Consider the following 56,494-nt stretch of genomic DNA (forward strand, 5'->3'; position numbering starts at 1 on the left):
TCGTCTCATGCAGTGTTACCCATACCCACCCGGGAGCTCTGGCTGGTGCAGTGACGGTTGCCACACTCATCAGGACAACCCTTGCAGGGGATCGCGACCCTCTTGCCAGGGCAGCAGCCGCAGCACTCCGGGAGGATGAACTTCTCGGCGTCAGGGTGAGGGAGGCTATCCGGCTCGCTGATGAGAACGGGATTTCCATCCAGGGAGCAGTTGAGCGGATCGGAAGTGACAGTTCAGTGTACCAGACCGTACCACTCGCCTTCTTCCTCTCGCGCCGGATTGAGGATCCGGATGAGCTGCTTGAGATTGCATCACAAGCCGGAGGAAATACGGATACGATAGCATTCATCTGCGGAGCATATATCGGCGCAAAATTTGGCAAAAGCGGTCTGCCACACGATCTCCTCGAAAATCTGGAATCGCGCGATGCGATCGAACAACTCGGAATCGACCTTCTCAGGCGGACAGGACACCTGATTCCCGGCGGGGCAGAGTAGCTATCTGCCCAACAGGGTAAAACCCTTTATCCAAGCTCTGCGAGATAGCATGTATGGATATTGCGATCATCGGAGCATCCGGTTATGCGGGTGGAGACCTGATGCGGCTCCTTACCCTCCATCCTGATACCGAACTCACCTGTGCCACGTCCCGAAAACTTGAAGGGACACCGATCAGCCGGGATCAACCTCATCTGAAAGGGTTTATTGATCTCACCTATACAAACCCTGATGTTGATGATGTCGATGCTGATGTTGTCTTTCTGGCTGTTCCCCATACTGTGGCAATGCAGTATGCAGGCTCACTCCACTCACGCGGGATAAAGACAATTGATCTCTCAGCAGACTATCGGCTTCCGCAATCAATCTATGAAGATGTCTACGGCGTTTCCCATACTGCATATTTTGAAGCGCCATATGGCATCCCGGAACTTCACCGTGACGAGGTACGGGGAGCAAACTTCGTCGCAAATCCCGGCTGTTTTCCAACCGGAGCAACACTGGCAGCAGCCCCGGTTGCTGATCTGGCGAGGACGATCATCTTTGATTCAAAGACCGGGGTATCCGGAGCGGGAGACACCGTCTCCGAGACGACCCATTACCCCAATGTTGCAGATAATATCAATCCATACAAATGGACACAACACCGCCATCTCTCTGAGATGCAGCTTGAGATCTCCCGTCTCGGATCTCAGGCCAGCGTCCATTTCACCCCACACCTTGTTCCGGTGACCCGCGGCATCCTGACAACTGCCCACATCATCACCGAGCGCCCCGTCACAACTGACGAGGTCAGGCGGCGGTTTGAGCACATGTACCGGAATGAGCCATTCATCCGGCTCCAGGCACCAAAACTCGGGCATGTACGGGGAACAAACTTCTGTGATATCGCCTTTGAAGTTGAAGAGGGGGGCAGGCGGATCGTCGCCATCTCGGCAATCGATAACCTGATGAAAGGAGCAGCCGGACAGGCAGTGCAGAACATGAATATTATCTGCGGACTTGAGGAGACAACAGGACTCCTCTTCCCATCAGCCACACCATGAGGTAAGTAGAATGAAAATAGAGACAGTTATGACAAAAAACCCGGTGACGATCCAGGCAGAGGATACGATCCGCGAAGCATCGCGGATAATCCGGGAGAAGAAGATCGGCGGACTCCCGGTGATGGATAAAGAGAACTTAATCGGGATGATCACCGAATCAGATATCCTTGCGCTCCTCTCGGTGAAAGGACCAAGCGAAGATCTCTGGCTCCCATCACCGCTTGAAGTGATCGAGATCCCAATCAGGGAGTTCTTCAACTGGGAAAAGACCAAGGAAGCCCTTTCAGACATCGGATCACGCCCGGTCAGATCCGTGATGAGCCACCCGATCATCACCATCGAGGCTGAGGATACAATTGAGGAGGCGGCACGGCTGATGCTCCGTGAAGGTATTGCCCGCCTACCTGTTCTCAGGGATGGAATACTTACCGGGATCGTTACCCGTGCGGATATAATCGAGGGTATAGGAAAGAAGAAGGAGGATGAGGCGGAGTGAAGAGTATTTGTGGCGTCGCCGGTGTGACTGCCGCTGGTATAAAAGAGGGGAAATACGGGCTTGCGCTCATAAGGGCATCAGGAACTTCAGCAGCAGTTTTCACCCAGAATAAGGCACGGGCACCCGTCATCGACCTGATGGCAGAGCGGATGAAGAAGAATCATATCGAAGGTGTCATCGCCAATTCAGGGTGTGCAAACGCCTATACCGGCAGGCGGGGCATGGAAGATGCAATCAGGATGGCCGAGATCGGAGGAGAGGCGCTTGGGATTGATCCGATGCATGTCGGGGTGGCAAGCACCGGTGTCATCGGGAGGTACCTGAACCTCGATCTTATTGAAAAGCAGGCGGAATCTCTTACACTCTCATCTTCAGAAGAGGCGGAGATACAGTCAGCCAGGGCGATCATGACGACCGATCTTGTGGAGAAACATGCTCTTGTTCAGGGCAATGGATTTTCTGTCGGCGGAATCGCGAAAGGAAGCGGGATGATCGCCCCGAATATGGCAACGATGCTCGGGTTCATCTATACGGATGCCGAGATCGCCCAGCCGGATCTCCAGGCAATCCTGAAGAGGGCTGTCTCACGGAGTTTCAACCGGGTCGTCGTCGATGGTGATGTCTCCACAAACGACTGCGTCTTCCTGACAGCAACGGGTGAGGCAGGAAAAATTCCCGTGCAGGAGGTCGAAAAGAGCCTGACTGCCGCATGTATTCACCTCGCTAAAGCCATCGCACGGGATGGCGAGGGTGCGACGAAATTAATCGAGGTGATCGTCTCCGGAGCACGGACCGAAGAGGATGCGAGCAAGATTGCAAAAACCGTCGTGACAAGCCCCCTTGTCAAGACAGCAGTCTATGGCCAGGATCCAAACTGGGGTCGGGTTGTTGCTGCCGCCGGATATGCAGGGGTGGATTTTGAGATCCCGGATCTCTCCCTCTGGATTGGAACGGGTGAGGGAAAGACCCCACTTGTCCGGAAAGGAGAGATCACCGCCGATCTCGAAGCAGCCAAAGCAGCGATGAAAGGTGATACGGTCGTCTTTTCGATCGATCTCAACTCGGGTGATGCAGAAGCAACCGCATGGGGCTGTGATTTAACCGAGAAGTACGTAGAGATTAACGGGAAGTATACAACATGAAACGCGAAGACGTCCTGATGGAGGCACTCCCCTATATCAGGCAGTTCCATGGAAAGACGATCGTGATCAAACTCGGCGGCCATGCGATGGTCGATCCGGCGATCATGAATACCGTCATCGAGGATGCTGTTCTCCTCCACTACATCGGGATGCGGGTTGTTCTCGTGCATGGCGGAGGGCCGGAGATCACCGAGAAGATGAAGGCGATGGGCAAAGAGCCGAAGTTTGTTGCAGGACTCCGCGTTACTGATCAGGATACCCTTGAGATCGCGATGATGGTGCTTGCAGGGAAGATCAGCAACACCATCGTCTCGTTGATAGCACAAAACGGCGCCCGTGGTGTCGGGATATCAGGAAACGACGGGAACCTCGTCATCGCCCGGAAGATGGATGCCCAGAAGGTGATGATCGAGGATCGTGAAGAAGAGGTGGATCTCGGGTTTGTCGGCGAGATCCAGCGGGTGAACCCGGGGCTCCTCAGTACTCTGCTTGATTCCGGCTATATCCCGGTCATCTCACCGCTTGCAATCGATGAGGCGGGAAATAACCTCAATATCAATGCAGACACAATGGCAGGTGAGCTTGCGGTGGCACTTGATGCAGGCAAGCTTGTATCGCTCACCGATGTGGATGGCGTGATGGATGCATCACGCACGAAGATCTACCACCGTCTCACTCTCGGAGAAGTGGAATCGATGATCGCAGATGGTACCATCCAGGGAGGTATGATCCCGAAACTTTCAGCATGCATCTATGCATCCAGAAATGGAGTTGAACGCTGCCATATCATCAACGGCAATGCCCCGCATAATCTCATCCTCGAACTCTTCACAGATCTCGGCGTCGGAACGATGATCCGGGGATAGATCCCTTTTTATTCTGAACAATCCATCATTCTTTTGCTATGGTTGCCACCTGGGAGCTGATCTTCACTGTTGTTCCGGGAGTAATCCTCTTCCTCTTCGGTATTGAGAACTTCAGTAAAGAGATCCTGGCTGTTGCAAAGGGGCGGTTTGCTGCCATCCTTGGAGATCTGACAACCAATCGTTACAAGGGACTTTTGCTTGGTGCAGGAATCACCGCACTCGTGCAGTCAAGTGCAGCTACAACGGTGATCGCAATCAACCTGGTCAATGCCGGGACGATCTCATTTGTCCAGAGCCTTGGCATCATTATAGGCTCAAATATCGGGACCACCATCACTTCCCAGCTGGTTGCGTTTAAACTCACCTCATTTGGCCCGGCCTTCATCATAGCCGGTTTTCTGATCGGGCTTATCGGCGGGAGATACAAATTCCTTGGAAAACCGCTCTTCTACTTCGGTCTCGTCTTCTTCGGGCTGACGCTTGTCAATAACGGGATCGACCCTTATAAAAACGATCCGCTGGTCCTTGAACTCCTCGGCGGCATCGCTTTTCTCCCCCTTGCCATCTTTGTCGGATTCCTGGTGACAACCGCATTCCAGTCAAGCTCCGTGACAACCGGCCTTGTCGTCATCCTCGCCCAGCAGGGCATGATCACAATGCCCGAGGCGATCCCCTTCCTCCTCGGCGCAAATATCGGATCCACGACAACAGCCCTCTTTGCATCACGTGGTCTCGACCTCTATGCACGCAGGGCGGCTGCTGCTCATACCATCTTTAATATCGGGGGGGTGCTTCTGATTCTTCCTTTTTTGGGGCCATTTGTCGATTTGATCGCCTTGATCGGGGGGACAGAAGCACAGCAGGTAGCAAATGCCCATCTCGTCTTCAATGTTGTCGCTTCCGGGATCTTTATTATTGCACTTCACCCATTTGCCCGTCTCGTCATCCGTCTTGTTCCCGGCGAAGAGGAAGAGATCCTCTTCCGAACCGTTGCAATTCGAAAGGATATGCCCAAGTCACCCGATGAAGCGCTGCCCCTCATTGAAGCGGAAGTGCAACACCTCTATGAGATTACGCATCAGGCATTTGATGCTGCAATCGCTGTATTTGAAGCAGCTAAACCACCCCATGCATACCAGAAGGCGGGAAAGCTGGAACTTGTCAACGACTATATCGATGAGGAGATAGAAAAAGCAGTATTTCTCCTCTCGAGGCAGGCAATGTCCGAGACTGAGGGAAAGAAGACGGTGCTCCTTGTCAGGATCTCAAATGAGCTTGAACGGCTCGGGGATCTCTCCCGTGATCTGGCAAAAGTCGGCCGCAATGCCCACAGAAAAGGAACTCCGTTTCCAAAAGGACAGGTTGAAGCGATCCGTGGGATTTACCGTATCTTTGATGGCAATATCCAGGAGCTCGCAAAAAACTTCCCCCATTCAAATAAGGAGACGATCAATTCTCTCCGTGCACGCGACATCGAGCTCCAGCGTGCATTAAACCTTGAATACTCACTCTATCTGAAGCGTATTGCTGAACTGAATGAGAGCGGAGATTCCCGGTACCTCGAAATCCTCTCTATCCTCGAGGCGGCAAACGGGAAGATCAGGGATATCAGGAAACTTACAGAGGATTACTCTGCTCTTGATGAGCATTCGATTTCTGTTTTTCCTGAGCGGACCATATAGAATGCAATCAGATCCCCTTCAGCGAGCAGGAGAGGCGGAGGGAACTGTGCACCATATTCTCAAGATCCTCCTGTGTGTAGGGGTTTCCTTCAATCTTCTCCCAGTCACGGGTGGTATCCTCGTCATTCTCCCCAACCCACGAGGTGATCGCAACATCAGGGATGGAGAAGCCAAGCCACGAGAAGAAGTTCAGGAGATTGCCTGCCACATGCTGGATACCGTCCACATGGCCGATGATGATCAGTCCTGCGACTTTGTTATGAATCATCCTGTTTCCAAACCAGGAGTACTGGTTCTCGATGCAATTCATCCGCTCGACGAATTTCTGGACAAGGGCAGAGTGGTTATTCCACCGGATAGGGGATGCAAGGATGAGAATATCGCAACCAAGCACCGCGTCATAGACCCTCTGCATCTGGTCATCTGTGTATTTCAGCGTCGACATGCAGGGATAGATACAGTGGGAGGGATCTTCTGAATAATTGCCTTCACAATGATAGATCAACAGATCCTTCAGCCTGATGAACTCGGTTTGGGAGCCGAATGTCTCAAATTTCAAAAGAGCCCTCTTCAGGAGCCGCTCGGATTTACTCAGATCCCCATCCTGCCGGCTGGATCCGGATATTCCAAGCACTTTGATACCCCGGCACCGCTCAGGGTCAGGGGGGGCGATGGTATTCACCCCAAATTTTCGTCCAACAAGTGGAGCTGGCATAGCAGAAACTACTCGCTTGTGCTATTTCTACCTGACGCTCATGATCGAATCAGATCAATTCATGAACAGAATACGAGGTTTTTTATTTTGACAAGACCGAACAAATATTATGAAGGAACGCTGTGTCAATAACCTTGGCGGCAAAGTTCTCATGATGGACGCAAAGCCTGACGAAGTGAATGAGTACGTCAGGAAGAACACCGCGGAACAGTATGAGATCTATCCAGGTTTTACGTTTCGTGGATTGACGATGCTCCTGTCAAAACCGATGCTGGTCGGGCTGAAGATCAAAAAGAAGAAGATTATTCTCCCATTTACAAAAATATGCCCAAAATACGGAACAGTCCTCTATGAGATCGATGCTGAGGACGGAGATTTTGAGACGATCCGAACCGGGCTTAAGCGGGTAGAGTAAAACCTGATACACCACCTCCTTTCATGATACCCTTATCTTTGGCGACAGCAAATTTTTATTGATGAATGGCAGGAATCGATCCGATCTCCGGATCGGATCACAGGTGAGCGTTATACAGAAGAAAGACCAGCAGAGCGGGAAGACAACAGAGGGAGTTGTCACCGCAATTTTAACGAACTCTTCTTTTCATCCCCACGGGATCAAGGTCAGGCTGGCAGACGGAACAGTCGGCAGGGTTGCGTCAATCCAAGGGTAAAAAGAGAAGGAACGGGATGGAGTGCCAATCCCATTCCGTCAGCATTTCCGGGCAGAACGCGTTTGATTTGAAGTAGTTTTTGTTGATAGATCAGACAAACCAAGGTGTGGTGAATATTGGGGCCTCATATTATTGTTTCACGTCTGCTCCAATAACAGAGTAGGCTTTGATGAGGATTAAGGTTTAAGTTAAGTTAATTTATTTTAATTATGTGAAGAGAGTGCTATCAGCCACGATCCTGAGGATTGCCTCTTCACATTCGCACCCCGCGGGATAACCGTATTTACCATGAGAACCGAAGATCCATAAAACATGATTGTTATCGGGATAGATCCGGGCATTGCCCGTGTGGGATACGGGGTGATCGAGAAGCAGGAACGGGGGATGCGCCCCCTCTGCTATGGCTGTATCGAGACATCCGCCCGGGATCGGACGACAAGCCACCGCCTCCACGAGATTTATACCCGGATACAGGCACTTATCGCAGAGCATTCACCTGACGAGATCGCAGTTGAAGAGCTCTTCTTCACAAAGAATGTGACATCAGCAATCAGGGTTGCTGAAGTGCGGGGTGTCATTCTGCTGGCAGCAGAAGAGCGTGGCATCAGGATCGTCGAGTATACCCCAAACCAGATCAAGCTGGCAGTATCTGGATCAGGGAAGGCAAAGAAAGAGCAGGTACAGGATATGGTTCGCCGGCTCCTGAAGCTTGACGAGATCCCCCGTCCCGATGATGCCGCCGACGGCCTTGCGATTGCTCTTTGCCATATCAATACCCTGAGGTAGAAAAAAAGCATGTTCGCACACATAACCGGAACACTCTCATCTGTTGGGGAAAAGTCAGTCGTCCTTGATGTTGGCGGGATCGGCTACCTGCTCCTGGTGAGCCAGCCAACCCTCCGGGAGATAGAAAAGAGCGAAGAAACGGTGAAGCTCTTCACCCAGCTTGTTGTCAGGGAGGACGCCCTCACCCTGTATGGGTTCCACCGGCAGAGCGAGCGGGAACTCTTCCAGATCCTGATCAATGTCTCGGGGATCGGGCCCCAGATTGCACTCAATATCCTCTCACAGATCTCGCTTGAGCAGTTTGCAATAGCAATCATCAGTGATGATGAGCGTGCTCTCACCAGTATCTCGGGGATCGGGGCAAAGAGTGCAAAACGGCTGATCCTGGAGCTGAAAGAGACGATGAAGAAGAAAAGAGGATCATTCATCGAAAAAGAAGGGCATATGCCCGCATCTGATGCGAAGTCAGCTCTTGTATCTCTTGGATTCTCCGAGCGGGAGGCCGAGGAGTCAGTGAAGGCGGTGATGGAGCGGCTGCCTTCAGGAAGCGTGCAGGCGATCATTAAAGCTGCACTCCAGCATATGAAGGAGAGAAGAACGTGACTGAGCGGATCATCACCCCGATAAAGTTTGAGGACGAGATCGACGATCCGGCAATCAGGCCGTCCCGGCTTGACGAGTTTGTCGGTCAGCCCCAGATCAAAGAGGCACTCAGAATCGCAATTGAAGCGGCAAAGATCCGGGGCGAGAACCTCGATCATATCCTCTTCTCAGGCCCTCCCGGCCTTGGGAAGACGACACTCGCCCAGATCATCGCCCGTGAGATGGGATCTGCAATACGGAGCACAACTGGACCCGTTCTTGACAAGCCAGGAGATCTCGCCGCCCAGCTGACGGCATTATCCTCAGGTGATCTCCTCTTCATCGACGAGATCCACCGGCTGAACCCGGTCGTCGAGGAGATCCTCTACCCTGCAATGGAGGACTACAGTATTGATGTGATGATCGGCGAGGGGCCGGGGGCACGGGCGATTCAGCTCCCTCTCGACCAGTTCACCCTCGTTGGCGCAACGACACGGGTCGGCCTCCTCGGCTCCCCGCTCCGTGACCGGTTCGGCCTCATCTTCCGGCTGAACCTCTACGAGGTGGATGATCTCCTCTCGATTGTGAAACGATCAGCTGCGATCCTGAAGATCCCGATCTCCGAAGAGGGAGCGCTTGAGATCGCAAAGCGGAGCCGGGGAACGCCGAGGATCGCAAACAGGCTCCTCAGGCGGGTCCGCGATTATGCAACGGTCCGGGGAGACGGCTCAATATCCCGTGAATCAGCGGATCTCGCCCTCGGTATCCTCGGGATCGATCCCCTCGGCCTTGATGATCTGGATCGGAGGATCATCACCGTGGTCGCCCGTGACTTCAGCGGCGGCCCTGTCGGGGTGAAGACGATCGCAATCTCGATCGGAGAGGAGGTCAGGACGATCGAAGAGGTATATGAGCCGTACCTGATCAGGATCGGTTTTTTGAAGCGGACGCCGAAAGGGCGGGAGACGACCGAGACAGCGGTTGCCCATATCTTTTCAGATGAGAAACAGGAACCCTTATCGTGATTAGTACTAATCAGGATTATGATTTTTTTCGATTCAGCAAAAAGAGGTGAGGAGGAGCGGCATATCAACATCCTAATTTTTTATACAATAAGACATCGCGATTATAAAAAATATCTTTTAAGATCATAATATTTTCCAATAAGGAAAACCATTATCAGCCCTCAATAGTGAGAAGTGATCATGCATACGATCACCATCCTCCCCGGCCATGATCGGAATGGCAACCCCGAAACCTTTGAGGCGCTCCATCTCCGCCCCGGCGATACCCTCGCCATCGTCGGCCCGACCGGATCCGGCAAGAGCGCCTTTATAAACGATATCGAGGTCTTTGCCCAGGGCGATACCGCAACCGGCAGGCGTATCCTCCTTGATGGCGAAATACCGCCCGAAAAGTTCGTCAGGGATCCTGCCTGCAAGCCGATCGCCCTCATCACCCAGACCACAAAATGCCTTGCGGATCTCACCGTCTCAGAGTTCCTGAGCATGCATCTCCGTGCACGCAAGATCACCGAAGGGGATCTGATCGAGAAGACGATCCGGCTTGCAAACGAATTCACGGGTGAGCCGATCCGCCCGGAATGCCGGATCTCCTCCCTCTCCGGCGGCCAGACGAGATCCCTGCTTGTTGCTGATGCAGTGATCATCTCAAACGCACCAATCATCCTCCTCGATGAGGTTGAGAATGCAGGGATCTTCCGTGATCGGGTCATCACCTGCCTGAAGAAATCCGGTACCTCCGTCATATTCGTCACCCATGACCCGCTCGTCTCCCTGATGTCAGACAAAAGGATCGTGATGGCAAACGGAGCGGTGAAGACAGTCCTTGAGCCGGATGGATCTGAAGAGTCGGTGCTGAAGCATGTCACCGAGATCGATCTCTACCTCTCCTCACTCCGTGAACGGCTCAGATCTGGGGAGATCCTCAGGGAGACGGTTGCAGCAGCATGAAGCTGATCATCGTCGCCGGACCACCGTCTGCGGGGAAGACGGCTGTTATCCGGCAGATCCTGAGCCATCTCCCAAAACAAACTGCTGCGTACCTGAAGATCGATGTCATCTATGCAAACGAGGATGAAGAGATCGCCCGTGAATTCGGCATTCCCGCACGGAAGGTCATCTCCGGCGACCTCTGCCCGGATCATGCCGGGATCACCGTTCTCTCCGATGCCCTGCTCTGGGCAGAGAAGGAGGGAGCCGAATTCCTGATCATAGAATCTGCCGGCCTCTGCCTCAGGTGTACCCCCTATACCACCGAGTCGCTTGGAATAGCAGTCCTCTCAGCGATCTCGGGCACCCATTCTCCCTATAAGATGAGCCCGATGATCGCACTTGCCGATGCTGCGGTTGTCACCAGGATCGATCTCGTCTCACAGGCAGAGAAGGAGGTCTTCAGGGAAGCAATCCGGGATGTTGCACCCGCAGTCGAGATCATCGAGACGAATGCGGTCATCGGGACCGGGATGCGATACCTGATGAAGATCATCGATGATCTCCTGCCGATCACTGATCCAAAGGCACTCACGCTCCGTGGCAGCCCGCCCCTTGGCGTCTGTACGGTCTGTGTCGGAAAGAAGCAGATCGGATGGGAGAACCATTTCGGGGTTGTCAGGAGGCTGGAAGGCGCAGATACTCTCTTCAGGGGGGAATAGATGGCCTGGAAACCACCCGGCAAGGACTGCGGGCTCTGCGGGGCAGCCTCATGCACCGCCTTCACCGCTCTTGTTGCCGCAGGCGCAAAATCATTCCGGGACTGCCCCTTCTACCAGGAGAGCGGGGGGAAGACGGAGTCATCCTATTCAGGAGTCGATATCCTCGGCCTTACCTATGACTTTGTGCTCCACCCGTTCCCGGGTGAGCCGTCCACCAGGAAGGATATTGTACCTTTCAGGCCGGATCTCGTCGAGAAATGGGAGATCAAAGCGGGAGATCTCGTTATAGGAAGGCCTGCCGGGGCAGGATGCCCGATCACCCATGCACTCAGGGTGACTGCTGCCGATCCGGTGAGCGGGATCATCTCCTGCCATGTCACAAGCCCTCTTGAAGCACGGAACGAAGATTGCCTGGATGTGAAAGCATACCATGTCCATGCATTTGAGGGGATCGCGGAGACGGTCAACCGTGAACCGACATTTGGGATGAAACAGCGGTTCCAGCCCGGATACTGCCTGATGGGACTATCTCATCTGGGTGTGGTGAATATGGTTATTACCACAAGCGACGGAGTCAGAGTCAGGGTGGAGGGGATAACACTGTGAAGACGACGCAGGAGATCAACAATAAAATCAGAAGCGGGGAGGCAACCATCATCCCTGCCCATGAATTCAAGAAAAGGGTGCGTGAGGGGGAAAGATTCACCGTCGGCGATGTGGATATTGTCACCTGCGGAACATTCGGGGTGATGTCGGGGACCTATGCAGTCCTGACGGTGCCTGTTGCACCCCCCGGCACTTTCCGGAAAGCAAGCTCACTCTTTTTAAACGGCGTTCCTGCCTATCCCGGCCCCTGCCCGAATGAACGGCTCGGTCTCATCGACTGCATCGTCTATGGTACCACACACCGGGACGAACGCTATGGCGGCGGCCATCTCTTTGCCGATCTCGCCGCCGGGAAGACTATTGAGGTTGAGGCGGAGGCAGACGGGCGGCGGTATACAAACGATATCACTATCTCCGATTGTGGCTTTGCAAAGCTCCATACAACACGATCGGCATTTAAGAATTATACCGCATTTCTCAGAAGAGAAGAAGGGTTACTTCCGACCATCTTCTCGGTCACCGGCCTCCGGGGACCCTGCAGGGAGATATCGGTCTCGGGTTGTGGGGAGGTGAACCCGGTACAAAACGATCCCTCACTCAGGTCACTTGCACCAGGCACACCGGTTTTTGTTAACGGCGTTAACGGAATCATCACCGGCACCGGTACGCGATCAACCCCGGAACGGCCGAATCTTGCATGTTCAGCTGATATAAACGGGATGGATCCCCTGATGATGGGCGGTTTTATCACATCAGATGGCCCCGAATGCCTCACCTCGGTTGCCGCTGCGATCCCGGTGCTCGATTCCGCATCCCTTGAGGGACTGATGGTGCTTGATGAGGAGATCCCACTCCCGGTTGCCGATATCAGCAACCGCCAGCCGATCGGAGAATCGGATTATGGCAGAATCTGGCGGGGAACAGACCGGGGTGTCAGAATCCACCCTGATCGGTGCCTTGACTGCACACCCTGCACAGCTCATTCAATCTGTCCTGCCGGGGCAATCGGAGAGGGGCATACCATCAACCGCTCCCTCTGCCTCGCCTGCGGCGCCTGCGCCTCAGCCTGTGAGGAAGGAGTCTTTTCTATCGATCTCGGAGCAATCCGGATCAAAGAGAGAGAGATTCCGGTGACCCTCCGCCAGTCTGACCGCACCAGGGCAGAACGGCTCTGCCGGCGTCTGGCAGATCGGATCCGCGAGGGATCATTCTTCCTCAGGGAGGGATTATGAACCACCTGCTCAGGTGCCCGGTATGCAGAATAACATTCCCCGATCATGGTGAACTTGCCTGTCCGAATGGACATCACGGGCTCCTCCGTGCGATCTACCCGGAGAAGCAGCTCGCTATCAGGGATGAGCCAGGCATCTTCCGGTATGCAGACTGGCTCCCTGTGCAACAGGTGCCACGGACCCAGTCGGGCCCTGTGACATTTCGCTCTTCCGGGTTTGCAAAAGAAACAGGGCTATCCAATCTCTGGATCGGCTTCACCGGCTATTCCCCTAAAAAGGGTGCATATGTTCCGACCTGCTCCTTCAAGGAGCTTGAAGCCTGGCCGACACTACAGCGGCTGAAGGAGACGGGCGGCGGCACCCTCGTTATTGCGTCTGCCGGAAATACCGGACGGGCATTTGCCGAGGTTGCAGATCTAATGGATCAGCAGGTCCTGCTTGTCGTTCCGACGCGGGCGTTGAACCGGATCTGGACGACGAGTCCTGCCCGGAATACCACCCTGATTGCAGTTGATGGAGATTATTCAGATGCAATCGCTCTAGCAGATCAGATCAGCGGAATACCCGGATATACCCCGGAGGGTGGTGCAAAGAATGTTGCCCGCCGTGACGGTATGGGCACCGTCTTCCTTGACGCGGCGGTTACGATCGGAAAGATCCCAGATCACTACGTACAGGGGGTCGGGAGCGGCACCGGCGCCATCACCGCATGGGAAGCAGCGCTCCGGCTGATTGCTGACGGCCGGTTTGGCGAGAAGCTTCCCCGCCTGCATCTCGCCCAGAACCTCCCCTTCATCCCGCTCGTCTCGGCATGGCAGGCACGGCGGCGCGAGATTATTCCGGAGATTGATATGCCGCATGCAGAAGAGGCGATAGCAGCAGTCAATGCCGATGTCCTAACGAACAGGAGACCGCCGTATGCCGTGCCGGGCGGCCTCTTTGACGCGCTATCGGCCTGCGGCGGCCGTATGTATGGGATCACGAATGCAGCCGCAGAATCGGCAGGAAGGCTCTTTGAAGGGACAGAAGGAATCGATCCCGATCCGGCAGCGGCAGTCGCCTGTGCAGCCCTCCTCGCAGCAGTTGATCGCGGCGATATCGGAGAAGATGCCTGTGTGCTCCTGAATATCACCGGTGGCGGATACAAAGCAGTTCCTGAAAAGCACCATGTAGTGCCGGTGGAGACCATCCGCCCGGGAGAGCTTCCGGCATGCATTCTGGAGAAGAGCCATGTTTGAAGACGCAATCATCAGAATCCTGAAAGAAGAGGGAATCACCCTCATCTCCCACCTCCCCTGTGATAAAGCGGGCACGCTCTGTGCCCTGGCAACAGGTGCCTTTCCGCATGTTCCCCTCCTCCGTGAAGAGGACGGGGTCGGGGTCTCGGCCGGCATATACCTTGCCGGGGGGAGGCCTGCCATCGTAATCCAGAGCTCTGGGCTCGGCAACATGCTCAATGCCCTCCTCTCACTCCATGGTACCTTCCATCTGCCGCTCCCGATCATCGCGAGCTGGCGGGGGATACAGAACGAGGTGATCCCCGCACAGATCCCCTTCAATTCCCGCCTCCCGGCCATCCTTGAGGGAGCAGGCATCCCGTATGCAACCATCATGGAACATGATGAACTCCCTCGCCTGCAGGAGATGATCCGACATTCGTTTGCCGAGGACATACCCACCGTCACACTCATCTCCCCCTCCTGTTTTGATGGCGGCTCCTGCCCGGCAGAGTCGTTCCCTGAACGGAACAGGGCAGTGCCTCCGATTCCGGGTTCAGTGATCAATACACCACGGATGACCCGGTACGATGCAATCGCCGCCCTCGCCCCTCATCTCGAAAGAGCACTCTGTGTGAGCAATATCGGCATCCCCTCAAAGGAGCTGTATGCCATCTCCGATCGTCCCGAAAACTTCTATATGCTCGGCTCATATACCCAGGCATCCCCTATCGGCCTTGGGCTCGCCCTTGCACAGGATCGGGAGGTGGTGGTGATCGACGGCGACGGTTCTCTCCTTGGATCAGCGATCCTGCCCGTCATCGCCTCACTTTCACCAAAGAACCTCACCATCGTCTGCCTTGACAACGGCACCTTCGGCTCCACAGGAAACCAGATCACCCAGGGCTATACCACCACTGATCTGGCGCAGGTCGCCTCTGCTGCCGGCATCCATAACTGTGTGCAGGTGCAGACTGAAGAGGCGCTTGCTGCTGCCATCTCAGAGAAGAGGGCCGGGCCCCGGTTCATTCACGTAATCATCAAGCCCGGCAATTCGGCGGTTCCGAATATCCCGCTCTCGCCTGAAGAGATCCGGGATCGGTTTATGCAGGCGGTTTCATCAGGGAAATGATTACTGTCCGGATCAGGTGAACCAGATCGAGGGCACCGATCAAAGGAGAGATACCTCTGCCGGATGAAAACGACGAGTCTTTATCTATACCGGGGATAATCTTCTGGTATGGTTATCAAGGTCCTCGCCTTCGCCGGTTCCCCCCGCCGCCACGGCAATTCAGAGACGCTCCTCGACTGGGTGCTCGAAGAGATGGAGAAGCAGCCCGATGTTGAGGTGGAGAAGCACGCCCTCGCCGATATCAATATCGCACCCTGTAAAGGATGTAATGCCTGTGAGAAACTGAATGCATGTATCCAGAAGGATGATATCGTCTGGGTTGAGGAGAAGATAATCGAAGCAGATATCATCATCCTCTCCTCGCCGATCTTCTGCATGGGGATTGCGGCCCAGCCAAAAGCCCTCATCGACCGGGCACAGGTCTTCAGATCACGGAAATTTGTCCTGAAACTGCCGGTTGTACCGCCTGAACGGAAAGGGAAGCGGATTGGTATCTTCCTCGCATCTGCCGGGCAGGACTGGGATTATGTCTTTGATGCCGCGATTCCTTCGGTCAAATGCCTCTTTAATGTCATCGATGTGAAGAACAAGGATATCCGGTACCTGATGATAAATAACGTGGATGAGAAAGGAGCAATAAACGATCATCCAACCGCAGAAACGGACGCACTGGCGCTTGCAGATGAAGTGATCGCCACCATGCGAAAGATGAAGGGAGAGCGTCTTTGATGAGAGATGAGCATATGAATGGAGAGAGACGATGAACGCCCTTGGGATCTCGGGAAGCCCGAGGAAGGGCGGCAATACCGAGACGCTCCTTGATGCGTTCCTCGCAGGTGCGGAGGAGGCTGGTGCAGAGACCCGGAAGGTGATCCTCCGTGACCTCGAATTCACCTCATGCAAAGGCTGCAATGCCTGCCACAAGACCGGGAAATGTGTCTTGAAAGATGACCTGACCCCGCTCTTTGACGAAATTCTTGCAGCCGACATCGTTGCCCTCGCCTCGCCGATCTATTCGATGGGGATCACCGCTGAACTCAAGGCTCTCATCGACCGGGGGCAGGTCTACTGGGCAAGGAAGTTCATCCTGAAGGATCTCTATTTTGAGTACGAGCATATCAAACGGCACAAAGGCTTCTTCATCTCAACCGCCGGCCAGAACTGGGATCATGTCTTTGACGGGGCATACCCTGTTCTAACCGCATTCTTCAATGATATCGGGTTCGAATACACCGACAATATCATCGCAAACAATATGGACGAGTATAAGGGGATCAAAGGGCACCCAACAGCGCTTGAGGATGCGAAGAAGAGAGGAAGGAAGGTTGTGGGGGAGCTTGAGAAGATTGTTAGAGAAAAGTAAGAAGAAGCAGCTTTTCGCACCTTTGAGACGTTTGTACGAGGTTTTTCGGGTAGATTTGTTTATTTTGAGAATGGATTATAAACAACCAAACCCGGAACACCATCAAAGTCTTTTTCATTTCTCGTAATGAGAATTGCATTCAGGGATAAAGCTGATGCAGCGATGACAGCGTCAGGAAGTGAGATGTTGGCATAGGTTCGGATGTCGATGGTACTCTCTGCAATTGCAACTGTCAAAGGGAGGCACCGTGCACAATCGAGGAGCTTCTTTGCTTTTTCCAGACCTTCAGGGTTATGCCCTTTCCACCCAAGAAGCTCAATTCGGGTTATTATTGAAATATTAAAGGATTCCAGAATGACTCTTTCGATAAACGATCTCTCTTCATCCGGAATAGCTCCAGCCAGATAATAGATTAGAATATTTGTATCAAGCAGGTATGAGGTCATATGCGATTCCATTCTCTCCGAAGTGACCGGGCAACCTCATCCGGGTTTTTGATGATGTCACGGTAAATTCCATAGTATTCCTGAGGATTGCAGGGGGAGATCCGGGGTTTCTGAACCTGAAGTGTCTGCTCCCAGAGTTCTATTGGAATGATGACACTTTTTTTGTGACCGCTCGCGTCATACACATACTGGATGTCGTTCATTATATTCCTGTTATTGTTTCGGGAGAATATAGTTATCCCGATGTATCATTGATCAATCTCGTTGAAACGAAAGCTGTGATGATCAAAGGAATCAAGAGATAAAAGAGCAATCAAAACTCAGATTAGCAAAGTAACGAAAACAATCCTCGATCATTTCATAACCATGGAATACGCATTTCTTCATGGCAGGGGGTAAGGCAGTGAATATAATCGAAAAGAGGGGAACCCGATCCCTCCATCAGAGGGAGATTATAAACAGGCTGAAACAAGAGATGCCAACACTTCAGAGACGATTTGGAATCAAACGGATCGGATTGTTTGGATCATATGCACGGGATGAAGCCGGTGAGATGAGTGATATAGATCTTCTTGTCTCTTTTGAAGAGGAGAAAGAGCGGTTTCGTACATTCATGCAATGTATTTTTTATCTTGAAGATATTTTTGGCAAAAACGTCGAGCTTATCGCAGAACATGCACTCGATTCCAGAATCCGACCGGTCGTTATTGATGAGGTGATCTGGATTTGAAGACAGATGCCTTTTATATCAGCCATATGATTCAATAGAATAAGAATGGGGAGAAAATCCCACACCCCTAACCCCGCACAATCAGAGATAAAACAGCGCCCCGAACAGGAGCACAAACGAGACTGCAATCACCACAATAAAGATCGCCGGATTCCATGCCAGCACCTTCTTCCCGTCAAGCGGTCCGATCGGGAGCATATTGAAGGCAGCGAGCATCGCGTTGATCTTGACACCGACTGCGCCGACGAGGATCACAAACCACCCCAGATCAAACATCGTTCCCCCGATCACAAGAAGGCCGAAGGGGATGGCAAGCAGGAGGTTTGTCAGCGGTCCGGCAACCGAGATCACCCCATTCTCCCTCTTTGAGAGGGTGGGGCCATAGATCATCGTGGCGCCGGGTGCGGCAAAGACGACCCCGACAAGAGCGGCAATTGCTACTGCAACGAGGAGCATCTGGTTATCTTTCTGGAATTCCGCCCAGTACCCATACCGCATCGCCGTGAACTTGTGTGCAAGCTCATGGAGCACAAAGCCCACCCCGACCGTTATCAGCGAGAGGAGGAATAAGAGGGCGGCGGTTCCAAGATGCACACCTGTTGCCGAAAATCCGCCGACGAGCGCAAGGGTGAACGCCAGAGCAAGCGCAAGCCAGGCGATGCCGAGATCCTTGCGCTCACGTGTCGAGATACGTTCCAACATACTGTATATTTCTGTTGCATGAAGAGATAGGGTTTCTCATTCAGATCAAATTCCATCCATCACAGAATCAACCATTCGCCGGAACGAGTCAATCATCCGGGTATTCCTTCCCTAAGAGATAGACGAGAGGGGAGTGTGCGGGAGAGAGGTGAAAACTCTCATGAAAGAAGCGGTATCAGAACATATTTTCTCTTCTTCTGCAAAATATCTCATAAGCTTGAAGATTCGGAATGAACACCATGAGAACTATCCCATCACCCGGAAAACTCATCTTCACCATCTCTCTCCTCCTGATCCTCTGTGCACTTGTGGGATCAGCGGGATGCCTTAGTGAGGGACAGCCAGAGATCCCAGCCACTCAGACAGAAGAGCCGATGAAGGCAGACTATGCTCCTGGCGAGATCCCCCTCCTCTATGCAGAGGCAGAAAACATGGCACGAGACGGATTCGATGCAATAGCCCGGATCCCACAGGAAGAGCGGACATTTGAGAATACCTTCCTTGCTTTTGACCACATCTTCACCGACTATACGGATGCAGTATACCCCATGTCAGTGATGGGATATGTCCACCCCGATGCAACCGTCCGGGAAGAGGGGATGGCCACCGATGAAGCCTTATCGATATTCGCAACAGAAACCTATGCCCGCCGGGATCTCTATGATGCATTATCAGATCAGGTACCACGAACAGACGAGGAGATGCGTCTCCGTGATGTTATTTTGAGAAGATTCGAGAAGCAGGGGCTTCACCTCGACAATGATCGGCTTGAGGAGGTCATCAGGATGAAAAACAGGATTGCTGCACTTGAGGCAGAGTACAACGCTAACCTCAACAGTGATAATACAACCATACTCTTCTCAGAAGAAGAACTCCGCGGCCTCCCCCCATCTGCACTGGCAGGTTTTGGCCGGACAGAAACGGGAGACTACATCGTCACGACAAGCTATCCCGATTATATCGCAGTAATGAGCTATGCAGATGAGAGTGAAACACGAAAGCGGATGCTTGCTGCAGACAATGCCATGCAGGGAGACAGAAACATCCCGCTCCTTGAAGAAGCCATCCAGCTTCGCCAGAAGGTTGCCCGTGAAATCGGCTATGATACCTGGGCAGACTACCAGATCGACGGCCGGATGGCAGGAGATGCGGACTCGGTGATGGAATTCTTAAATGATCTAAAGGATCCCCTCAGGGAGAAGAGGGAAGCTGAATTTGCCACCCTTCTCTCAATCAAACAACGGATTGATCCTGGTGCCAAATCGCTCGATCATTGGGACATAACCTATCTCACCGAGATCTACAAAACCGAAGAGTACGGGTACAGCAAGGATGAGGTGAAAGAGTACTTCCCCCTTGACCGGGTACTGAATGGATTGTTTGAGATCTACGAATCCCTCTATGGGATAACCTTTGAGGAAGTCAATAATCCAGTAGTATGGCATCCCGATGTCCGGCTCTTCAAAATCAGCGATGAGGCGGATGGAACGACAATTGCACACCTCTATCTTGATCTCTATCCACGCGAGGGAAAGTACAATCATTTCATCATTTTTGGCCTTACAAGCGGAAGGATGACTGAAGAGGGGTATGCACAACCATCTGCGGCGATAGTCGGAAACTTCAACCCCCCGCAGGAGGGCAAGCCTACCCTGTTAACAATGGATGAAATCTGGACCTTATTCCACGAGATGGGCCATGCCACACATAATCTCCTCACCCGTGCACCATATGGCACACTCTCAGGGTTCGAGGTCGAGTGGGACTTTGCAGAAACCCCGTCCCAGGCATTCGAAGAGTGGATATATGATCCTGCCATCATGGAATCGATCTCCGGCCATTATACAGATCCGGAACAGAAGATCCCACCGGATCTTCGGGATCGGGTCATCGCCTCTGAAAATTTTGGGAAAGGATATTCATTCTCCTCACAACTCCTCAATTCTCTACAGGATATGATCTATCACTCTACAGACGGGCCCGTTGACACCGTCCGGATCTATGAGGAGCTGCATTTAGAGCTGCGTGGGATACCCGCAATAGAGGGAACACAACATCCAGCCAGCTTCAGCCATCTGATGGGCGGATACGATGCCGGGTACTACAGCTATCTCTGGTCGAAAGTGTATGCGATGAATATCGTCGAGCGCTTCAAAGAGGACGGCATGACGAACCGGACAACAGGAATGACATACCGGAGAACGGTGCTTGAGAGAGGAAATATGGCAGACGGCATGGTACTCCTGACAGACTTCCTCGGAGAGGAGCCGGGAGTCGGGCCGCTGTACCGATTCCTCAGGATAAACGAATGACCCAATCCAAAAACCCCGCATTCCCCTCCATGAAGGTTGCAGAAACCAGATAGAACATCTCCATCATCCTTCACCAGAAACCATATTCAATCACCCCGAAGGCTGGAGCCCCGGTTTCAATCTGGTGACTTTTTTTGTTCTCCGCACATACAGATAACACAGAAGCCGGATCTAACACTCAGGAGATACATAATCAATGCCCAGACCAAAACGAACACCAGGACAGGCACACCCATTTCTCAAATGGGCGGGCGGAAAAACACAGCTTCTGCCGGAACTTATCTCCCGCCTCCCGCCAGGGATTGCTAATGGGGAGATCACCAGGTATGTCGAGCCTTTCATCGGCGGGGGCGCGCTCTTCTTTGCCCTGCACGAACAACACACCATACAAGAGTCATATCTCTCTGACATCAACTGCGAGCTCACCCTCTGCTATTCTGTCATTCAGAAGGATGCAGAAGCACTGATCGAGAGACTCGAAGAACTGAAATCTGAATATTACACGCAGGATGAAGAGGGAAGAAAAACACTTTTTTATGAGATCAGGGAGAGCTTCAACAGGCAGCTCACCAGCATCTCTTTTTCCGAATACAACCCGGAGTGGATCACTCGTGCTGCATGGATTATCTTTTTAAACCGCACCTGTTTCAACGGGCTCTTCCGGGTGAACAAAAAAGGCGAATTCAATGTTCCCTTTGGAAAGTACAAAAACCCCGATATCCTGAATGCGGAGAACCTGCGGAATGTCGCAAAACTCCTCGAAGGTACAACAATCGGGCAGGGAGACTTCACCAGCTGCCGGGATGTCGTGGATGAGAAGACGTTTGTCTATTTCGATCCCCCTTACCGCCCCCTCAACGAGAAGACTGCTGTATTCACCTCATATGCTAAGGATGGGTTTGACGAGGGCGATCAGAAACGGCTCGCCGAATTCTTCCGGGAGCTTGACCGGAAAGGAGCAAAAGTCATGCTCTCTAATTCAGATCCCAAAAACACCGATCCCGAGGACTGCTTCTTTGATGATCTCTATTCCGGCTTCACCATCGAACGGGTACCTGCAACACGGACGATCAATTCAAATGGTGCGGGGAGGGGTGTAATCAACGAGCTGATCATCACGAATTATCCGGTTTCAAAGAGGTCAACTACCCCGCCCTAAAGGACGGGGCTTGAGGCTCTGCAAAAATTCAGGACACTCGTCTGGGTGGCTGACTTCACACCCCTGTGATTCCAGGATATACCTGGAATCACGTGTTCGCAATTCGATGTTCCTTGCACCGATAAGATCAGAGTGTAACGTATATCCACAACATTTACACGTAAAAGACAAACCATTACGGTTCGATTTGTTAATGTGATAACATCGTGGGCATGTCTGCGAAGTATATTGAGGGTCAATATATTCGACACGAATACCCGCGGTTTTCGCTTTGTATTCGATCATAAAGTGTAACTGATAATATGACCACGATGATTTCTGATACCTGTTTTCTTTACGGGTTTTGTGGATGGTGTTTGTACGGATGCCTGTTAAATCTTCTAATCCGATACAATTAACATTATTATCGAGTGCAAACTGAACAATCTCTTTGGACACGTTATGATTCATATTTGCCATGAGCCGTCTTTCTTTACCTGATATATGTTTCAACATTCGTTTTGCAGATAAAGTGCCTTTGGCTTGTAACCTTGCTCGCATGGATGAATAGATGTTTTTGAGGTTCTTGACTTCTCCACCGCAGAAAAACCTGCATTTGTTGTCTGTGGTGTTGACGACGGCTAACCAGTTCATTCCAACATCAACCCCCATGAATGTGGATGCTGTATCCAATTCGGGGGGATCGGGGATGGTCCTGGATACGGAGAGATGGAAATAATAGCCGTCTTTATGTTTAACGAGTTTCGATGCGGTAAATTCCCATGAACCGTCAAAATACTGTTCGGCAGAAGAATACATGTGGAATGGATATTTTTTTCGACCATCCAATGTGGTGATGCTCACCCATTCTTTCGTGATAGTAAAATCCCGCCTATATGAGAAGGTTACATTTGTGGGACGGTATTGGATCTCCTGCCATTCTGCCTGACCTGTTTTAATCTGTTCTTTCAAGGTTTTGTAGGTTCCTGCTACCTGGCGGCAGATATTACAGGTCATCTGGCTGAGTAATCCGAGGTTTCGTACGTCCTGATAAACCCGTTTTTGGATTTTGTCAGAACCCATAGGCTTACCATGTTCATATACAACAGTGGAAACATAGTTCATCCCTGATGTATAACTTTGGACGAGAGCGTTTAACTCTCCCCCGTAATTATACAACTTTAACGGAATGGTTTTCACTTGTTGCATATAGTATAATTTTCAAGTGACTATATAAAGGTATCTGAGGCAATTCCTCCCCTACCTAAAGGAAGGGGACTCCTTGCCATTTTAGTTGAACAGAAGAGTGAAGATTCGGATCAGATGACCCCAATCACAATCAATATCAATACAATCCCACCGATCGCAACCGTCAGCACCCCGGCAACCCCAAGCACCAGATACAGGAGTGGCAGGTACTCATTCACCATCGCCGCTCCTCCCCCCGTGCCTTGGTCCGTTTTCTCCTGAAGAGATCCTCCCGCTCCATCTCCTCAAGATAATCCGAGATATATGCAATGACTCTTTTCAGCTGTGGGATCATGATCGAATCAAGGGCATTTGCCCGCCGCCGGACTGACGTGATCCGGGACGAGAGGCGGAGGAGTGCGCCTTCCACCTCGGCGAGACGGATGGCGGTGGCAACTGCCTCTTCTGCAAGATCAGAAGCAAAATCCAGCCTCCCTGTAGCTACCGAGAAGCCGTATCCGGGGACACGCCCCTCCCTGAGCGGATCCGGGAGATCGAACCGGGGAACACCCACCCCCATGATACCCTTCTTAATTGCCGGAATATCGGGGATGCTCCGCTCCACGGCAGCACAGCTCTCCACCTCCCGGTGTGTCGCCGCCATCTCTGCTGCAAAGAGGGCGGGATATGCCGCTGCAAATGCCTCCTCCATCTTCCTCCTCAGCTCATCCCGGCGTTTTGTAAGGGAGAAGAACTCCATCACCATCGCATCAAGCTTCTCCCTGAGGAGTTCATGCCCCTTCTCCGCGATAACCAGCCTTTTTCTGGACTTCAGCAGTTCAATCCGTGTCGGGCGTGTGCCGGGAGGGAGCCTCCTGCTCACCCGGTGCCACCCCGGTAATAGTCGTTTATATACTTTGGATCGATCCTCTTCAGCTCATCTTTTGGGAAGATAGAGAGGAGCTCCCATGCCTGGTCAAGGGTTTCATCAAACGACCTCCCCTCATCCCGCTTCTGGCCTACAAACTCATGCTCGAACCGATCAAGGAAGGTCAGATACAGACGGTCAACATCAGTCAGCCCTTCATCGCCGATCACCGCCACAAGCCCGGCAAGCCGCCGGCCCCGGGCATAGGCGGCATAGAGCTGGCTTGAGACATTCGCATGATCCGCCCGTGTCCTCCCATCCCCGATTCCTCCCTGCATCAGCCGTGACAGGCAGGGGAGTACATCAATCGGCGGATAGATTCCTTTTCTGTGCAGTTCGCGTGAGAGGACGATCTGGCCTTCGGTGATATACCCGGTTAAATCAGGCACAGGATGGGTGATATCATCATCCGGCATCGAGAGGATCGGAAGCTGGGTGATCGAGCCGGGCCTGCCTTTCACCCTGCCTGCCCGTTCATAGAGCGATGCCAGATCCGTATACATGTACCCCGGATACCCTCGTCTGGCCGGTATCTCCTCGCGGGCAGCCGAGACCTCACGAAGCGCCTCGCAGTATGCGGTGATGTCCTGCATCACCACCAGCACATGCATCCCAAGATCAAATGCCAGGTATTCGGCAGCGGTCAGGGCAAGCCTTGGGGTGACGATCCGCTCGATCGCAGGATCATCAGCACGATTCAGAAAGATCACCGCATGGGCCCGTGCCCCGGTCTCTGAGAACTCCTCGATGAAGAAGCGGGCCTCTTCATGGGTGATCCCCATCGCTGCAAAGACGACCGCAAACGATTCATCAGACCCTCGTACCCGTGCCTGCCGGGTGATCTGTGCGGCAAGGAGGCTGTGCGGCAGGCCTGATCCTGAGAAGACCGGGAGTTTCTGCCCCCGGACAAGCGTATTCATCCCGTCGATTGCGGAGATCCCGGTCTCGATCGAATCCTGCGGGAATTCCCGTTTCGTCGGGTTGATTGCATAGCCGGAGATCTCCATCTCCTTCTCCGGAACGACACTTCCTCCGCCATCGATCGGTTCGGCCGATCCCGAGAAGATCCTTCCGAGCATCTCTTTACTCACCGGCATCGTCATCGGCCTGCCGGTGAAGCGGACAGCGGTGATATCACAGTCAAGATCACGGGTTCCTCCGAAGACCATCACGATCGCCATACCTTTCCTCGACTCAAGAACCTGTCCTGTCCGGACTGTGCCATCGGGGAGGAGAACCTTCACCACCTCGTTATACCCGGCATCATCGATCCCGGATACGGCAAGGATCGGTCCTGCAACCCGGACAACAGACTGGAACTCCCGGAGCGGCGGCATCAGTCATCACCCCCGGGAAATGCAGCATCCAATGCTTCAAGAGTCTCCGGATAGAACGACTCAAATTCCTCATGCGGCATCGGACCCATCCGGGAGAGCCGGGAAGTCACCGGAAGCTGCTGAACCTCTGCCGAACTCATCCCCCCACCAACTGCCCGCTTTCCCAGCCGGTAATAGCGGTGAATCAGGGTCATCATCCGATACTGCTTATCGGGGGGGCAGAAGGTATCGACCGGATCAAATGCGGACTGCACCAAAAACGACTCCCTCAGGATGGTAGCTACATTCAGCGTGAACTTGTCCTCTTCGGGGAGGAGATCGGGACCGACCAGCTGGACAATCTCCTGGAGTTCGTTCTCTTTCTGGAGGAGGGCGAGGAGATCTGATCGCATCCTCCCCCATTTTCCCCCCCCGTGCTTCTCCCACCATGGAGCAACGAGATCCGAATAGAGCGAGTAGCTGAGGAGCCAGTTCACTGCCGGGAAATGGCGCTGATGAGCGAGATCGGCATCAAGCGCCCAGAAGACCCGGACGATCCTGAGCGTGTTCTGGGTCACCGGCTCGGAGAAATCTCCACCCGGCGGCGAGACCGCCCCGATCACCGAGATCGAACCCTCTTCACCGGAGAGCGTCTTCACACGCCCCGCCCGTTCATAGAAGTCCGCAAGCCGGGAGCCGAGATAGGCAGGGTAGCCGTGTTCGCCCGGCATCTCTTCGAGCCGACCTGAGATCTCCCGCATCGCCTCAGCCCATCGGGAGGTCGAATCTGCCATCAGGGCAACAGAATACCCCATGTCACGGTAATATTCCGCAATTGTGATCCCGGTATAGACCGAAGCCTCGCGGGCTGCAACCGGCATATTCGAGGTATTCCCGATCAGAACCGTCCTCTTCATCAACGGCTCTTTTGTCTTTGGATCGACAAGAGCCGGGAACTGCCGAAGCACATCTGCCATCTCGTTCCCCCGCTCACCACAGCCGACATAAACGATGATATCGGCATCGCACCATTTGGCAAGCTGGTGCTGGACAACCGTCTTGCCGGCACCAAAGGGTCCTGGCACAGCGGCAGTTCCTCCCTGGACAATCGGGAAGAAGGAGTCAATCACCCGCTGGCCCGTGATCAGGGGGCGGATCGCAGGAAGCTTTGATTGTATCGGCCGGGGCACCCGAACCGGCCATCGCTGGAGCATTGTGATCTCCATCTCTGTGCCGGTTGCATCCCTGAGCCAGAGGATCGTCTCATCAACGGTATAGTCGCCTTCGGATGCGATCCGCTCCACCGTTCCCGAGAGATCCGGGGGGAGGTGGATTGTGTGAAGGATGTGGTTCGTCTCAGGAACCGACCCGATCACCGCACCGGCTGAAATTTTGTCCCCCTCTGAAAGCGAGGGAGTGAAATGGAACCTCTTTTCACGCGATAGCGCCGGAGCCGTGACCCCACGGACGATGAAATCACCGGAGATCTCACCAAGCTCTGTCAGGGGCCGCTGGATACCATCATAGATCATCTCAAGAAGGCCGGGTCCAAGCTCCACCGAGAGCGGCATCTTGGATCGCCTGACCGGCTCACCGGGGGTGATGCCGGTGGTATCCTCATAGACCTGGATGGTTGCGGTATCGTTATGCAGCCCGATGATCTCGCCGATGAGACCATCCTCCCCGACAAAGACGACCTCATACATCTGTGCTCCACGCATCCGGTCAGCCTCGACAACCGGTCCTGTAATCCGAATTATACTGCTCTCTGTCATCCAATCACCCTGGTATCCCCCGGCCGGCAACACGCCTGATCGCTTCGGTTATGGTATCGTCCCCTTTCACCGGACCATGTGGACCCGGTATTTCTACAACAACCGGATAGACCCGTTGTGACCGCCCATGCTCGTCAAGAAGGCCGATGAGCGGCCGTGCATACCGATCCTGTATAAGGACGATACCGACTGATTCATCCATAAGAAGCTCTTTCAATGCGGCTTCGGCAGAGGCATCATCCTCACACCGGATCGTCTCTGCCACACCGCCGAGACGGCAGAGGAGGGTGACTGTCCGATCACCAACTGCCACGATCCTCATCTCATGCTCACCTCCACCACCATCTGCCTTCGTATCGTTTCCTCAGAACCATGGTATAAAATCCCGGCAGCAGCCGCCTGCAGGTTTTGGCACTCGATGCCAATCGCCATCAGGTACCGGAGGATAGGCCCGCTCCCGAGATGATACTGGCTGCTCACCATCCTGCCAATATCAAGCAGACACTGTGACAGGCTCATCTCAATTATACCCGGATCCCTGCTCTTCTTCACCTGCTCAATGAAAGGCTCGATATATGACCCATACATCGTCTCCCTGATCTGCGAGACAAGCTCCACAAGATCAGCAGATCGTGCAAGGTTTCTGAGCATATCATCTGAGATCTCAAAGCCTCCCCTTTGGATGAGGAATGGTTCAATTGCTGCTCCATCTGCACCATACAGCAGTCCGCGTATAAGAATCCTTAGATTCTCGCAGTCTATCATCCGTCCGGCCATCAGGACAGCCGGCTCATACTGGGATTCATCCATCCCGCGGGCAGTCATCATCAGGGAACGATAGGTATCTGAGAGAAGTGACGCTTCGAATACCGCGTATCCGTTCTGTTCGCCAACCGTCTTCCAGAGATCACGAATTCCGGGAAGGACACCTGACCTGTCAAGCCGCTGGACCGCCTCTTCAACAGATCCGGAGTGGGCGGCTTTCCTGATCGCTGAGCCGGAGAATGCGCCGATTGGAACCGCCCACTTCTCGATCAGATCCCCCGGAAGACCACCGCCAATTCCCCTCAGGACAGTAGCAACCTCCTCTGCTTCACAGACCCGGATATACCCAAGTATCAGGGGATGAATCGCATCCGGGACAGATACAGCGAGGTTGCCAAGCAGGGTATAATGGTATTGCCGGATCAGCCGTTCAGTATCGTCTGCACCCATCCCCTCACGGTAATCGATTATGTGGCCGGACCGCGCCGCCCGTTCAAAGAGATCAAGGAGATCAGAGGCATTTGAGAGGGTATCCGCACCATCTGCCGTCACAAGCGGGTTTCCCATCGCCCTGACCCGTGCTGAGGGATAGGCAAACGAGGCGATACTCAGGATAATCCTGAACCATCCCGCAGAGACTGCCACAAAGACTGCAATAAAAAACGCAATGACAAATCCAATCAGGATAATCCCTGATCCTTCTCCTGTGAAGAGTTCTGAGAAGATCAGATCAATATCCATCTCCTTCACCTCCATAGAGGATCGCAGAGACCTTCTGTGTCAGGCCATCCCGCATCTGGTCCAGCCGTGTCTCAAAGGTCTGATCGCACCTGATGGGAGTATCAGCGGAGGTGACGATCACCCCGCCTGACTGGATCCGGGGATCATGGAGAGGGAGGGATCGGATCGCAACCCCGTCAAGTCCTTCTGCTGCATCTTCAACCGCTTTTTTATCAGCAGCACGGCAAAGGATAACAATCTCTCCTCCCCCGACAATCTCCCTCCCTTCAATGATGAGGGAACGGAGGATACCCGGGTAATCAGGTTTTGATGGAATAGCTGCCAGTTCTTCCTCAGCAGCAACAAAGACCTCCCGGATCCCCTGCCATCTTGCATCCCTGAGTGCTTTCATCTCATCGTATTCTGCCTGGAGGAGGATTTTTCGTTCTGCCCGGAGGGCTTTGCGTTCACCATCAAGGAGGATATGCTCACGTTCACGGCCGGCTCTCTCCCGGGCAGCATCCCGGATCGCAGTGCACTCGTCTTCTGCCTTCTGCCTGATCCTCGCGATCTCCTCTTCGGTCTCTGCTTCAATTAAGGAGATGATCGTCTCAAGCCCCATTCAGAGACCTCCAAAGAGCCCGATCCCAAACATAATCAGAATCGCAACCAGCAGGCCGAAGATTGCAAACGTCTCTGCCATCACCGCGAAGACGAGGCTCTGCCCCATCGCTTCAGGCCGCCGTGCAACAGCACCGATCCCGGCAGCTGCCGTCATCCCCTGCCCAATAGCAGAGAGTCCGGCAAGGCCGACGGCAAAACCCGATCCGATACAGGCAAGGCCCGCGGCCGCTGTTGCCGTCACATCACGGGTGATGATCCCGGTAAACGCCATGATAAGGATAGCAACCAGCAACCCATAGATCGCCTGTGTCTCCGGGATAACCGAGAAGACGAGCCCCTTCCCAAACATCTCCTCCCTCTCGGATGTGGTCGCGATCCCGGCAGATGCCGCGATACCCTGACCGATGGCGGAGATTGCGGCAAAGCCGACCGCAATCCCACAGGCGATCGAAGCAAAACCGGCAGCAAGTGTTGGAACAATATCCCTTGTGATCATCCCGGTGAACGCCATGATCAGGATCGCAACCAGTAACCCATAGATCGCCTGCGTCTCGGGGATCACCGAGAAGACAAGGGAGCGGCCGAATGATTCCGGTTTCTCAGCGGTTGCAGCAGCTCCGGCAGCAGCAGCAATGCCCTGTCCGATGGCAGAGAGTGCCGCAAGGCCGATCGCAAACCCGCACCCGATTGCGGCAATCCCAATTGAAATATCCGAGATCGGGCCGCCTGCAATCATCCCGGTGAACGCCATGATCAGGATCGCAACCAGTAACCCATAGATCGCCTGTGTCTCGGGGATTACAGAGAAGACGAGGGCACGGCCAAATGCACCTTCATGCTCAGCTGTTGAGGCGGAGCCGGCAGCAGCAGCAATACCCTGCCCGATGGCAGAGAGACCCGCAAGACCAACCGCAAGGCCGCAGCCGATCGCGGCAAGCCCGGTCGCCATCGTCGCAACAGCATCACCCGCCAGAATTCCTGAGAACGCCATGATCAGGATCGCAACTAAGAGTCCATAGATCGCCTGCGTCTCGGGGATCACCGAGAAGACAAGGGATCTCCCCATAGCCGTATCATCCTCAGAGCTTGTAGCAATCCCGGCAGATGCAGCAATACCCTGCCCGATGGCAGAGAGGCCGGCAAGACCAACCGCTAATCCGGCACCAAGAGCAGCAAGCCCCATCGGGGTGGATACCGGGTCCCCGACACCGCCGATCACCCCGGTCGAGATGAGGATCAAAACAGCAACCAGAAGGCCGTACATCCCCTGTGTCTGGGGAACCGCCTGGAAGACAAGTGCCTGCCCGAACTTCCCGGGCTTGATGGCAATCACTCCGGCACCGGTGGCGCCGGCAATACCGACACCCATGCCGGATCCGATGGCAGACAGTCCTACCGCGAGCCCGGCACCGGTGACTGCCAGAATAAATCCGGGTGTGAGTTCAGGTATCATGATTCATCCTCCGGAAGAATTGTCTTCTTCCGATCCGTTGCAAATGGATGGAAGAGACGGCCGCCGCCTTCATAAAAGTGGCCAAAGAACTCGACATACTGGAGCCGGAGGGCATGGATAAATCCGCCCAGGGCCTGAAGCAGGAAGTTTGCCAGGTGGCCGCCGACTGCAAACAGTACCACAACGATTGCGAGATACGGATGGACAGATCCGATCATCTCAGAGAGGATATTCACGGTCATCGCAATCCCTGCCGTTGCAAGTGCGAGCGCAAGAATCCTTGTATAACTCAGCCAGTCCCCAAGGAAGCCCGTGATACTGAAGAAGCCAAGCGGCCCTTCGATGATCAGGATCATTGCAGCGGCTGCTGCTGCTCCTGCTCCCGATGCAAAGAGGAGGGGGAGGGGAATCTCTGCCCACCCGAAGAATGCGAAGAGAAGAATTGCTGCACAGGGCTGGAGGAGGAACCAGACCCCCTGTTCTTTGAGCATCTTCATGAACTCGCCTGTCCTGATATTGCTGTATGCAGCGATCCCAAGACCCATGTTCAGGTGAAAAATCCCAAAGAGAAGGGCTGCTGTGAGGATGGTGATCGGATCCATCAGGGGATCGATTAATACGAAGGGCGGGGATATGCCGAAGAATCTCGGGAGGAGATCCCCGAAGAAGCCCCCCTGTACGATACCGAAGAGAATGCCGGAGATACCGCAGGCAAACAGGATGAACGAGAAGTCACGGGTAGACCCCGTGTATCGTGCAGGGCCTGCAAGGAGGGCTGCGGCAACCAGTGCAAGCAGCAGCCCATACCCCGCATCCCCAAGCATCACCCCGAAGGTGATGACGAGAATCGGAGCAATAAAAACCGTCGGATCCACCTCACGATACCGGGGCGGGGCAAATGTCGTGGTGAGGGAGCTAAACGGCGAGAGCCAGCGTGGATGGTTGTATGCAACAGGAACAGCGGCATCCCCGTCCTTCCCCGGAACAGCACGGTAGATCATGGTGCCACCTGCATGAAGATCCCCGATCTTCTCAAGGAGAGGGAGATCATGGCTTTTAATCCAGCCTGAATAGAGCCTGAGATCGCGGGTTGAGCCGGTGAGGGCGGCGGCATCAACTGCATCCCGGGCAATTCCGAGGTCCTCTGCAAGCCCGGCAAGCAGTTGAAGGTATTCTGAGCTTTTTTCCCGCAGACAATTCTGTATCGTTTCATCTTCCTGATGGAGAGCGCTCTTCTCTTTCCGGATATGCTCGAGCGCCTCTGGAACAGAACTCCCATGATCGCCGAAGGTAAAATCCGCAAAACCCCTTGAACGGAGGAGTGCATCAACTCTTTCGGCAACACATGAATGCGCAAGGACAACTGCGATCATCCCCTCTTCCTCCAACCTGCATGCTGAGTGCGCAATTGCCTCTGATATTCCCTCTTCCTCAAAAAGTGCGTTTAAATCCTCGCATTCGCCGGTTGGAATGAGCCCTGCCCGGACAGTGATAAAACGGGAGGGCTCACGCGGAGGGAGGGACTCTCCAACGCACCGAAAGAGGAGAAGATGCTCTTCCTCTTCATCAAGGCGTGCGAAACGCTCATGGATAGCTGAACGGCGAACCCGGCAGGAGAGGATCTCCGAGATCACCGGGTTATATCGATCCACCACCTTCAGCAGTGAGGCGGGATCAGATCCCTCTGCCGGAACCGGGGATTTCCGATCCGGGAAGAAGAAACCGGTGATCCTCCCCTGCTCTTCCCTGTGATCATGGAGCGCTTCCACAGCACGCTCGGTCCGGGCCTGGGCAGCTGCGAGTGCCTGCCGGATCTCATCCCTTTGCACCGGTGAGATGAGGTGGAGGAGGTGCTCGTCACCGGTGATCGGGGTCAGTTCAAGAATCCCTTCTTCATGGAGAGCAGAGAGGAACGGTGCTGCATACCGGCGATGGATCCCCACCGTCACCTTCTGCATCTCAGCCGGATAGAACATCCTCCCCTCCGGTGACTGCGGCTATGATTGCAGAAACCGCCCTATCCTTTCGTGAGGCAGCAGCAGTCGTAATCTCTTCAACACGCCGATCCGTTTCAGAAGCGATTCTTCGGGCTTTTCCCTCAGAATCCTGTATTACACGATTAATGGTTTCTTCGGCCTCTGCTGAAGCCTTCTTAAGTTCATCTTCGATATATGCTGCCGCTTCTTTCCTGGCGGAACTGACTGCTTTTTCTGCCTCATCCTCAGCAGCACGAATCCGTGAGATCGCCTCTTCCTCCACCTTCAGGACAGCCTCGATATCATGAACCGGCATGATTGTGTTTATAGATTGACCCCGTTATTAACCTACGCCCTCACAGTATCCTTTATCAGATCATAGAGAGGAGAGATGATATCCGGCAGAAGATTTGCCAGATCGGGGAAGCATCAATGCAGGGAATCCTGACAGCAGATATCGGCGGCACATACAGCAGGTTCGCCGGGTTCACTTTTGGTGATGATGGTACCATATCCCGGCTGAATGCTGTTTCGCTCACCACGAGCAGTTTCAGTTCATTTGACGATCTGATCGAAGAAGCTCTCACATATGCAGCCCCGGCTTCCGGCTATTCATGGGAGGCGATGGTGCTTGCGGTACCGGGATTAATCAGGGAAGGCGTGCTTGGAATACTGCCCAATGTTCCGTGGCTGGCTGATATACGCACCCTCAAAACAAAGATGCCGGGAACAGAGATCCACCTGATCAATGATTTTGTTGCCCAGGCATATGCCTGCCTGCTGGAGACAGGGCTTGCGAGAGAGGTGATACAGGCAGGGAGATCCGAGGATGGCGGCGTCATTGCAGTTGTCGGCGCCGGAACCGGCCTTGGCCATTGCGCAATCCGAAAGGGAGCGGGAGATAGTATCTGTGTTATTCCTTCAGAGGCCGGCCATGCCGCCTTCCCATTCTCTAGAGGCGATGAGGCTCATTTCATGGAGTATCTCATGGAGAGAACCGGCAGCAGTTACCTGCATAACGATCTGGTTGTGAGCGGGGGCGGCCTTTCCCACCTGCATGCATGGCTGACCGGCGAGACGCTTCCTCCAAATCAGGTTGTCAGGAGAATAGGACCTGATTCAGAGACAACAGAGTTTTTTGCCCGGTTCTATGCACGTGCATGCAGAAACTATGTGCTCAGTACCCTCTCAACCGGCGGCCTCTTCATCACCGGCGGTGTTGCGATGAGAAATCCGTTCCTCGTGATGAACGATTCTTTCCGGGAGGAGTTCATAGATGCTCCGCATTACCAGGATATGCTCAAAACAATCCCCATTTACCTTGTTTTTGACGAAGATGTGGGTCTCTTTGGAGCAGCCCGGTACGGCATGGTGAAGCTCAGAGGATGAGCTGATCAGGAGGCTTTTTATTTTACCGGGTGAGAGAGATTCCACATGACCATTGATGATATCCGCGAGGAGATTGCAACAATAGATGCCGGGATTGTCGATCTGATCAAAAGGCGGCAGTCGCTGGCCGGAATGATGGCACATGAGAAGGTGAAGGCGGGCCGGCCGCCGGTCGACCCCGCACAACGGGAGCAGGTGATCGCCCGGGCAGTGGATCGGGCGGTTGAGGCGGGTATCGATCCAACAGGTGTACGGGAGATCTTTAACAGGCTTGTCGTGATGAGCGAGGATAAGCAGAGAGGGTGCATGGGGGATGGGAACCTGCCGTGATGGAGTGTTTCACAGTATAAAGGAATAAAAAAAAGTGAGTGAAATAAATACAAATGACAATATCTCTGATATGAAAACATCACCTCCTTTTTAAATCAATGTCATCTGCCACTTAAGTGTGTGGATATACATCAATTGTTTTTGTCTTTACTGCAATCCCTGCCATCACACTCTTGAGCATCTGAGATGCATTGGTAAGGTTGATGGGTTGGCGTGTTTTGAGTTTTGGTATTTTGATCTGCTTTGGTTTTGTCATAAGTGGATCTTCGTACATCTCCTTGTTTGTCACCTGACTTTGTGAGTTTCTAACTTCAACGCTATCAACCCCTTCAACATCTCGCTTCACATTCAACTCATTTTCCCGAGATCTCTTCAATATGGACAGAAAGCTTTATCATGTTGTGGGTTATAATTATAACTTGCATGCACGTCAAACGGATTAAGAAGAAGGATGCCGTATACCTCGCACTCTATGAGTCATACAGGGAGGAGGGAAAGTCCAAGACCCGGTTCATCAAATACCTCGGAAAAGAAGGAGATGAACGAGGCGTGCCACTCCCAAAGAAGTCAACCCATATCGAGACACCACTGTATCCTGAACATTCAAAACGGGCAGGCGATGTCCAGCTCATGTGGTCTATTGCCAATTCAACACTGAATATGCCGAAGACTATCGATCAGATCTGTTGTGGAGAGGGGCAGGTCGAGGGAAGATCACCCGGTAAAATCCTCACTGCATGGGCCATCAATAAAGCACTCAATCCCGATAGCGCAAATAACGTGGGTGAATGGATCCAGACAACGACTCTGCCCGATCTCATGGAACTGCCGGAAGAGTACTTCACCAAACATGCCTTCTATTCATCCCTTGACAGAGTCTGTTTCAAGGATTCTACAGCTGATGGGTTCACCGACTTCAGCCATCTCATCTGTGACTCGCTCTATACCCAATGGCGATCACTTCATCCGTTACCTGATGCTGCACAAGAGATCGTTGCCTACGATCTCACCCCGGTTCTGATCTTTGGCTCCGGCGATGAGCTTGGAGAGAAGGGTTACAATTCTAAGAAGGCGAACCAGAAACAGATCAATCTCTGTATTCTCGTCTCAAAATGGGATAAAGTGCCGGTTTCATTCTTTGTGCTGCCGGGCAATTTCAACTCAATGTCATCGGTAAAGGAGCTCCTGGTACAGCTGCTGGATCTCTCCTATGAGCCGGGGACACTGATCTGGGACCGGGGAAATACCTCGGAAGAGTCGGTCCGGGATATTGAGGCACTTGGCTGGAACCTGATCTGTGGCGTGAAGAAAGGATCAAACCAGGCACAATCACTGCTTCTGCAGACTGATGTTCCAACAAAGGTTACCAACCGGGTAAGATCAACCGGCACCAGTTCCTTGTATGCAACCAGGGCAAAAGGAACACTTTTTGGCAGGGAGGATGCCGGAGTTGTGTATGTCAACCATGCGAAGAGGATGGAGTCAATTGATTCAAGAAATGCGATGTTGGCTGAGCTGGATGCTGAATTGCAGGAGTTTTCCGGGAATATGAAGGGTCTGACGAAGGAGGAGGTTGAAGAGAGTATTGCTGGCATTCTTGGGCAGTATGCTGACTTTTTCACAGTTGATGTTCTTCAGAACGGGAAACGGTGTGCGATTTCATGGGAGTATAACGAGGCAGCGATTGACAGGGCGGCTGATCTGGATGGGAAATACCTCCTGTATTCGACTGATACCTCTTTGAAGGCGACAGAGGTGGTGAACGAGTATATGGAGAAGGATTTTGTCGAGAAGATATTCAGGACGCTGAAGACGCATCTGAAGATTGCTCCTGTCCGTCACTGGAAGAACCACCGGATTCGGGCGATCTTCTTTGTGAACATGATGGCACTGTGGCTCCGGAAGGTGTATGACTACCAGCTGAATCTGGTTCCAAAGAAGAAGAGGGATTATGGGTTCGATGAGCTGTTGAAACGGCTGAAACGTGTTGAATATGTCGAAGTGGTGAGTGCAGGCCAAAGAAAGGTGTTCTGGTATCTCAACCTGACGGATAAGATGAAGGAGCAGCTGAAGGCGATGGGGTTCAAGGATCTGTTCGGGGAGAGGAGATTGAGTCAGAGTGGGTTATAAAACCGGAAAGTCAGGATGAAAACACCCTCCCTGAAAAACAGATCACTATCTTTATCGTTGTATAAAATAATCAACGGATATCAACGTTGGTGCACCTGTGGGATAGAGCCATCAATTACTACAATACCATTCCAGCAACCCCCTCTCACAAATGGATCGGCGTTTAGTAAGTGAAACGATGGGTGATAGCAGGATGAGGTCGTTGAAACTTTTTGGTAGTTTGGTAATCATTCTTCTTCTCTGCACTTCTTTGGTTGCAGGGGGAGGGGCAGACCTAGATGAACAGCTTGAAGGAGAATTTGATATAAATATCACTTCGGATGCTAGAATCTCATTAGATCTAGCAGTTGATTCAATAGACGATTCATTAAGATGTGAAGATTTAGTGGGGGATTTGAACATCAACGCCCATATCGCAGATGAATCATCGAACATCATAGAATCATCTCTTGTAAGTGGTTCAGAGTCAATACGCTTTGAGTCTGAACACCCTTATGCCAATGATTTTGATTACACCTGGACAATCTCGCAACCCGGTGCCGACCAGGTACGAATCCACTTTGATAAACTCGAATTAGACGGTTATTATGACACTATCAGAATTTATGATGATGAGTGGAACTTACTGGTTACATATAGAGGTTGGACTTCACAGGAAAAAGTCTGGACCGAATGGCAATCCACTGACACACTTAAAGTCAGATTAACAACAAATAACGCTGGAACAGCATACGGATTCCTGATTGACAAGATCGAGTATAGAGATGATACAATCCCATCAACTGAGCATTTCGCTGAATCATATCATCCCTATGCCAATGATTTTGATTACACCTGGACAATCTCGCAACCCGGTGCCGACCAGGTACGAATTCACTTTGATAAACTCGAATTAGACGGTTATTATGACACTATCAGAATTTATGATGATGAGTGGAACTTACTGGTTACATATAGAGGTTGGACTTCACAGGAAAAAGTCTGGACCGAATGGCAATCCACTGACACACTTAAAGTCAGATTAACAACAAATGACGCTGGAACAGCATACGGATTCCTGATTGACAAGATCGAGTATAGAGATGATACAATCCCGTCAACTGAGCATTTCGCTGAATCATATCATCCCTATGCCAATGATTTTGATTACACCTGGACAATCTCGCAACCCGGTGCCGACCAGGTACGAATTCACTTTGATAAACTCGAATTAGACGGTTATTATGACACTATCAGAATTTATGATGATGAGTGGAACTTACTGGTTACATATAGAGGTTGGACTTCACAGGAAAAAGTCTGGACCGAATGGCAATCCACTGACACACTTAAAGTCAGATTAACAACAAATGACGCTGGAACAGCATACGGATTCCTGATTGACAAGATCGAGTATAGAGATGATACAATCCCGTCAACTGAGCATTTCGCTGAATCATATCATCCCTATGCCAATGATTTTGATTACACCTGGACAATCTCGCAACCCGGTGCCGACCAGGTACGAATTCACTTTGATAAACTCGAATTAGACGGTTATTATGACACTATCAGAATTTATGATGATGAGTGGAACTTACTGGTTACATATAGAGGTTGGACTTCACAGGAAAAAGTCTGGACCGAATGGCAATCCACTGACACACTTAAAGTCAGATTAACAACAAATGACGCTGGAACAGCATACGGATTCCTGATTGACAAGATCGAGTATAGAGATGATACAATCCCGTCAACTGAGCATTTCGCTGAATCATATCATCCCTATGCCAATGATTTTGATTACACCTGGACAATCTCGCAACCCGGTGCCGACCAGGTACGAATTCACTTTGATAAACTCGAATTAGACGGTTATTATGACACTATCAGAATTTATGATGATGAGTGGAACTTACTGGTTACATATAGAGGTTGGACTTCACAGGAAAAAGTCTGGACCGAATGGCAATCCACTGACACACTTAAAGTCAGATTAACAACAAATAACGCTGGAACAGCATACGGATTCCTGATTGACAAGATCGAGACAGATAAAGGTATCATATATCCTCCTCCAGTTGATCCAGAGCCAACTGTTGATGATCCGGAATGGACCGGTGATTTTAATGATGATCCAGTCCAGATACTTTTAGCTAGAGCCATATTTGGTGAGGCAAGAGGTGAACCCGATGAGGGTAAATTGGCTGTAGGTTGGGTGATTCGTAATAGGGCCGATAATCCGCGATGGTGGGGTAGTGATTATCATAGCGTTATTCTAAAGGATAAACAATTTAGTTGTTTCAATTCAGATGATCCTAATTTTGTAATCATTCAAAATCCACTTATTCATGATGAAACTAACTGGCGAAGGTCGTATGATATTGCAGGAAATGTTATATCAGGCAATAAAAATGATGATATTACATTAAATTCAGATCATTTCTATAGTATATCTATTTCACCACCATACTGGGTGGATGAACAAAAATTTGTTAAACAAATTGGAAACCATAAATTCTATCGACTTGAATTGAGTGCTCCAGAATCAGATGATGAACCAAAACTCCACACTGATCCTGCGACTGAAATCACTGAAACTACCGCTACCCTGCATGGCCATCTTCAGGATGGTGAGCCTGGCAAGACGTATGATGTCTGTTTCAGATATGAAGGAGGAAATGTCGGAAAAACAAAAGTTGGTCATACTTCGGTTACTGCAGCCAGTCCGAACTATGAGTATACACTTACAGGGTTAAATCCGGGCACTACCTATTATTATCGTGCAGTTCATCAAGACTCTCAAGGAGTGGGGGATTCTAAACACCAAATGGATGCAGATAACCATGAGAGTTTTACCACCCTAGGTGAACAGCCATCCGGTGGACGATACATAGTCAATTGGGAGAATGCTGCTGCAAATGGTTGGTTCAACCCCATGGGGATAAATACCCAACTCTGGACGCATCCAAACTACGATTTTGACTCTCAGCATTATTCTGATTATTGGAAGGTGAGACATACTGGCGTGGATTTTGTTAGTGCATCCGGAGAAGATGTTACTGGTTGGGATGTGCACGCCATTGCTGATGGCGAGGTCATCCAGTTTTACGGTTTAGGAAGCTATAATGAGGCTGTTATCATCCAGCATGATAGCCTGGATGGGCAGTTCTTTGCTGTGTATGGGCACATAAACACCGCTGGTAGGGGATTAGAAGTGGGAAGTACAGTAGACAGGGGTCAGGTCATCGGGATTATTCGTGCAGGGGGCAACCCAGATCATTTACACTTTGGAATTAATACAAAAGACAATATCAATGACTTCATAGTAGGCGGTAACGGCTGGGGTAGGACAACACTCAGCACCGATCCCAGAAACATCGGGTGGGAGGACCCAATTACATTTTTGGAAAATAGACAATATAAAGAGTCAACAGTATTAAGTGGCGTCTACCGGAATGGCTGGTGGATCCTCAAAGATGGAACCCGGACACACTATGGTACACCAACCGATATCCCCGTTGTAGTCAATGGGAAGATCGGTGTATTTCGGAATGGTCTATGGATCGTAAAAGATGGAATTCGAGAACAATTCGGTACACCAACCGACATCCCTGTTGTGGTGGATGGAACAATTGGTGTCTACCGGAACGGTCTCTGGATACTCAAAGACGGTACACGGGAACAATTTGGGACACCCACTGATGTACCGGTTGTCGTTGATGGGACAATCGGTGTCTACCGAAATGGTCTCTGGATACTCAAAGATGGAACCAGAACAAACTATGGTACACCAACCGACATCCCTGTTGTAGTGGATGGAAAGATCGGAGTCTACCGGAATGGTCTGTGGATCATTAAAGATGGTGTAAGAGAACAGTTTGGTCTCCCCACCGATATCCCCGTTGTTGTGCCAGTCATGGGATGAAGGGGGAACTGATCCCCATCTCATTTTTGCCTCCTCGCTATTTTATGTGGGTAGTTTAAAATCCAGCTTCCCCAGTTTCAAGTCGAATAACAAGGTGGGATTGCTCCCACCCCGTCTTCCAGGAACCCACCTTGCGACTTTCACCGCAGTAGGCTCGCGCATTCCTCTACCCATTGCTGGGCGTCAACGCAAAATAGGATAATTTTGTTTGAATCCATGGTGTTTGACGTCTCATACGTTCCTTTCTGTCGAGGAAATATTTCCTGTCAAGATACGGATTCGCATCGAGTTTAGGGAAATTGTGCCTCCGGATTGACGCATCCGAGAATTGGATAAGAGTGTTCTCCTTTGTCTGGAAAACCCAGTTCCTTTCCCCTTCAGACTTCCAGTATCTGTTTGCAATCCATCTGAAACCCTTGTCGGAATGTCGTCGTTTTCCCCATTGCCATGTTACAGTCCAGAGATAGTTGTCCAGTTTCTTAAATGTCCCTTTGGCGACGTTATGACGATGGTAGTTTGCCCATCCTCGTATAATTGGGTTTAATGTCTTTATCAAGGCGTCCTGTGACCATGCTTGCGCCTGATATGAAAACATCACCTATTTTTTTAAATCAATGTCATCTGCCACTTAAGTGTGTGGATATACATCAATTGTTTTTGTCTTTACTGCAATCCCTGCCATCACACTCTTGAGCATCTGAGATGCATTGGTAAGGTTGATGGGTTGGCGTGTTTTGAGTTTTGGTATTTTGATCTGCTTTGGTTTTGTCATAAGTGGATCTTCGTACATCTCCTTGTTTGTCAGCAGATGATGGATGATGGTCAGCAACTTTCGAGCCACCGCTACGACTGCTTGCTTATGTCCTTTCTTCCGTTTAATCCGCTCATAGAACTGACGAAACATGTTATCCTTGCTTCTGGACAACGCTGAAGCGCACTCGACCAGATATGTTCTGAGATGTTTATTCCCTTGTTTACTGATGGATCCCATCCGTGTTTTACCGGCAGATTCAGAAACACGTGGATCAAGACCTGCATAACGCACTATTTGTTTGGCTGAGTGGAATCGGGTTACATCACCAATTTCGGCAAGTATCATCGATGCTGACTGAAGTTGAATTCCTGGAATGCTGAGAAGGATATTGATCTGCTCTGGATCATTCTCAAACAGGTCAACCATACGTGACAGATGGATATCTATCTCCTTCTCAATCTGCTGAAGCATGCGATGTGCAGACTGAATGCCAAATATATCGTTCTCCGTTAATTCCCCGCAAATAGCAGCTTCAATCTTCTCTCTCTTCTTCACGATGCCGGGATGAGAGAGTTGTGCAAATATCTCATCAAATGTCTTTCTCTTGACCCAGTATCTCCGAAAGGGATCCATGACTTCCACTTGAACTAACACTTCTTCTTTTCGAACCCCTGTGGCAGACTGGGCGCCAGTAAGATTTAAATATTATGGATATCCATTGTATATCCAATGAAGAAAGTTGAACTAAATCCTGCTACCCGGATCGAGATCGAGAATATTCAGGGATTTATCATTCGAAAAGTCACCAAATTCGGGAATAGCGCAAAAGTGGACTGCCCCAAGGAATACCTGGACAGAACAGTCTACCTGGTAATACTATGAAACTCAGTGATGCACGATTGTTCAGGACCCTCAAAACACTCGATACATTCGTCGATCGGGCACTGAAACTCCCGTTTAAAGGACCGACACTCTCCGGATTCCAGTATAACCGTGACCTCCTCAAAGCAGCGGTTGCAAATACCTATATCGAAACCGTCGGCAACAGGGCGGATTCACTCCATCTCGCCATCAAGAATGTCACGACATCACACATTGTCTGGCAGTATCGGATGACGGTCGAGCGACTGGGTACACGATTTGATCTTGCCAATAAAAACGTTGTTTTAGCCTTTGATTATACCGAAGAGGATTTTTATGGTGATGTTCAGGGGTTCTGGATACATGGATATACGGGTGAACATGGGGTTACCGGGAAGTTCAAGTTCCTCTCATGCGCCATCATCAATTCTGATATTCCCCAGAAGATTCCGCTTTTATCAGTTCCTGTACATCTTGGCCACAATATGGCAACAACGGTGACCTGGTGTCTTGCTCTGGTTGAACCACTGGTGAATTCCGTTGAACTCACGGTATTTGACCGGGGATTCTTTAGCAAAGATCTGATGCTGACTCTGACACATGCCGAGGTGCCGTATCTGATTTTTGCTCCAAAAAACGATAAAATCAAAAAAGAGATAGAATTGCTGGATATTGGAGAGAAGAAAAAGATCCGATATGAACTCGAGGTCAATAAGGAGAAGACGGTGTTTCGAGGCGAGACAACACTCGCACTTCTGAGGCAGATATTCGATAAAAAGTCTGAAAAGTCATATGATTGGGCATTTGCTACGAATCAGGAGTCTATTGATCTGGAATATGTTATTCCAACCTACAAGAAACGATGGAGAATCGAAACCGGTTTCCGGGTGCAGGATGAAGCGAGAATCTCCTCGAAATCAAAGGATCCGCGAATCCGGTTCTTTTACTTCGCGTATGAACAGGTGCTCCAGCTGCTCTGGATCGTGCTGTACAAAGATGAGGTGAGTTTTAAACAGTTCTTACTGGAGATGTACGAACTCTGCGCTGCTCGATATAAAGAGCCACGATAGGTGCTCGGTTGCCATCTCCATGTCACAGCTGCATGGGGGTGTTGGTCGGTGGATCATCAGGGAGCCATCGATAGGTCGTAACTGACTGCCATTGTGCCGCGAATCGAGGGCACTGTGCCGCTCACTCATTTTCGATCGGAGATACTGATGCAGTCGATCGATTCTTAAGATATGACGAGATACAATTCCAGATGCAATCTTCCCATGTGATCATTATTGCCATTGCCTGCCTGCTCGCCGGGGTAGTCATCGGAATAGTAGTTACTCCTGCACCTGATGCCGATCCTGATGATGATATGGCGATGATCCTTCTCAGGCTCCAGTCAGAGATCTCAGCATCGCTGGAGACGCTTGATGGCGAACTGGCAGCCGCTGCATATGATCTCGGATCAATCGGCCTTGATAGCCGGGCGGCACGCGATATCCTGCTTGAAATAAGCGGTATCCATCCGGCGATCATCGACAGCACAACTGTCAGCCCGGAAGGCATCATCCTTGCTGCCGAACCGTCCATATACCACGGTGTGGAAGGAATAGATGTATCGGATCAGAAGGCAACACAGCATATTCTTGCAACCCGCCGCCCGATCATGAGCGGCATTATTCCGGTGGCAGAGGGGGGCGATGCATCATTCATCAGCGCACCCGTCTTCAGCAGGGGTGGGATCGCAAGCGAGCCGCCGGGGAGGTTCCTTGGGTTCACCTCCATCGTCTTCAGGCCGGATATCCTGATCGGGGAGGCAGCTGAGCCGGTTGTTTCCGGGAAACCCTATTCGATCACCGTCGTCGATACCGAAGGCCGCGTCCTCTATGATACCGATCCGGAACAGATCGGACTCCCCCTTGACGATCCCGTCTATTCCGCCTATCCTGTGCTGGTTGAGTTCGTCACCCGGGTCACAGAAGATGGGCAGGGGCAGGGAAGCTATATCTTCCGTGACCAGACAAAAGAGGCTGTCTGGACGACCGTATCCCTTCACGGGACAGAGTGGCGGGTGGCGATCACCCGGACTCTATGAGGGAGAGGAGAGCTTCCTCCTTTGTAGTATAAACAGGGCAGGTGAGAAGAGAGCAATCAAAGGGATTACTGCTAAAGGGGAAGATTCTTCAGATTGCGGGATTTCCCGAACCAAAGGATCATAGAGGTCGGGATGAATCACTTCTGCCACCTCTTCGAGTGCATCCACAATCCGGGGCCCGCCGCGACTGATGGTATCAGCATCGATGATAACAACCCGGTTTTCTCGTACCGCATCCATCCGCTGGAACCTGGGCTCGTTCATCACATACTCATAGATGACATCATAATCATCCTTATCCATCCCGGTCCCGGAACTGACGAGAATATAATTAGGATTTGCAATAACAAACTCTTCAAGCCCGATAACACCCCATTCTTCAATCGATTCGAAGGCATTTGTTCCTCCTGCCCGGGTGATCACCTCATGCTGGAAGGTCCGGTCACCGGACACCCAGACCGGATCATGCCAGACAATATGGGCAACCGATGGAGTCTTTTCCTGTTCTGCCACCGTATCGGTTACTGCCTGGATTCTTCTATCAAGTTCGGTTGTGAGCAGTTTCGCCTCTGCCGCATTGCCGGTAAGCGTTCCAAGGAGAATGATATCATCCAAAATCTCCTCGATAGTTCTTGGATCGATGACGACAACCACAAGCCCGAGTCTCCGGAATCTCTCGATCAATTCCTCGGAATTGCCGGGTGCTGCAACCACCAGATCCGGTTTTGCGGCAATGACCTTCTCAAGGCTGATTGTGGTGTAGCCTCCAACAGTCTGAATGGCACGTGCCTCAGCAGGATAGTCGCTCTGGTCAGCCACTGCCACGAGCCGGTCGCCCGCACCAATTGCAAAGAGAAGTTCTGTATTGGATGGGGCAAGGGATACGATACGATCCGGGTACTTTTCAATGGTTATTGTACGACCGGAGTCATCAAGAACAGTGATGGCCAAAATCCCATCTGCATGACCTGCTGATACCTCTTCAGCCATGGCGGCTGTAACCCCGGTGCAGAGCACCATGATGACTGCCAGCGACACTATACTTCTCCGGATACTCTTCATCCATCTATCCATCATGCAATCACAGATCCCAATTTACTTTTAAACACCAAATGGACGCCATAAAACTCACAGTTCCCTTTTCAAGGCATTTTCCAGAGAATCAACAACCACCATGCCGCCCTCAAGAAGCCGGGAGAGAACTTTTTGAGCCCCTCCTTCGGTATAGTCTTCAAACGATTCCAAGCGCCCGACAAGAACCGTCTTTTTGGCAAAGGGTTCCAGCAGCCGTATATTCTCAATATTCCCACCCCCAACAGGCATGGGAACGAGAAGAATCATATCCGCTCCCTCAAGGAACGGCATGAGTGCTCCCGAGGCATCACCCGATATTGGTGCAAACGGTGCCTCGGAGACGACCGGAATACCAAGATCACATGCTGTTTTGTAATCAGAGTCAAGAACATTCAGGACACCGGTGGAGAGGAGACAACCGGACCGGTGGAGCTCTCTTTGAAGGAACGAGCCTGTGCCACCGCCGCAGACAAGATGCACCCGCCTTCCGCCAGTTTCGACCTTCACCTTCTCATACATCGGAAGGATATACGGCCTGTTTGTGGAAGGGTGTGTCCCTGCAATGACATTGATCCCATAGACCGAGTGGATCAGGTTCTCTGTCAGCACATCCGGGGGTGTTCCTATACCGGCAATCTGTCTCTCCTTTAACAGAATGATCCGGTCGCAGTAGCAGGATGCCAGATTGATGTCATGGAAGACACTGATTGTCGCTGTCTTCTCCATCTCCTTTCTGATGATTGTTAAAATCTCAATCTGGTGGCTTATATCAAGATGAGAGGTCGCCTCGTCGAGCAGGAGGATATCCGGCTCCTGTGCCAGAGCACGGGCGATCAGGACACGCTGCCGCTCGCCCCCGCTGATCTGATTCACAGGCATATCGGCAAGGTGGGAGACATTGGCAAGCCGCATCACCCGGTCACAGATCGCGTGATCCTCCCTGCTTTCTGATGCGAACCTGCCGATATAGGGGTGACGGCCCATCATCACGATCTCGCAGACGGTGTAATCGAAATTGATTGCTGTCTCCTGTGGAACGACCGCCACCCGCTGTGCCAGCATCTGGAAGGAGAGGGTATCCATATCCTCGCCATTATAGTAGACCTCTCCTGCTGCCGGGGCAACAATCCTGCTCATGGCTTTCAGGAGTGTCGTCTTGCCTGATCCATTCGGGCCGCAGATCCCGATCATCTCACCGGAATGAACCGAAAAAGCGATTGCTTCAAGGATCTGGTGCGCCCCGTACCTGACATCAAGATCGATAACATTGACAGCTTTCATACCGCACTCCTCCGCCGAAGGAGATACATGAAGAAGGGAGCGCCAAGGAATGCCGTGATGATCCCAACCGGCATCTCGTTTCCGAATGTCCGGGTAAAGGTATCTGCCCAGAGGAGGATCAGTGCTCCCGCAAGAATTGCGGCGGGGAAGAGCATCCGGTGATCAGGGCCGACGATATTCCGCATCAGGTGTGGGGTGATCAGGCCGATGAACCCGATTGCACCGGCAATGGAGACAGCGATCCCGGCCAGCACCGCGCTTGCAAAAAGAAGAAGAATCTTCAGCTGCTCCACATTCACCCCGAGGTGAACAGCCTCATCATCGCCGAGCGAGATGATGTTGATGTCACGGGCAAAGAGATAGATCAGAACGCAGCCAACCGGGATGACGAGAGCAACCCATACCTGGTCCCATGAGACCGTCCAGAACCCTCCCATCAGCCAGAAGACGATCTGGTGGAGGCTCTTTCCGCTGGTATACATCAGAAATGAGAGCATTGCGGAGAGGAACATCGAGAGGGCAACACCGGTCAGAAGCAGGGTCTCAACCGGGATTTTTCCGCCCCTGCGGGCGATGGTATAGACCAGGAAGGTCGCTGCAACCGCACCGGTAAAGGCAAAGACCGGGAGGCCGGCACCTGCCAGGAATACAATAGAGGCAACTGCGCCAAGCGATCCCCCGGCGGATGTTCCAATGATATAGGGATCGGCCATCGGGTTCTTGAAGAGCGCCTGCATCGCGGTGCCTGCCGTTGCAAGCGCAGCACCAACCAGCACCGCTGCGATCACCCGTGGAAGCCGGATATCAAAGATGATCTGCTGGGCAGTTTCATCTGAGAAAATTGATAGAATCGGGATCTGGATCGGCCCGGTTGCAACAGCGATGAGCATGCTCAGGCATAAGGCTATGAGGAGGAAGAAGAGCGTGAGAGGTGCACGGTAGCGCATTTGAACAACTTTTCTTTTTTTAACTTAAATAAATATTCTTTTAGATATTGTGATTGTATGCAAAGGATCCATAATGATCAGTTACTTCTCATCACGGGTACGCACAGTGGTTTGATTTTTTTGTTTGTTTTCGTCTCTTCGCTTATTCGCCCAAGATACCCCTATTCCGGCTTTAAAGTACATACCAGAGACATCAGGGAGGAACAATACATGTTTGAGGGTCAATTCGGATGATCAATATAAATAGCATTAACAACAATTTTCTTTAGTTGTGAGAGGGGATCGGGGCCTCCCCCCACAACTCCACATTAGAGGAGATACCATGAAACAGAGAAGAGAAGACGCCGTATCACCGGTTGTCGGCGTCATGCTGATGCTCGTCGTCACGATCATCATCGCTGCAGTTGTCAGCGGTTTTGCCGGAGGACTTGCGAGCGGAACGGACAAGGCCCCTCAGGCTGCTTTTGAAGCAAAGATTTCTGAGAGTAGTATGGGCGGTGCTTATGGTTATGAGTTTACTCTCAAACATCTTAGTGGAGATCCGGTTGATACCCGTTACATCAAGCTGGTAACAAGCTGGGTCAATGCGTCAGGTGCCTACCAGGTACAGGAAACGATTGCACCCAGACGGGGAGCAGCTGAGGATCAGGAATATTTCCCGGGTAATTATACCTACTATCTGCTAGACTCTCTTAACACTAATTACACATCGTGGGGGGGGGGGCATATCAGGTTTACTATCATGCCCCATACAAGGTTATTCCGGGAGATACCCCTGCAAATGGAGTCGGTGAAGAAGAGACTCTCTGGTTTGGCAACTACATCATGCGATCCGGAGACGTAGCAAAAGCCATCATGAATATTGGACCGAGTAATGATGCAACCTAAGTTTGCCACTTTGGGTTCAGCCACCCAATGAGAGCATCCGCTATCGTGATCTAATTTTTCCAGAATTTCATCGGGAAACTGTATTTGACAGTTGACGATTTTCCCATCAAAACTTCATGTAACCGTCCAATTATGCCGTAAAATCATCGTGTTGATGGCATCAAAATTGGAGTGAATGAACCTTTTTGTCTTCCTCATCCACGAATCAACCGTAACTGTCAAATTCGATAGCGCCTTTTTGATGAATTTCGTTGACGTATGCTTTAGTTCCGGGATCTCAAATCGGACCAGTGAGATGAATAACTGTGCAAGAAACCCAATGATTAAAGCACCGTAAATGCTGTTATCAGTCCATACGCGCAATGGTTTTATCTCGATCTCGTTCTTGAGAGAGTTGAATATCTTCTCGATCGAGTCCTTTTTTCGATAGGTCAGAAGGGCTTCAGTAAGTGTCAAATTCTTACTCGATTTCAGGCAGAAGAATCCCTCTCTGCCGGTGATGAACTTATCTTCAAGAAGCCTGACGGCATCATCTTCGGAGAGTTCAATCAGCTTTGTCTGGATGGAGTAATCCACATCAACAAGAAGATTGTTTATCCGGAATCGCTTTGGAAGACCCTTATTCTTGTCAATACTCTCCTGAATGGCTTTCGCTTCTTTTATCTCTCGCACAACTTTTCGGGCTCTGGATTCCAGCTGCTCTTTCTGCAGTTTTTCTGAGAAGTAGAGATAATTGATACTGTTCGGTTTCTCGATTTTAATCCCGCGGGTCCCAGATTCCTCATCAACCATCTGAGGATTATATGTCTCAAATTTGGCGATTATCTTGTCGTCGCTCTTGTTGAGCTTCTTTCCGGTGATGTACTGCATATTATCTGCCCGGATCATCTGGATATTGGCGACACTGTTCGCTCCTTTATCAAATATTACCAGAGAACCCTCTCTGAGACTGCCGCTTGATTGCTGATAGGTCTTCTTGAAGTGGATCTGATCATTGAGATTGCCGGGTTCGATTGTCAGCCCAATCGGGACATTGATCGGGTCGGCAAGTTCTGTGACACCAACGGTGATCTGTTTTTTATCTGGCCGATGATCACGACTGTAGCCATACTTTCCAAGCGGAGCCTTGGTACCATGAAGAACAATGCTGGTCCAGTCCATGTTGATGTTTGTATGCTCAAATTCATACCTCTCAAACAGGATGTCCTGGATATCGGAGATGATCTCTTCACGGTTGGCACCAAGGGTTTCAAGGACACGGTAGAGTGTTCTTTCACTGAATGATGGGAGAGAGAATTCGGTAAGCACTTCAGGCCGGTTGATCCATTCGTGAGACCGCTTTATGCTGAAGTTATCCGTCATTTTGTAGCTGACAAGAGCTTGAAGCAGATTATTGATGTCGATACCTCTTGTCTTGTGTTTCCCGAAAACAGAGGATAAATTCAGGGTTTCATACAGCCTTTCAACGAGAAGAAGGGTACCGATAGGAAAGGATATATTCTCATTCGGTTCAATCTGATTAGTTCTTAGTTTTGTTTGCATTTTGGTTCAATTCAAACATCACTAAGAACACATATATTTCTTGTTAATGGCAAAGTTGGGATGCAATACCTATGATTAAAAATTGGGAGCATCTAACCGGAAATGAGGTTGTCAACGTGAAGCTGATCGATCTGCGTTCAAGTACAACAATCTTCGACAAAAACGTCGTGGTGGGAGTGTGATGGCAATGAAAGACAGATTCGATGTAAATGAAAACGCGGTCTCACCGGTTGTCGGCGTTATGCTGATGCTCGTTGTTACAATCATCGTCGCCGCAGTTGTATCGGGATTTGCCGGAGGGCTTGCCGAGACGTCACAGAAAGCACCACAGGTGACACTCAGTGCAATTGCATACAATGGGGATCATATCCTTCTTGAGCACAAGGGCGGCGACCCACTTGCACCTGAGACACTCAAAGTCAGAACCTTCATTCCGGCAGGGACGTATAATGATATGAGTCATGAGATCACGGGAACCCTTGAACTATTGGGCGAAGGGGTTGTATTCCAACCGGGCAACCCAATGAAGATCGACTGGACAGATGCATTTGCACCAAACAGTTGGACACCAGGTACTTTTATGGCACCCGGACCAGGCGAGCGGGTGAATATTGAGATCTATGATGCAACCAGCGGAAAGCTCATTGTGACTGCACAGACCATCGTGCTTCCATAAGGAGAACGGTGGCTGTCAGTTCCACATGAATACCATTCACCATCCTTTTTTATCAGCATGAACAACCAGCAATATGAATCAGGTTATTTCGATGAACAAATGATCAACACATTATTCATATTACCTCCGTCCGCTGTAACACCCACACCCGGACACACACACCACGGAGCACACCCCCATGCCTGATCACGGCTGCACCACCTGGTGCCTCCTTGATCGCTCTCTTCCGGATGTACTGGAGGTGATCGCCGGGCGGACACGCACCATCGAGATCCTGGCAGATGCAACCCACGACCTGCTGGATAATCCGGAAGCCCTCTCTTCGCATACCTTTACCCTGTCTGTCCATTCCCCGACGACCGACATCAATATTGCGAGCGTCAGGGACCCGATCAGGGAGTCGTCACTCGACCTTCTTGCGGAGATCTGCCAGAGGTCGGCAGAGATTGATGCCCGGATCGTGATCGTGCATCCCGGGTTCACCCCGTGGATCGAACTAAAAGACCGATCCTATACGGCATTGCTTGATTCGCTTGAATCACTCTCACTGATACAGGATGAGTACGGGATACCAATCGCACTTGAGAATATGGGGAGCTGGGAGGTATGCCATTTCCGGGACACTGGCCTTTTGCCCGAACTGCGGGATGCCGGACTCTCGTTCTGCCTTGATGTCGGCCATGCCAACCTCAACGGACAGCTTTACGAGTTCCTTGCTTCAGGAGAGCCCGACCACCTGCATATCCACGACAACAGCGGTACAAACGATGACCATCTCCCGATTGGAAAGGGAAATATCGACTATTCTGCCCTGTTTCCCCGGTTTCCAAAGAGGGCGCTCCGGACACTGGAGATGCCGCGTATCGAGTGGTATGATGAGAGCATGCGGTATCTTGAGTCCCTTGGACAGCCGCAGAATACCGGAGGGGTTGTGGGGAGAGAGACACCTCATCCGTGATCAGGCAATGGTTTTCGCAAATGCGATTACGAAGATACCGGGATCACACAATCCTCCGTGCATCGCAGATCACATCAACGATAACCGGCAGATTCATCGAAAGCGCTTCCCGAACCACTCCCTCCAAATCACCCGGCTGCTCCACCCGGATGCCGGCACCGCCGCAGGCATCTGCATAGGCGGCAAAGTCCGGGTTATGGAGATCGGTTCCGAAATTCGGATAATTCTCCATCAGCTGCTCAACCTGTATCATCCCAAGCTGCCGGTTATTCAGGATGATAACAACCATCGGGAGATCGTACTTCACCGCGGTGACAAAGTCCGCCATCGCCTGTGAGAAGCCGCCGTCCCCGGTGATGCAGACGACCTTTTTCTCCGGGTAAGCGAGCTTTGCGGCGATTGCTGCTGGAAACCCAAAGCCCATCGTCCCGAGATACCCCGACATCACAAACCGCTGCTGCTTTATCAGGAAGTTCCGTCCAAACCACCACTGATTCTCTCCAACATCCAGGCAGATGACAGAATCAAAAGGAAGGGTGTTAGAGAGAACCTTCATGATGTAGGGTGGGCGGATTGGAACTGCACCAAAATCAGCCTCCTTCTCCAACTGGTCAAACCACGCCTTTTTCATTCCGGCAAGATCATCCGCAAGGCCGGGCCGGGTCTTCTTTTCGGCCATTGTGGTGAGGAGGGGGATCGTCTCCGAACAGGTGCCCCAGAGCGGGATCGTCTTCTTCCCGATTCCAAGTTTCACAGGATTCGTATCGACCTGTATGATTGGGGTCTCAAGCGGGACATTTGTGAGCTTTGAGAACCCGACACCAAAGCAGGTGATCAGATCAGATCGTTCTGCCAGGATCCGTGCCTGCGGGGATCCAACCGATCCGAGCACGCTGATCACACGGGGATGATCCTCGGGAAGGATGCCTTTAGCACGGTACGTGGTCAGGATCGGAGCGTCGATTGCTTCTGCAAAGGCGAGAACGGCATCTGCATCATGATATGCACCAAATCCGGCGATTACAACCGGGTATTCGGCAGCATCGATGGCCCCCTTTGCCTGCTGGAGCGAGGCAGCATCCGGGATGATTGCAGGTTCACCAATCACAATCCCGGTTTCACAGATTGATGGATCAAGGGACTGTTTCTGGATATCATTTGGAATCGATAGCTGGGCAACACCGTGGCGGAGCGTTGCATACCGGATCGCACGGGAGAGGAGGAGGAGCGTCATCTTCCGATCCGAAATGGTATTGTTATAGACAGTTATCGGCCGGAAGAAGGCATCCTGATCGATCTCCTGCATGCCGTACTCGCCGGTATACTGCATCTCAACCTGCCCGTTTAAGGAGAGGACAGATGCACCATCCTCTTTTGCATCATAGAGGCCGGTTGCGAGGTTCGTAGCACCGGGGCCCGCAATCGTGAGGCAGGCGGCGATTCTGCCGGTGAGCTTGTTGTAGGCGGATGCTGCCATCGCCGCTGTCTCCTCATGCCGCACAACAATATAGCGTACCTTCCCGTTCTTCCGGATCGCATCCACAAGGCCGAGCGAGGAGGTGCCGGGGAGGCCGAAGACGAGATCGATTCCGGCTGCAAGGAGCCCGTCAATGATCACATCCGATACCGTCATCCCGGATTGCTCGTGGGCGATTGCATCCTTTCTGACCATCACAAAAGCGGAACGACCAGCCCCGCAGACAGGGCATCGCCACCTATCCGGAAGTTCTGCAAACCGTGTACCTGCCGGCGTCTTTGTTGCAGGCTCGCCTTTCTCTTCGGAATAGCGGTAGTTGCAGACGGTGCACCGCCAGATCATCGAAAGGGCGGGGCCGGATTCGCCTTCTGAAGAAAAAACCGAGAACGCGGGTTTCCCTGCCGCACAGACCGGGCACCGCCAGTCGTGCGGGAGTTCTTTAAAAGTGGTATCTGGTGCAGTCTTTGTCGAAGGCTCACCAGCCTCCTCATCATAGACATACCCGCAGACCGAACATTTCCATTGTGACATCGCTTGCATCTCTCCAATGAGAAGAGGGGGAGGAGAGATAGATAAATGATGGGGATGCGATGAAGCATATCACCTGGGAAAACGACATATTGTCTTAAATAGATGGAGCGATGAAATTCTTATATGTTCGGCTCACTCTTTGGCATCATCATCGCTATTGCGATTGCAGTTGCCATCTACTATCTCCTGAAGAAAGGAGTGTACCTCGTATACAACGCGATCATCGGTATTGTCATCCTCTTTATCCTGAATTTCATAGGCATCTTCGGTGAGCCGGGTATCCCGATCAATATCGTCACAATCCTGATCAGTGCGATTGGAGGGATCATCGGGGTGATCATCATCATCATACTCCATCTTCTGGGTATTCCGCTCTGATGGAAATCACCCAATCTAAAAAATCTTAATAAAATCTTTTTATGACACAGGGATTGCAATCTGTTTTTAAATTGAAAAGTGATGAGGGGGATGCCGAATCCTGATCGTTACCAGTAATATTCTTCTTCATCAGGAGAGGTGAACTGTGGCTGCTGAAGAACCATGTCAGCGGCATGAGGCGAGAGCACGGTAATCTTCACATTGATTCGTGCACCGTAGAGGTTCAGGTGGAAGTTTCCCGTCCGTAAGAGAGTTATTATCTGCGTCTTCTGGGTTGAATGCTTAAGGCTGAAACCGCCCTCTTCGATCACTTCACCTGTTTCGATATCCGTCAACTCCCAGTAGGCATAACTTAATCGCAGGTTCTCGTGATCAGGATTGCTCTCGAACTGTATCCTAAGCGGAGCTTCATTACAGACTATCTCAAGCCCATAGGGGCCTTCCAGATTATACATCAAACGGTATTGTTGTGAATATACCGGATAGTATCTCCTCAAAGGATGATTTGGCTGTGGAACGGCAGTTATGTCAGGTGTGAGATTCTCCATTGAATATCCTGCGGATGGATTTACGCTTACTGGAACTGGAGCCGGTGTTTGAACAGGAGATGCAGACGACACCGGAGAGACCGGGGGTGGCGGAGGAGTATAGATAGTGTCATCAAATACCGGATATTCCTCTTCCTTCTCATAGACAGTGCATCCCGCCGAGATTATCAGGAGAACCATAAAAAAACTGACAATTATGCCATTACGAACCCGCATAGAACCCTCCCTCAAATCGTGCAATCTCCTCTACAGACCCTGCCGAGAGATCATTCAAAGCATAATACCTTCCCCCGGTGTTCATCGCAATCTCCCTGCAATAGCCAAGTGCAAGAGGCTGGCGGGAAGATACCGCTTCTGTGTCGATGATTACGGTTCTGATCCCGCTGCGTGCGATTGCATTGGAGACATTCCTAATCTCCTCGCGTATCGGCCCTGAACCGGCATTCGCCCTTCCATCCGAGATCAGCATCATCATAGGTAGGATCTCCCGCTTTTTTGTCCTTTCTCTCTGGAGAAGCTCCATTCCTTTCATAAGGCCGGATGCAAGGGGTGTCCGCCCACCTGTCGGGAGATCGGTAAGCTGGCGAAAGGCGAGATCCGGGCTGCGTGAGAGAGGAAGGAGGACATCTGCACTATCTCCCCGGAATGCAACGAGCCCGACCCGATCCCGGTTCACATAGGCATCCTCAAGAAGCGAGAGAACCGCACCCTTTGCCGCCTCCATCCGCTCCTGTGCACCCATCGATCCGCTTGCATCAACGACAAAGACACAGGCGACTTCGGCTTTCCCGGTGCGCCGTGCCTGCCTGAGATCCTCATCATGGATAACGACTGCACACCCGTTCCGGTTCCGGCTCTGCTGGTGTGGTGCCGCCGCCCTGAGAGTGGCATCCAAAGCAAGGCTACGATATTCCGATGCAGGAGATGTGGTCGTCCTTCTTCCACGGGGATCGGTCGTCGGGGTGGAGATCCGCCGTCCTCGTGCCGTCTTTCTCATATCGCGATCAGAATCCTGTGCATCCCAGACAGGTGCCGTGCTGACGCGATCGCCGATCTCATGCTGCCTGTTCATCCCCTGTGGCGGAGAAGCCGATCCCTCACCCCCGTCTTCCTGCTCTTCATGCTCATCGTCACTTTCCGTGGGCTCGCTCTCCTGTTCATCCTGTGAATCGTCAGGCTCCTCCGGATCGTCGGGGTCGTCGGGGATCATATCATCAAGGATCTCCTGGTTGACCTTCGGCTCCTCAAACGGCTTCTTCCTCATCCTATGTGGGAGAGCAAGCGCCATCGCCTCACGGATATCCTCGGGCAGGACATCGGTTCTTCCCCTGAATGCGGCGATGGTCCTGGCAGTCCTGACCACGGTGATCTCTGCACGATGGGTGCTGATCCCAAGGGCAAGGCAGGCATCGACGATTTTTCGGACAAGCACCTCATCGACCTTTATGTCCGGAAGGCGTTCCTGTGCTTCGATGATTGCGGTTCTCAGCTCCTCAAGCTTTCGCAGGTGATCTGCTTCAGTCTGTTTTGGATCTGCATCCCAGCCTTCGGCAGCGGCAATGACTGCCATCCTCCCTTCAGGATCGGTGATCCCCTCAACACTGACCATCAGGCCGAACCGGTCAAGGAGCTGGGGCCGGAGTTCGCCCTCTTCGGGATTCATCGTGCCGACGAGGATAAATTTTGCAGGATGCGAAACCGATATTCCTTCCCGCTCGATGGTGTTCACCCCCATTGCTGCTGCATCAAGGAGGATATCAACGACATGATCGTCTAGGAGGTTCACCTCATCGATATAGAGGATGCCACGGTGTGCGGCGGCGAGGATACCGGGATCAAGGGCGGCGATCCCCTCCTTGATCGCACGTTTCAGATCAAGGGTTCCGACAACCCGATCCTCGGTTGCACCAAGCGGCAGTGTAACGACCCGGACATGTCTTCTTGTGGTATCGGA

Annotated in this window: 57 protein-coding genes (2 of these 57 running past the window's edge); 33 read left to right on the forward strand and 24 right to left on the reverse strand. The window is 51.8% G+C overall.

Going from position 1 to position 56,494, the window contains the following annotated elements; genetic code table 11:
- The 6 genes in view from ACZ44I_RS10720 to ACZ44I_RS10745 are tightly spaced (at most 53 nt apart) and all read left to right on the forward strand, a layout consistent with a single transcriptional unit that may run on beyond the window.
- Window positions 1–497, forward strand: the 3' portion of a protein-coding gene (locus ACZ44I_RS10720; protein ID WP_464550045.1) for an ADP-ribosylglycohydrolase family protein. The gene continues 427 nt to the left of window position 1, outside the view; the window shows 497 of its 924 coding nt (coding positions 428–924); the start codon falls outside the window, past its left edge; it ends in the stop codon at window positions 495–497.
- Window positions 498–550: 53 nt separating this feature from the next.
- Window positions 551–1,543, forward strand: coding sequence for an N-acetyl-gamma-glutamyl-phosphate reductase (gene argC / locus ACZ44I_RS10725; protein WP_464550043.1), 993 nt, complete (start codon window positions 551–553; stop codon window positions 1,541–1,543).
- Window positions 1,544–1,553: 10 nt separating this feature from the next.
- Window positions 1,554–2,039 (forward strand): CBS domain-containing protein, encoded by a 486-nt coding sequence (locus ACZ44I_RS10730; RefSeq protein WP_464550041.1) that lies wholly within the window; start codon window positions 1,554–1,556, stop codon window positions 2,037–2,039.
- Complete coding sequence (gene argJ, locus ACZ44I_RS10735; protein ID WP_464550040.1) at window positions 2,036–3,181, forward strand: bifunctional ornithine acetyltransferase/N-acetylglutamate synthase; 1,146 nt, start codon at window positions 2,036–2,038, stop codon at window positions 3,179–3,181. The genes ACZ44I_RS10730 and argJ overlap by 4 nt, the downstream gene beginning before the upstream one ends.
- Window positions 3,178–4,047 carry an acetylglutamate kinase gene (argB, locus tag ACZ44I_RS10740; RefSeq protein ID WP_464550038.1) on the forward strand — a complete coding sequence of 290 codons (870 nt, stop codon included), beginning with the start codon at window positions 3,178–3,180 and terminating at the stop codon, window positions 4,045–4,047. The genes argJ and argB overlap by 4 nt, the downstream gene beginning before the upstream one ends.
- A gap of 38 nt (window positions 4,048–4,085) precedes the next feature.
- Window positions 4,086–5,729: a Na/Pi cotransporter family protein gene (locus tag ACZ44I_RS10745; protein ID WP_464550036.1), complete on the forward strand. Its 1,644-nt coding sequence runs from the start codon at window positions 4,086–4,088 to the stop codon at window positions 5,727–5,729.
- Window positions 5,730–5,736: 7 nt separating this feature from the next.
- Here the strand turns inward: ACZ44I_RS10745 and ACZ44I_RS10750 are convergent, their stop codons facing one another.
- Window positions 5,737–6,444 carry a flavodoxin family protein gene (locus tag ACZ44I_RS10750; RefSeq protein WP_464550034.1) on the reverse strand — a complete coding sequence of 236 codons (708 nt, stop codon included), beginning with the start codon at window positions 6,442–6,444 and terminating at the stop codon, window positions 5,737–5,739.
- Between the two features lie 109 nt (window positions 6,445–6,553).
- Between ACZ44I_RS10750 and ACZ44I_RS10755 the strand changes: the two genes are divergently transcribed.
- The 13 genes from ACZ44I_RS10755 to ACZ44I_RS10815 all read left to right on the forward strand — a co-directional run bounded on the left by ACZ44I_RS10755 (window position 6,554) and on the right by ACZ44I_RS10815 (window position 16,707).
- A complete protein-coding gene (locus ACZ44I_RS10755) occupies window positions 6,554–6,859 on the forward strand; it encodes a DUF1894 domain-containing protein (RefSeq protein ID WP_464550032.1) in 306 nt (101 codons plus the stop codon).
- Between the two features lie 61 nt (window positions 6,860–6,920).
- A complete protein-coding gene (locus ACZ44I_RS10760; protein WP_300332496.1) occupies window positions 6,921–7,115 on the forward strand; it encodes a YwbE family protein in 195 nt (64 codons plus the stop codon).
- 312 nt (window positions 7,116–7,427) lie between these two features.
- Complete coding sequence (gene ruvC / locus ACZ44I_RS10765; protein ID WP_464550030.1) at window positions 7,428–7,901, forward strand: crossover junction endodeoxyribonuclease RuvC; 474 nt, start codon at window positions 7,428–7,430, stop codon at window positions 7,899–7,901.
- 9 nt (window positions 7,902–7,910) lie between these two features.
- Window positions 7,911–8,504, forward strand: coding sequence for a Holliday junction branch migration protein RuvA (gene ruvA, locus ACZ44I_RS10770; RefSeq protein WP_464550029.1), 594 nt, complete (start codon window positions 7,911–7,913; stop codon window positions 8,502–8,504).
- Window positions 8,501–9,508, forward strand: coding sequence for a Holliday junction branch migration DNA helicase RuvB (gene ruvB, locus ACZ44I_RS10775; RefSeq protein ID WP_464550027.1), 1,008 nt, complete (start codon window positions 8,501–8,503; stop codon window positions 9,506–9,508). Before ruvA ends, ruvB begins: the two co-directional genes overlap by 4 nt.
- A 180-nt stretch (window positions 9,509–9,688) precedes the next feature.
- A complete protein-coding gene (locus ACZ44I_RS10780; protein WP_464550025.1) occupies window positions 9,689–10,456 on the forward strand; it encodes an ATP-binding cassette domain-containing protein in 768 nt (255 codons plus the stop codon).
- On the forward strand, window positions 10,453–11,157 hold the full coding sequence (locus ACZ44I_RS10785; RefSeq protein WP_464550023.1) for a GTP-binding protein: 705 nt from the start codon (window positions 10,453–10,455) through the stop codon (window positions 11,155–11,157). Before ACZ44I_RS10780 ends, ACZ44I_RS10785 begins: the two co-directional genes overlap by 4 nt.
- Window positions 11,158–11,763 carry a (Fe-S)-binding protein gene (locus ACZ44I_RS10790; RefSeq protein WP_464550021.1) on the forward strand — a complete coding sequence of 202 codons (606 nt, stop codon included), beginning with the start codon at window positions 11,158–11,160 and terminating at the stop codon, window positions 11,761–11,763. It abuts the gene before it with no gap.
- Window positions 11,760–12,995, forward strand: coding sequence for a methanogenesis marker 16 metalloprotein (locus ACZ44I_RS10795; RefSeq protein ID WP_464550019.1), 1,236 nt, complete (start codon window positions 11,760–11,762; stop codon window positions 12,993–12,995). The genes ACZ44I_RS10790 and ACZ44I_RS10795 overlap by 4 nt, the downstream gene beginning before the upstream one ends.
- Window positions 12,992–14,233 (forward strand): cysteate synthase, encoded by a 1,242-nt coding sequence (locus ACZ44I_RS10800; protein ID WP_464550017.1) that lies wholly within the window; start codon window positions 12,992–12,994, stop codon window positions 14,231–14,233. Before ACZ44I_RS10795 ends, ACZ44I_RS10800 begins: the two co-directional genes overlap by 4 nt.
- Window positions 14,226–15,344: a sulfopyruvate decarboxylase subunit beta gene (gene comE, locus ACZ44I_RS10805; protein WP_464550015.1), complete on the forward strand. Its 1,119-nt coding sequence runs from the start codon at window positions 14,226–14,228 to the stop codon at window positions 15,342–15,344. The genes ACZ44I_RS10800 and comE overlap by 8 nt, the downstream gene beginning before the upstream one ends.
- 108 nt (window positions 15,345–15,452) lie before the next feature.
- Entirely contained in the window at window positions 15,453–16,073 is a 621-nt protein-coding gene (locus ACZ44I_RS10810) for a flavodoxin family protein (protein WP_464550013.1), read from the forward strand.
- Window positions 16,074–16,104: 31 nt separating this feature from the next.
- Window positions 16,105–16,707 (forward strand): flavodoxin family protein, encoded by a 603-nt coding sequence (locus ACZ44I_RS10815; protein WP_464550011.1) that lies wholly within the window; start codon window positions 16,105–16,107, stop codon window positions 16,705–16,707.
- 59 nt (window positions 16,708–16,766) lie between these two features.
- Here ACZ44I_RS10815 and ACZ44I_RS10820 read toward each other — a convergent pair whose 3' ends face one another.
- Both ACZ44I_RS10820 and ACZ44I_RS10825 read right to left on the reverse strand, forming a co-directional pair.
- Complete coding sequence (locus ACZ44I_RS10820; protein WP_464550010.1) at window positions 16,767–17,165, reverse strand: type II toxin-antitoxin system VapC family toxin; 399 nt, start codon at window positions 17,163–17,165, stop codon at window positions 16,767–16,769.
- Window positions 17,150–17,356, reverse strand: coding sequence for a hypothetical protein (locus ACZ44I_RS10825; RefSeq protein ID WP_464550008.1), 207 nt, complete (start codon window positions 17,354–17,356; stop codon window positions 17,150–17,152). Before ACZ44I_RS10825 ends, ACZ44I_RS10820 begins: the two co-directional genes overlap by 16 nt.
- 200 nt (window positions 17,357–17,556) lie before the next feature.
- Here ACZ44I_RS10825 and ACZ44I_RS10830 point away from each other — a divergent pair, with 200 nt between their 5' ends.
- Entirely contained in the window at window positions 17,557–17,883 is a 327-nt protein-coding gene (locus tag ACZ44I_RS10830; protein ID WP_464550006.1) for a nucleotidyltransferase family protein, read from the forward strand.
- Window positions 17,884–17,964: 81 nt separating this feature from the next.
- On the opposite strand, the gene ACZ44I_RS10835 is transcribed toward ACZ44I_RS10830, so the two are convergent.
- On the reverse strand, window positions 17,965–18,585 hold the full coding sequence (locus ACZ44I_RS10835) for a zinc metalloprotease (protein WP_464550005.1): 621 nt from the start codon (window positions 18,583–18,585) through the stop codon (window positions 17,965–17,967).
- A 239-nt stretch (window positions 18,586–18,824) separates the two neighbouring features.
- On the opposite strand from ACZ44I_RS10835, the gene ACZ44I_RS10840 reads away from it, so the two are divergent.
- Together ACZ44I_RS10840 and ACZ44I_RS10845 are read left to right on the forward strand one after the other, a co-directional pair.
- On the forward strand, window positions 18,825–20,897 hold the full coding sequence (locus ACZ44I_RS10840) for a M3 family metallopeptidase (RefSeq protein WP_464550003.1): 2,073 nt from the start codon (window positions 18,825–18,827) through the stop codon (window positions 20,895–20,897).
- Window positions 20,898–21,093: 196 nt separating this feature from the next.
- Entirely contained in the window at window positions 21,094–22,056 is a 963-nt protein-coding gene (locus ACZ44I_RS10845; protein ID WP_464550001.1) for a DNA adenine methylase, read from the forward strand.
- On the opposite strand, the gene ACZ44I_RS10850 is transcribed toward ACZ44I_RS10845, so the two are convergent.
- The 10 genes from ACZ44I_RS10850 to ACZ44I_RS10895 form a co-directional block, all read right to left on the reverse strand.
- Window positions 22,039–23,244, reverse strand: a complete 1,206-nt coding sequence (locus ACZ44I_RS10850; RefSeq protein WP_464548791.1) for an RNA-guided endonuclease TnpB family protein — start codon at window positions 23,242–23,244, stop codon at window positions 22,039–22,041. The genes ACZ44I_RS10845 and ACZ44I_RS10850 overlap by 18 nt on opposite strands.
- Before the next feature lie 214 nt (window positions 23,245–23,458).
- Window positions 23,459–24,106 (reverse strand): V-type ATP synthase subunit D, encoded by a 648-nt coding sequence (locus tag ACZ44I_RS10855; RefSeq protein WP_464549999.1) that lies wholly within the window; start codon window positions 24,104–24,106, stop codon window positions 23,459–23,461.
- On the reverse strand, window positions 24,103–25,488 hold the full coding sequence (locus ACZ44I_RS10860) for a V-type ATP synthase subunit B (protein ID WP_464549997.1): 1,386 nt from the start codon (window positions 25,486–25,488) through the stop codon (window positions 24,103–24,105). The genes ACZ44I_RS10855 and ACZ44I_RS10860 overlap by 4 nt, the downstream gene beginning before the upstream one ends.
- Window positions 25,488–27,242 (reverse strand): V-type ATP synthase subunit A, encoded by a 1,755-nt coding sequence (locus ACZ44I_RS10865; RefSeq protein WP_464549995.1) that lies wholly within the window; start codon window positions 27,240–27,242, stop codon window positions 25,488–25,490. The genes ACZ44I_RS10860 and ACZ44I_RS10865 overlap by 1 nt, the downstream gene beginning before the upstream one ends.
- A gap of 4 nt (window positions 27,243–27,246) precedes the next feature.
- Window positions 27,247–27,564, reverse strand: a complete 318-nt coding sequence (locus ACZ44I_RS10870) for a V-type ATP synthase subunit F (RefSeq protein ID WP_464549993.1) — start codon at window positions 27,562–27,564, stop codon at window positions 27,247–27,249.
- Window positions 27,561–28,748: a V-type ATPase subunit gene (locus ACZ44I_RS10875; RefSeq protein ID WP_464549991.1), complete on the reverse strand. Its 1,188-nt coding sequence runs from the start codon at window positions 28,746–28,748 to the stop codon at window positions 27,561–27,563. Before ACZ44I_RS10875 ends, ACZ44I_RS10870 begins: the two co-directional genes overlap by 4 nt.
- Complete coding sequence (locus tag ACZ44I_RS10880; protein ID WP_464549989.1) at window positions 28,738–29,349, reverse strand: V-type ATP synthase subunit E; 612 nt, start codon at window positions 29,347–29,349, stop codon at window positions 28,738–28,740. Before ACZ44I_RS10880 ends, ACZ44I_RS10875 begins: the two co-directional genes overlap by 11 nt.
- A complete protein-coding gene (locus tag ACZ44I_RS10885; RefSeq protein WP_464549987.1) occupies window positions 29,350–30,804 on the reverse strand; it encodes a V-type ATP synthase subunit K in 1,455 nt (484 codons plus the stop codon).
- Window positions 30,801–32,780: a V-type ATP synthase subunit I gene (locus ACZ44I_RS10890; protein ID WP_464549985.1), complete on the reverse strand. Its 1,980-nt coding sequence runs from the start codon at window positions 32,778–32,780 to the stop codon at window positions 30,801–30,803. Before ACZ44I_RS10890 ends, ACZ44I_RS10885 begins: the two co-directional genes overlap by 4 nt.
- Window positions 32,764–33,096: an ATP synthase subunit B family protein gene (locus tag ACZ44I_RS10895; RefSeq protein ID WP_464549983.1), complete on the reverse strand. Its 333-nt coding sequence runs from the start codon at window positions 33,094–33,096 to the stop codon at window positions 32,764–32,766. The genes ACZ44I_RS10890 and ACZ44I_RS10895 overlap by 17 nt, the downstream gene beginning before the upstream one ends.
- 116 nt (window positions 33,097–33,212) lie before the next feature.
- Between ACZ44I_RS10895 and ACZ44I_RS10900 the strand changes: the two genes are divergently transcribed.
- Together ACZ44I_RS10900 and ACZ44I_RS10905 are read left to right on the forward strand one after the other, a co-directional pair.
- Window positions 33,213–34,169, forward strand: coding sequence for a glucokinase (locus tag ACZ44I_RS10900; RefSeq protein ID WP_464549982.1), 957 nt, complete (start codon window positions 33,213–33,215; stop codon window positions 34,167–34,169).
- A 45-nt stretch (window positions 34,170–34,214) separates the two neighbouring features.
- Complete coding sequence (locus tag ACZ44I_RS10905) at window positions 34,215–34,499, forward strand: chorismate mutase (RefSeq protein ID WP_464549980.1); 285 nt, start codon at window positions 34,215–34,217, stop codon at window positions 34,497–34,499.
- Window positions 34,500–34,611: 112 nt separating this feature from the next.
- Here ACZ44I_RS10905 and ACZ44I_RS10910 read toward each other — a convergent pair whose 3' ends face one another.
- Window positions 34,612–34,845, reverse strand: a complete 234-nt coding sequence (locus tag ACZ44I_RS10910) for a hypothetical protein (RefSeq protein WP_464549978.1) — start codon at window positions 34,843–34,845, stop codon at window positions 34,612–34,614.
- A gap of 77 nt (window positions 34,846–34,922) precedes the next feature.
- Here ACZ44I_RS10910 and ACZ44I_RS10915 point away from each other — a divergent pair, with 77 nt between their 5' ends.
- Together ACZ44I_RS10915 and ACZ44I_RS10920 are read left to right on the forward strand one after the other, a co-directional pair.
- The gene (locus ACZ44I_RS10915) at window positions 34,923–36,629 is read left to right on the forward strand and encodes an IS1634 family transposase (RefSeq protein ID WP_464549976.1); all 1,707 of its coding nucleotides are present in this window, start codon (window positions 34,923–34,925) and stop codon (window positions 36,627–36,629) included.
- Between the two features lie 193 nt (window positions 36,630–36,822).
- Window positions 36,823–40,536, forward strand: coding sequence for a CUB domain-containing protein (locus tag ACZ44I_RS10920; protein WP_464576534.1), 3,714 nt, complete (start codon window positions 36,823–36,825; stop codon window positions 40,534–40,536).
- A gap of 166 nt (window positions 40,537–40,702) precedes the next feature.
- On the opposite strand, the gene ACZ44I_RS10925 is transcribed toward ACZ44I_RS10920, so the two are convergent.
- Window positions 40,703–41,131 (reverse strand): group II intron maturase-specific domain-containing protein, encoded by a 429-nt coding sequence (locus ACZ44I_RS10925; RefSeq protein ID WP_464549973.1) that lies wholly within the window; start codon window positions 41,129–41,131, stop codon window positions 40,703–40,705.
- A 33-nt stretch (window positions 41,132–41,164) separates the two neighbouring features.
- Entirely contained in the window at window positions 41,165–41,923 is a 759-nt protein-coding gene (locus ACZ44I_RS10930) for an IS110 family RNA-guided transposase (RefSeq protein ID WP_464576536.1), read from the reverse strand.
- 96 nt (window positions 41,924–42,019) lie between these two features.
- Between ACZ44I_RS10930 and ACZ44I_RS10935 the strand changes: the two genes are divergently transcribed.
- The 3 genes from ACZ44I_RS10935 to ACZ44I_RS10945 all read left to right on the forward strand — a co-directional run bounded on the left by ACZ44I_RS10935 (window position 42,020) and on the right by ACZ44I_RS10945 (window position 44,240).
- Window positions 42,020–42,172: a DUF2080 family transposase-associated protein gene (locus tag ACZ44I_RS10935; RefSeq protein WP_464548398.1), complete on the forward strand. Its 153-nt coding sequence runs from the start codon at window positions 42,020–42,022 to the stop codon at window positions 42,170–42,172.
- On the forward strand, window positions 42,169–43,221 hold the full coding sequence (locus ACZ44I_RS10940) for a transposase (protein ID WP_464576538.1): 1,053 nt from the start codon (window positions 42,169–42,171) through the stop codon (window positions 43,219–43,221). Before ACZ44I_RS10935 ends, ACZ44I_RS10940 begins: the two co-directional genes overlap by 4 nt.
- 191 nt (window positions 43,222–43,412) lie before the next feature.
- Window positions 43,413–44,240 (forward strand): cache domain-containing protein, encoded by an 828-nt coding sequence (locus ACZ44I_RS10945; RefSeq protein WP_464549969.1) that lies wholly within the window; start codon window positions 43,413–43,415, stop codon window positions 44,238–44,240.
- On the opposite strand, the gene ACZ44I_RS10950 is transcribed toward ACZ44I_RS10945, so the two are convergent.
- The 3 genes from ACZ44I_RS10950 to ACZ44I_RS10960 are packed head-to-tail and all read right to left on the reverse strand — an operon-like array spanning window position 44,235 to window position 47,542.
- On the reverse strand, window positions 44,235–45,317 hold the full coding sequence (locus ACZ44I_RS10950; protein WP_464549967.1) for an ABC transporter substrate-binding protein: 1,083 nt from the start codon (window positions 45,315–45,317) through the stop codon (window positions 44,235–44,237). The two genes, ACZ44I_RS10945 and ACZ44I_RS10950, sit on opposite strands and share 6 nt — an antisense overlap.
- Before the next feature lie 51 nt (window positions 45,318–45,368).
- Entirely contained in the window at window positions 45,369–46,595 is a 1,227-nt protein-coding gene (locus ACZ44I_RS10955) for an ABC transporter ATP-binding protein (protein WP_464549965.1), read from the reverse strand.
- A complete protein-coding gene (locus ACZ44I_RS10960) occupies window positions 46,592–47,542 on the reverse strand; it encodes a FecCD family ABC transporter permease (RefSeq protein ID WP_464549964.1) in 951 nt (316 codons plus the stop codon). Before ACZ44I_RS10960 ends, ACZ44I_RS10955 begins: the two co-directional genes overlap by 4 nt.
- 322 nt (window positions 47,543–47,864) lie before the next feature.
- On the opposite strand from ACZ44I_RS10960, the gene ACZ44I_RS10965 reads away from it, so the two are divergent.
- Window positions 47,865–48,386, forward strand: a complete 522-nt coding sequence (locus tag ACZ44I_RS10965) for a type IV pilin N-terminal domain-containing protein (protein ID WP_464549962.1) — start codon at window positions 47,865–47,867, stop codon at window positions 48,384–48,386.
- Window positions 48,387–48,544: 158 nt separating this feature from the next.
- On the opposite strand, the gene ACZ44I_RS10970 is transcribed toward ACZ44I_RS10965, so the two are convergent.
- On the reverse strand, window positions 48,545–49,972 hold the full coding sequence (locus tag ACZ44I_RS10970) for an IS1634 family transposase (RefSeq protein WP_464548222.1): 1,428 nt from the start codon (window positions 49,970–49,972) through the stop codon (window positions 48,545–48,547).
- Window positions 49,973–50,153: 181 nt separating this feature from the next.
- Here ACZ44I_RS10970 and ACZ44I_RS10975 point away from each other — a divergent pair, with 181 nt between their 5' ends.
- Window positions 50,154–50,648, forward strand: coding sequence for a type IV pilin N-terminal domain-containing protein (locus tag ACZ44I_RS10975; protein WP_464549960.1), 495 nt, complete (start codon window positions 50,154–50,156; stop codon window positions 50,646–50,648).
- Window positions 50,649–50,826: 178 nt separating this feature from the next.
- Entirely contained in the window at window positions 50,827–51,606 is a 780-nt protein-coding gene (locus ACZ44I_RS10980) for a sugar phosphate isomerase/epimerase family protein (RefSeq protein WP_464549958.1), read from the forward strand.
- A gap of 43 nt (window positions 51,607–51,649) precedes the next feature.
- Here the strand turns inward: ACZ44I_RS10980 and ACZ44I_RS10985 are convergent, their stop codons facing one another.
- Window positions 51,650–53,614, reverse strand: coding sequence for a thiamine pyrophosphate-dependent enzyme (locus ACZ44I_RS10985; RefSeq protein ID WP_464549956.1), 1,965 nt, complete (start codon window positions 53,612–53,614; stop codon window positions 51,650–51,652).
- Between the two features lie 123 nt (window positions 53,615–53,737).
- On the opposite strand from ACZ44I_RS10985, the gene ACZ44I_RS10990 reads away from it, so the two are divergent.
- Window positions 53,738–53,992, forward strand: coding sequence for a pro-sigmaK processing inhibitor BofA family protein (locus ACZ44I_RS10990; protein ID WP_292738000.1), 255 nt, complete (start codon window positions 53,738–53,740; stop codon window positions 53,990–53,992).
- A gap of 107 nt (window positions 53,993–54,099) precedes the next feature.
- Here the strand turns inward: ACZ44I_RS10990 and ACZ44I_RS10995 are convergent, their stop codons facing one another.
- A complete protein-coding gene (locus tag ACZ44I_RS10995) occupies window positions 54,100–54,756 on the reverse strand; it encodes a hypothetical protein (RefSeq protein WP_464549954.1) in 657 nt (218 codons plus the stop codon).
- Window positions 54,743–56,494, reverse strand: partial view of a magnesium chelatase subunit D family protein gene (locus ACZ44I_RS11000; protein WP_464549952.1) — the 3' portion only. The gene runs 276 nt beyond the window's last position; 1,752 of the gene's 2,028 nt are visible here — the last part of the coding sequence; the start codon falls outside the window, past its right edge; it ends in the stop codon at window positions 54,743–54,745. Before ACZ44I_RS11000 ends, ACZ44I_RS10995 begins: the two co-directional genes overlap by 14 nt.

Source organism: Methanocalculus pumilus (assembly GCF_055382585.1).

What these genes read in the sequence shown, in the direction of transcription:
- ACZ44I_RS10755 (WP_464550032.1), top strand. Translation starts at nt 6,554, where the DNA reads ATGAAGGAACGCTGTGTCAATAACCTTGGCGGCAAAGTTCTCATGATG.
- ACZ44I_RS10960 (WP_464549964.1), bottom strand. Translation starts at nt 47,542, where the DNA reads ATGCGCTACCGTGCACCTCTCACGCTCTTCTTCCTCCTCATAGCCTTA.
- ACZ44I_RS10915 (WP_464549976.1), top strand. Translation starts at nt 34,923, where the DNA reads ATGCACGTCAAACGGATTAAGAAGAAGGATGCCGTATACCTCGCACTC.
- ACZ44I_RS10750 (WP_464550034.1), bottom strand. Translation starts at nt 6,444, where the DNA reads ATGCCAGCTCCACTTGTTGGACGAAAATTTGGGGTGAATACCATCGCC.
- ACZ44I_RS10985 (WP_464549956.1), bottom strand. Translation starts at nt 53,614, where the DNA reads ATGTCACAATGGAAATGTTCGGTCTGCGGGTATGTCTATGATGAGGAG.
- ACZ44I_RS10820 (WP_464550010.1), bottom strand. Translation starts at nt 17,165, where the DNA reads ATGGAATCGCATATGACCTCATACCTGCTTGATACAAATATTCTAATC.
- argC (WP_464550043.1), top strand. Translation starts at nt 551, where the DNA reads ATGGATATTGCGATCATCGGAGCATCCGGTTATGCGGGTGGAGACCTG.
- ACZ44I_RS10980 (WP_464549958.1), top strand. Translation starts at nt 50,827, where the DNA reads ATGCCTGATCACGGCTGCACCACCTGGTGCCTCCTTGATCGCTCTCTT.
- ACZ44I_RS10885 (WP_464549987.1), bottom strand. Translation starts at nt 30,804, where the DNA reads ATGATACCTGAACTCACACCCGGATTTATTCTGGCAGTCACCGGTGCC.
- ACZ44I_RS10950 (WP_464549967.1), bottom strand. Translation starts at nt 45,317, where the DNA reads ATGATGGATAGATGGATGAAGAGTATCCGGAGAAGTATAGTGTCGCTG.
- ACZ44I_RS10865 (WP_464549995.1), bottom strand. Translation starts at nt 27,242, where the DNA reads ATGACAGAGAGCAGTATAATTCGGATTACAGGACCGGTTGTCGAGGCT.
- argB (WP_464550038.1), top strand. Translation starts at nt 3,178, where the DNA reads ATGAAACGCGAAGACGTCCTGATGGAGGCACTCCCCTATATCAGGCAG.
- ACZ44I_RS10730 (WP_464550041.1), top strand. Translation starts at nt 1,554, where the DNA reads ATGAAAATAGAGACAGTTATGACAAAAAACCCGGTGACGATCCAGGCA.
- ACZ44I_RS10800 (WP_464550017.1), top strand. Translation starts at nt 12,992, where the DNA reads ATGAACCACCTGCTCAGGTGCCCGGTATGCAGAATAACATTCCCCGAT.
- ACZ44I_RS10810 (WP_464550013.1), top strand. Translation starts at nt 15,453, where the DNA reads ATGGTTATCAAGGTCCTCGCCTTCGCCGGTTCCCCCCGCCGCCACGGC.
- ACZ44I_RS10975 (WP_464549960.1), top strand. Translation starts at nt 50,154, where the DNA reads ATGGCAATGAAAGACAGATTCGATGTAAATGAAAACGCGGTCTCACCG.
- ACZ44I_RS10860 (WP_464549997.1), bottom strand. Translation starts at nt 25,488, where the DNA reads ATGCCGCCGCTCCGGGAGTTCCAGTCTGTTGTCCGGGTTGCAGGACCG.
- ACZ44I_RS10945 (WP_464549969.1), top strand. Translation starts at nt 43,413, where the DNA reads ATGCAATCTTCCCATGTGATCATTATTGCCATTGCCTGCCTGCTCGCC.
- ACZ44I_RS10935 (WP_464548398.1), top strand. Translation starts at nt 42,020, where the DNA reads ATGAAGAAAGTTGAACTAAATCCTGCTACCCGGATCGAGATCGAGAAT.
- ACZ44I_RS10840 (WP_464550003.1), top strand. Translation starts at nt 18,825, where the DNA reads ATGAGAACTATCCCATCACCCGGAAAACTCATCTTCACCATCTCTCTC.
- ACZ44I_RS10870 (WP_464549993.1), bottom strand. Translation starts at nt 27,564, where the DNA reads ATGAGGATCGTGGCAGTTGGTGATCGGACAGTCACCCTCCTCTGCCGT.
- ACZ44I_RS10845 (WP_464550001.1), top strand. Translation starts at nt 21,094, where the DNA reads ATGCCCAGACCAAAACGAACACCAGGACAGGCACACCCATTTCTCAAA.
- ACZ44I_RS10880 (WP_464549989.1), bottom strand. Translation starts at nt 29,349, where the DNA reads ATGGGGCTTGAGACGATCATCTCCTTAATTGAAGCAGAGACCGAAGAG.
- ruvC (WP_464550030.1), top strand. Translation starts at nt 7,428, where the DNA reads ATGATTGTTATCGGGATAGATCCGGGCATTGCCCGTGTGGGATACGGG.
- ACZ44I_RS10895 (WP_464549983.1), bottom strand. Translation starts at nt 33,096, where the DNA reads ATGCCGGTTCATGATATCGAGGCTGTCCTGAAGGTGGAGGAAGAGGCG.
- ACZ44I_RS10790 (WP_464550021.1), top strand. Translation starts at nt 11,158, where the DNA reads ATGGCCTGGAAACCACCCGGCAAGGACTGCGGGCTCTGCGGGGCAGCC.
- ACZ44I_RS10970 (WP_464548222.1), bottom strand. Translation starts at nt 49,972, where the DNA reads ATGCAAACAAAACTAAGAACTAATCAGATTGAACCGAATGAGAATATA.
- ACZ44I_RS10940 (WP_464576538.1), top strand. Translation starts at nt 42,169, where the DNA reads ATGAAACTCAGTGATGCACGATTGTTCAGGACCCTCAAAACACTCGAT.
- ACZ44I_RS10990 (WP_292738000.1), top strand. Translation starts at nt 53,738, where the DNA reads ATGTTCGGCTCACTCTTTGGCATCATCATCGCTATTGCGATTGCAGTT.
- ACZ44I_RS10955 (WP_464549965.1), bottom strand. Translation starts at nt 46,595, where the DNA reads ATGAAAGCTGTCAATGTTATCGATCTTGATGTCAGGTACGGGGCGCAC.
- ACZ44I_RS10825 (WP_464550008.1), bottom strand. Translation starts at nt 17,356, where the DNA reads ATGAACGACATCCAGTATGTGTATGACGCGAGCGGTCACAAAAAAAGT.
- ACZ44I_RS10995 (WP_464549954.1), bottom strand. Translation starts at nt 54,756, where the DNA reads ATGCGGGTTCGTAATGGCATAATTGTCAGTTTTTTTATGGTTCTCCTG.
- ACZ44I_RS10905 (WP_464549980.1), top strand. Translation starts at nt 34,215, where the DNA reads ATGACCATTGATGATATCCGCGAGGAGATTGCAACAATAGATGCCGGG.
- ACZ44I_RS10780 (WP_464550025.1), top strand. Translation starts at nt 9,689, where the DNA reads ATGCATACGATCACCATCCTCCCCGGCCATGATCGGAATGGCAACCCC.
- ACZ44I_RS10900 (WP_464549982.1), top strand. Translation starts at nt 33,213, where the DNA reads ATGCAGGGAATCCTGACAGCAGATATCGGCGGCACATACAGCAGGTTC.
- ACZ44I_RS10930 (WP_464576536.1), bottom strand. Translation starts at nt 41,923, where the DNA reads ATGGATCCCTTTCGGAGATACTGGGTCAAGAGAAAGACATTTGATGAG.
- ACZ44I_RS10760 (WP_300332496.1), top strand. Translation starts at nt 6,921, where the DNA reads ATGAATGGCAGGAATCGATCCGATCTCCGGATCGGATCACAGGTGAGC.
- ACZ44I_RS10745 (WP_464550036.1), top strand. Translation starts at nt 4,086, where the DNA reads ATGGTTGCCACCTGGGAGCTGATCTTCACTGTTGTTCCGGGAGTAATC.
- ACZ44I_RS10920 (WP_464576534.1), top strand. Translation starts at nt 36,823, where the DNA reads ATGAGGTCGTTGAAACTTTTTGGTAGTTTGGTAATCATTCTTCTTCTC.
- ACZ44I_RS10965 (WP_464549962.1), top strand. Translation starts at nt 47,865, where the DNA reads ATGAAACAGAGAAGAGAAGACGCCGTATCACCGGTTGTCGGCGTCATG.
- ruvA (WP_464550029.1), top strand. Translation starts at nt 7,911, where the DNA reads ATGTTCGCACACATAACCGGAACACTCTCATCTGTTGGGGAAAAGTCA.
- comE (WP_464550015.1), top strand. Translation starts at nt 14,226, where the DNA reads ATGTTTGAAGACGCAATCATCAGAATCCTGAAAGAAGAGGGAATCACC.
- ACZ44I_RS10835 (WP_464550005.1), bottom strand. Translation starts at nt 18,585, where the DNA reads ATGTTGGAACGTATCTCGACACGTGAGCGCAAGGATCTCGGCATCGCC.
- ACZ44I_RS10890 (WP_464549985.1), bottom strand. Translation starts at nt 32,780, where the DNA reads ATGTTCTATCCGGCTGAGATGCAGAAGGTGACGGTGGGGATCCATCGC.
- ACZ44I_RS10875 (WP_464549991.1), bottom strand. Translation starts at nt 28,748, where the DNA reads ATGGATATTGATCTGATCTTCTCAGAACTCTTCACAGGAGAAGGATCA.
- ACZ44I_RS10850 (WP_464548791.1), bottom strand. Translation starts at nt 23,244, where the DNA reads ATGCAACAAGTGAAAACCATTCCGTTAAAGTTGTATAATTACGGGGGA.
- ACZ44I_RS10785 (WP_464550023.1), top strand. Translation starts at nt 10,453, where the DNA reads ATGAAGCTGATCATCGTCGCCGGACCACCGTCTGCGGGGAAGACGGCT.
- ACZ44I_RS10925 (WP_464549973.1), bottom strand. Translation starts at nt 41,131, where the DNA reads ATGTTTTCATATCAGGCGCAAGCATGGTCACAGGACGCCTTGATAAAG.
- ACZ44I_RS10815 (WP_464550011.1), top strand. Translation starts at nt 16,105, where the DNA reads ATGAACGCCCTTGGGATCTCGGGAAGCCCGAGGAAGGGCGGCAATACC.